We start from the raw sequence: 55,388 nt of genomic DNA, 5'->3' as shown, positions 1-55,388 counted from the left end.
CGGCGCGCTGGTCTGCATCGACGCCTCCCAGGCCGCCCCGCACATGCCGCTGGACGTGCAGGCGCTCCAGGCCGACTTCGTGGCGTTCACCGGCCACAAGATGTGCGGCCCGACCGGCATCGGCGTGCTGTGGGGCCGCCAGGAGCTGCTGGAGGACCTGCCCCCGTTCCTGGGCGGCGGCGAGATGATCGAGACCGTCTCGATGCACTCCTCCACCTACGCCCCGGCACCGCACAAGTTCGAGGCGGGCACGCCCCCGATCGCCCAGGCGGTCGGGCTCGGCGCGGCGATCGACTACCTGAACTCGATCGGCATGGACAAGATCCTCGCCCATGAGCACGCGCTGACCGAGTACGCGGTGCGCCGCCTGGCGGAGGTCCCGGACCTGAGGATCATCGGTCCGACGACGGCCGAGGACCGGGGCGCGGCGATCTCCTTCACGCTCGGCGACATCCACCCGCACGACGTGGGCCAGGTGCTGGACGAGCAGGGCATCGCCGTCCGCGTCGGTCACCACTGCGCGCGTCCGGTCTGCCTCCGCTACGGAATTCCCGCGACCACGCGAGCGTCGTTCTATCTGTACTCCTCGCCGGCCGAGATCGACGCCCTGGTCGACGGCCTGGAGCACGTACGGAACTTCTTCGGCTGAGAGGCGTGCTGACAAGGTGAAGCTGGACTCGATGTACCAGGACGTCATCCTGGACCACTACAAGAACCCGCACGGGCGTGGTCTGAGGGATGGCGACGCCGAGGTGCACCATGTGAACCCGACGTGCGGCGACGAGATCACCCTGCGCGTGAAGTACGACGGCACGAAGATCGAGGACGTGTCGTACGAGGGCCAGGGCTGCTCGATCAGCCAGGCCAGCGCGTCGGTCCTCAACGACCTGCTGGTCGGCAAGGACCTGGCCGAGGCGCAGAGGATCCAGGAGACCTTCCTGGAGCTGATGCAGTCCAAGGGCAGGATCGAGCCCGACGACGCGATGGAGGAGGTCCTGGAGGACGCGGTCGCGTTCGCCGGGGTCTCCAAGTACCCCGCGCGGGTCAAGTGCGCCCTCCTGAGCTGGATGGCGTGGAAGGACGCGACGGCCCAGGCACTGGGTGGCGCCGACGCCGAAAGGAAGACGGCATGACCGACACCGCTGAGATGAAGCCGGCATCGGAGGAGGAACTCCGCGAGGCCCTGATGGACGTGGTCGACCCCGAGCTGGGCATCGACGTCGTCAACCTGGGGCTGATCTACGGCATCCACGTCGACGACTCCAACATCGCGACCGTCGACATGACCCTCACCTCCGCGGCCTGCCCGCTGACGGACGTGATCGAGGACCAGGCGAAGTCCGCGACCGACGGCCTGGTCAACGAGTTGCGCATCAACTGGGTCTGGATGCCGCCGTGGGGTCCCGACAAGATCACCGACGACGGCCGCGAACAGCTCCGCGCGCTGGGCTTCAACGTCTGACCGCACCGCGTGTGCGAGGCGGCGGCACCCCTTGGGTGCCGCCGCTTTCGCGTACCCGCCGCAGGCCTGTTGTGTACGCTCGTACATATGGGATATCTGCTGCTCGCGGGCGCCATCGCCGCCGAGGTCACCGCTACGACGGCGATGAAGTACAGCGAGGGATTCAGTCGGCTGTGGCCCTCGGTGGTGACCGCGCTGGGGTACGTCATCTCGTTCGCGCTGCTCGCCCAGACGCTGAAGACCGTGCAGATCGGCACCGCCTACGCCATCTGGTCCGGGGTCGGCACCGCGGCCATCGCCCTGCTCGGACTGCTGCTGTTCGGCGAGGGGCTGACGGCGGCCAAGGTCGGCGGGATCCTGCTGATCATCGGGGGCGTGGTGGTGCTCAACCTGGGCGGGGCGACGCACTGATGGCGCGCCGCCACGACCCCGGGCGCCGGCAGCGGATCATCGACGCGGCGATCCGTGTGGCCGGGCGGGACGGCATCGCCGGGCTGAGCCACCGCAGTGTCGCCGCCGAGGCGGACGTACCGCTCGGCTCGACGACGTACCACTTCGCCACCCTGGAAGAGCTGCTGGTGGCCGCGTTGCGGCAGGCCGGCGAGGGGTTCTCCGGGGTGCTGGCCGAGCTGGTCCCGGCCGACGGCGGCCCGGACGGCCTCGCCGAGCAACTGGCCCGGGCCCTGGGCAGGTGGCTGAGCGGCGAGCGCACCGGCGTGGAGCTGGAGTACGAGCTGTACCTGGCCGCGCTGCGCCGCCCCGCGCTGCGCCCCGTCGCCGCCGAGTGGACCGAGCGGGCGGCGGCACCGCTGGCCCGGCGCACCGACCCGGTCACGGCCCGGGCCCTGCTCGCGCTGATGGACGGGCTGTGCCTCCAGGTGCTGCTGACGGGCGGTTCCTACGACGAGGAGGAGGCGCGCACCCTGCTGGCCCGGCTGATCCCCTGAAACCCCCGCCCGGCACGTGAGACGCGGTTCGCCCTCACCGCCCCGCCCACGTTAGGTTTTCCTCCATGACCGAGTCTGCAACCCGTACCACCGGCGCCGTCGCCGCCGGCCTCGCCACCCTCGCCTCCGACGGCACCGTTCTCGACACCTGGTTCCCGGCCCCCGAGCTGGTCGAGGAGCCGGGCCCGGCCGGCACCGAGCGGCTGACCGCCGAACAGGCGGCCCAGCTGCTGGGCGGCGGCGCCACCGCGGCGACCGGCCCGGACGCCCGCCGGGGCGTCGAGGTGGTCGCGGTCCGCACGGTCATCGCCTCTCTGGACGACAAGCCGGTGGACGCGCACGACGTCTACCTGCGGCTGCACCTGCTCAGCCACCGGCTCGTGAAGCCGCACGGCCTGAGCCTGGAGGGCCAGTTCGGCTTCCTCGCCAACGTGGCCTGGACCTCGCTCGGCCCGGTCGCCGTGGACGACATCGAGAAGGTGCGGCTGAACGCCCGCGCCGAGGGTCTGCACCTCCAGGTGACCTCGATCGACAAGTTCCCGCGCATGACGGACTACGTCGTCCCCAAGGGCGTGCGCATCGCCGACGCCGACCGGGTCCGCCTCGGCGCCCACCTCGCCGCGGGCACCACGGTCATGCACGAGGGCTTCGTCAACTTCAACGCCGGCACGCTCGGCACCTCCATGGTCGAGGGCCGGATCTCCGCGGGCGTCGTGGTCGGCGACGGCTCGGACATCGGCGGCGGCGCCTCCACCATGGGCACCCTGTCCGGCGGCGGCAACGTGATCATCTCCATCGGCGAGCGCTGCCTGATCGGTGCCGAGGCGGGCATCGGCATCGCCCTCGGCGACGAGTGCGTGGTCGAGGCCGGCCTCTACATCACCGCCGGCACCCGCGTCACCATGCCCGACGGCCAGATCGTCAAGGCCCGCGAGCTGAACGGCGCCTCCAACATCCTCTTCCGCCGCAACTCGGTCACCGGCGCGGTCGAGGCCCGCCCGAACAACGCGGTCTGGGGCGGCCTGAACGACATTCTGCACAGCCACAACTGACATCCCGCCGCACCCGGCGCAGCGCCCTCCACCGTGTGGTGGCGGGCGCTGTGTCCTGTGGCGGGCGGGGTGATCAGAGCGTTCGCAGCGCCTCGTAGTGGGTCAGCAGGCCGTCGGTCGTCTCGCGGTCGGCGGGCAGCAGGGGGGCGCGGACCGGGCCCGCGGGAAGGCCCAGGCGGGTCAGCAGGGCCTTCGCGGTGACCGTGCCGGGCAGGCCCGCGCCCAGCATCGCCTCGATCAACGGCGTGGCCGCCAGTTGGAGTCGCCGCGCCCGCCCGGTGTCGCCGGCGTCGAACGCGGCCGGGATCGCGGCGATGTGCGCCGGTACGGCGTTCGCGACCGTGCTGACACAGCCCGCCGCGCCGAGCGCGTACAGCGCCAGCACATGCTCGTCACAGCCCGCGTAGTAGGCCAACCCGGTGTGCGCCAGCACCTTCTGGGTGCCGAGGAAATCGTAGGAGCAGTCCTTGACGGCCACGATCCGCGGGTGCTCCGCGAGCCGGATCAGCGTCTCCGGCTCGATGCGGGTGCCGGTGCGGCCCGGGATGTCGTACAGCATCACCGGCAGCCCGCTCGCGTCGGCGACCCGGCGGAAGTGGGCGGCCACGGCCTCCTGCGGGGGCCGGCTGTAGTACGGCGTCACCACCAGGACGCCGTCCGCGCCCGCCTTCCGGGCGGCGAGGGCCAGCTCCACCGTGTGCCGGGTGTCCGCCGAGCCCACGCCGGCGACCAGCGACGCCCGGTCGCCGACCGCCTCCCGTACGGCCTCGACCAGCCGGGTCTTCTCCTCGTCGGTGGTGGTGGGCGACTCGCCCGTGGTGCCGTTCAGGACGAGGCCGTCGCAGCCGTTTGCCACCAGGTGCGCGGCCAGCCGCCGGGCGCCGTCCAGATCGAGCGCGCCCGCCTCGGTGAACGGCGTGATCATCGCGCAGAGGGTGCGGCCGAAGGGCGGGGGTGTGCGGTTGCTCGTCATGGGGGTAGTCTCGGCGGCACATTCGTGAAGCTCTACTTAATTCTCCTACGATGTATAGGTAAGCAACGCTGAGAGGTTGAGAGCGGTGGCCGCGGGCGGCGCCGGACATCCCGGCTCCGCGGGGTTGGCCGCCGGCGTCGGGCCGGGTGTTCCCAACTCCGTGCCGGTACCGGCCTGTTGCGCAAGTGCCGCGACCGGTGCCCGTTCCAACTCGCCCGGCTCGGCGGGTTCGGGGCGGGTGACGGGGCACAGGGGTGAGGGCCCCCGCTCCGGGTACCCGACGCGTCCGCACGGAGCTGGGCGCGGCGGATCCGGGCGGACGCCGCCGCGGTCGGGGACGCGATCAGGGAAAGGGCACACCGATGAGGCACAGGAACCCGCGAGGCTCGGGCGCCAAGGGCCCCGACGAGCTGCGGCGGCAGATCGAACAGACCCGGGGCCGGCTCGGTGGCACCGTCGGCCGGCTGACGGGCCGCGCCGATGTCACGGGCCGCGCCCGGACGCGGGCCGCGGACCTGCGGGACAAGGCCGGCGCCATGACCGTACAGCTGCGCTCCGGCGCCGCCCACGCCGGACACGGCGCCCAGGGCCGCGCGTCCCGCGCGGGACAGCTGGCGCAGGACCGGGCGGCCAAGGCCGGACATCTGCTCCAGGACCGGGCCGTGCGGGCCGGGCACGGCGCGCAGGAGCGGATGACCAGGGCCGGCCATCTGTTGCAGGAGCGGGCCGGTCACAGCCGGCACGTGCTGCGGGACCGGGCGGTACACGCCGGACACACCGCGCAGCACGATCTGCGGCTGCCCAGGCCGGTGCGCAGGGCCGTGCGCACCGCGCTGCGCCACCCCCGGCCGGCGATGCTCGCGGGCGCGGCGGGCGCCGCCCTCGTCGGCGTGGCCGTGGTCTGGCGCCGCGTCGACCGCGGCGGCTGCTGAGCCGACCCGGGACGGGCGGGACCGGCCGGCCGCACCGCCCGGCCGGTCCCCCCGTCGTGTCCCGGGTTACGGGCGGAACCGCAGCACCTGCGGGTCGTGGTCGCTGATCTGGTCGTGGAACTCCGCGTTGATGTGCACGCTGTCGTACTCGAAGCCGTCGCCGCGGCGGATCGACGGGCTGATCAGGATCTGGTCGAGGACCTGCTGGTTGCCCTGGTAGTCATAGGTGTAACGCTCGCTCCTCGGCAGGGACTTGATTGCCGACCACAGCGCGCCGTCCCCCTCCAGGATCGTCGTGGTCCGGGAGAACTCGAAGTCGTTCATGTCGCCGAGCGCGATCACGTCCGCGTTCTTCTGCACCGCCAGGATGTCCTTGACGAACGCGTTCACCGCCGTCGCCTGGGCGTGCCGCTGGATCTCCGAACCGCGCACCGGGGGCTGGTACTGCGAGGTCAGGCCCTGGTCGCCGCCCTTGGAGTTGAGGTGGTTGGCGATCACGAAGACGGTCTTGCCGCGGAAGACGAACTCACCCGCGAGCGGCTTGCGGCTGTTGCTCCAGGCCGCGTTCGCCGGGTCGATCCGGCCCGGCGAGACCGTCAGCCGGGCCTTGCCGCGCACCTTGGTGACACCGGCCGCGGTGGTCGAGTCACCCCCCGGGCGGTCCGTGAAGGAGACCCGCTCGGGGTTGAACAGGAACACCTGGCGGATGTTGCCGCCCGGCTCGCCGCCGTCCTGGCCGTCGACCGGGTTGACCGAGCGCCAGTCGTACACCGGGCCGCCCGCCGCGGCGATGGCGTCGATCAGCTTGGCGACGGTCTGGTCCGCGTCCACCGTGCCGTCGTTCCTGGCGCCGTTGTTGTCCTGGATCTCCTCCAGCGACACGATGTCCGGCGACTTCAGGTGGTGCACGATCGCGGTGGCGTGCTGCGCGAAGGTGGCGTCCGACGGGTCGAGGTTCTCGACGTTGTACGTCGCCACCGCCAGCTCGCGGCCCGACTGCTTCCGTGTGGTCTCGCGCTCCAGGCCGCCGCTCACCAGCGTGCCGAGGCGGCTCGCGACCAGCGTGTAGCCGCCGTACTGGTTGAAGTCCAGCGGGCCGGTCGTCGTGCCGGAGAGGTGGTCGCCGACGTCCGCCTTGGGGAAGCCGGCGATGGGGCCGAGCGACTGGATCTGGAGCCGGCCGGTGTTCTGGGAGTCGTAGGAGCCGTAGACCGTGCCGCCGCGGCGGCTGCGGTGCTCCCACGGTTTGACCGTGACCCACAGCTCGCTGTGCGGGTCGGTCGCGGTGACCACGCGGGCGTCGGCGACCTGGACGTTCATGCCCTCCAGGGACTCGTAGTAGTCCAGGGCGTACGCCGACGGGGCCAGGGTGAGGCCGTTGATCGAGCCCGCGGCCGCCGTGTCGCCCTCGGGCGCGTAGGCGTCCGGCACCGCGTCCTCGTCGATCACGGCCGGCGCCGGGACCGCGTTGCCGGTGGAGACGGTGGTGACCTGCGGCTTGGTGATCTCCGTCAGCGACTGGTTGCCGGAGGAGGCGCCGCCCGGGACGTACTCGGTGACCGTGCCGGTCACCGTCACCGCGTCGCCGACCGCGACCTTCGGCGTGGAGCCGGTGAAGACGAAGACGCCCTCACTGGTGGCCGGGTCGTCGTCGGGGGCCGCGTCCTGGAGCCAGAAGCCCCGCGAGGAGCCGTAGGTGCGGGTGGCCGTGACGATGCCGGGGACGTCCGTCACCTGCTGCCCGGCGTACGGGGATATCCGGGTCGTGCCCTGGATGTCGTGGACGCGCACCGAGTCGGCGTGCGCGGGGGAGGTGAGGACGACGGCGGACGCCGCGCCGCAGACGGCGGCGACGGTGAGCGCGGCGAGGCGCGCGGAAGACCTGCTCGGCAAGGGATTCCCTCCGGGACGTACGTGAGCGCCGGGACGAGGACGGAAACGGAAGACCGTGGGGGACGCGTGTGCCCCCTGTGACACGCGTAGCGCCGAGTGAACAGTTGTCCCCCGTACTTCTACGCGCGTCAATGTCCTGCCTGGCCGGGGGAGTTGTCAAGGTTTCGGCCATGGCCGACCGCTTACGGGGAGATGAACCGGGCGGCATGGGTGGAAATCCGTCTAGGCTGAGCGGCTGAGCCCGTTTCACGGTCCGAGGAGAACCAGCCGATGTCAGACAGCTCCCCCCTGCCGCCCGCGCGGCTGCACCCCGAAGCGGAGCTGGCGCGCGCCGCGCTGTCCACGCCGTTGCTCTCCCGGGCCGCCCGCCTCGCCCGCTGGGCCGGGCCGGACACCCGGGTGGACGCGGGCGGCACCCTGGTCGAGGAGCAGCTGCCGGCCGCCGCCGGCCTGCTCGGCCTGAGCGGCAACGACGCCGCCGCCCACGCAAGCGAGGCCTGGCGGGTCGCCGTGGACGCGGGCCTGGTCGAGATCGTGGACGAGGAGGCCGGCACCGTCCGGGCGGGGGAGAACCTGGCCCTGCTCACCGGCTCCCCGCGCGAGGTGCTCGCCGTGTGGCTCACCGCGCTGGAGACCGTCATCGCCGACGCGGCCGTACCCGACCTGGACGACCTGGCCGACGCGATCGACGACAGCGGCAGGGTCGATTTCTCGTCACTCGACTGGGACCCGGGGGCCGACGCGGACTTCCTCGACGGCGTCCTCGGCAACCTCTACCTGCTCACCGTCGGTGAGGACGGCGCCGGCCAGAGCGCCGTCCCGCTGCCCGCCCTCGCCGCGTCGATGCTGGTGCCCGACGACATGGGCGAGCCCACCAACGACGTCCTGGAGCAGGTCTCCGACGCGATGATGCGGCTGGACGACCAGTTCCGCGCGCTGGAGCCGGCCGGGCTCGTGGCGTACCAGCCGGTGGACGAGGCGCTGATGGCCGACGCCGACGAGGAGCCCGCCGCGCCCGTGGACGACACCGACGTCTCCCGCTACGGCATGGTCCGGCTCACCCCGCTCGGGGTGTACGGGCTGCGGGCGCGGCTGCTGGAGGCCGGGTTCGAGGCTCCGGCCGTCGGCGAGCTGGCCGACAAGGGCGCGGACGCGCTGCTCGACGGCACCGCCCGGTTCGGGCAGTCGGCCGCCCGCGCCGAGACCGAGCAGTGGCTCGCCCGCCGTGAACCGCTCGCCGCGGCCCGGGAGTTGCTGGCGGCGGCGCGCGGTGCGGACGCCGGGGGGCCGCTGCGCCGGCTGCGCTGCCAGCAGGCGCTGTCCCTGGTGGGCGCCGAGGCCGAACCCGCGCTGCGGGAGGTGCTGGACGACCCCGAGCTGGGCGGGCTGGCCCGGGTGTGGCTGAGCGAGCGGGGTGCCGCGGGGGTGCCGGCGCCCTCCCAGGACCTGGTGTTCTGGCTGACCGTCGACACGCTGGCCGCGCAGCTGGCGGCCGAGGGCAACTCCGAGGAGCTGCGGGCCCTGGTGGAGGGGCTGGCCGCCCAGCACAGCGGGTTCTTCGCGGCGGCCTGGCGGGTGGACCACCCCGCCACCGCCGAGGTGCTGGACGCGATGGGCCGGCTGCACCCGGACAAGAAGGTGGCCAAGGAGGCCCGGAAGGCGGCGTTCAAGGCGCGGTCCCAGCAGGGGGGTTGAGCGGACGGCTCTGCCCCGGCAGGGGCTTGGGCGGGGGTGGGGCGCGGTGCCGGCAAGGGGTTGAGCGCCAAGGGGCGCGGTCCCGGCGGGGGGAGCGCCAAGGGGCGTGCTCGCGGCAGGGTGGCCGAGCGCTGACGGGCAGGGTGAGCGGTCCGGGCGGTCATGGGCCGTCGGTGCCGGTGTCCGGTGCCTGGGGTGTCGTATACGGAATCGTGGTCTGCCGCATACGGATTCATGGAACAGGCGACGCAGTGGTGGTCCGGTGTTCAACTTCCGTTCACGGGTGGGCGGGAGCGTGTGCGCCGAACCGAGGCCCCCCACCCTCACGGCACTGCCACCGTCGTCACAGGAGACACCATGTCGCTCACCCGCAGGGACTTCGCCAGGACATCCGCGATCACCGGTGCCGGGGTCGCCCTGGCCGGCAGCGTCGGCGCCCTCGCCACCGCGCCGAACGCCCTTGCCGCCACGGAGACCGAGAGCGCCGGGGCCGCCTCGGCGCACGGGGGCCACCACCACGGCGTCGGCTACGGCCCGCTGATCCCCGACCCGGACGGCATCCTCGCCCTGCCCGCCGGCTTCCGTTACGAGATCATCACCTACAGCGGCCGGACCCGGCTGGAGTCCGGCGAGTACACCCCGTCCCACCACGACGGCACCGCCACCTTCGAGGGCCGGCGCGGCACCACCCTGCTCGTCAACAACCACGAGCTGGCCGGCGCCCGCGCCCAGTGGCCGCACCCCGTGCCGCTCGCCGAGGGCCTGGTCTACGACCCGGCGGCGGCCGGCGGCTGCACGGTGGTCGAGGTCCGCCGGGGCGGCGAGGTCGCCGAGTGGGTGGGCATCGCCGGCACCGCCACCAACTGCGCGGGCGGCAGCACCCCGTGGGGCACCTGGCTGACCTGCGAGGAGACCGAGGACAAGGCCGGGAAGAACGGCTTCACCAAGGACCACGGCTATGTCTTCGAGGTCGACCCGGAGGACCGCCGGGCCAACCGCGACCCCAAGCCGGTCAAGGCGTTCGGCCGCTACGCCCACGAGGCGGTCGTGATCGACCCCAAGCGTGGCCACGCCTACCTCACCGAGGACGCCTCCGGCCCCAACGGCCTGTTCTACCGCTGGGTCCCGCCGACCGGCTTCCGGCACGGCCGGGGCCGGCTGCGCACCCTCGCCGACGACGCGGGCGTGCTCCAGGCCTTCAAGTGCTTCGACTCCGGCGGCCGGTTCGTGGACGACCTGTCCCGTGCCACGAAGACCGGCACCGTGTACGGCGTGGACTGGGTGGACGTCCCCGACCGGGACGCCCGGACCGTCTCGGTGCGCAAGCAGTTCACCGACGGCCAGGTCACCCGCGCCCGCAAGCTGGAGGGCATGTGGTGGGCCGACGGCGGTGTCTACGTCGTCTCCTCCTACGCCCGCCAGGAGAGCCCGGCCCAGCACGACGGCCAGGTCTGGTTCTACGACCCCAAGCGCCGCACCCTGACCCTGAAGGTGCTGCTCGGGGTGAACCCCGACCCGGCCGTGGACGGCGCCTTCGACGGCCCCGACAACATCACCGTCTCCCCCTACGGGGGCCTGGTCATCGCCGAGGACGGCGAGGGCGTCCAGCACCTGTTCGGCGCCACCGAGAGCGGCCGGACCTACCCGATCGCCCGCAACGAGCTGAACATCGGCACCGAAGAGGAGCCGGAGTACAGCGAGTTCACCGGTGTCACCTTCTCGCCCGACGGCCGGACCCTGTTCGCCAACATCCAGACGCCGGGCATCATGCTCGCCATCACCGGCCCCTGGAAGCGCCAGCGGCGCTGATCCTCCCCCGGTCCGCGGTGCCGTCGAGCGCGCCCCGCACTCCGGCGAACTCCTCGGCCTCGCCGCCACGACAGTAAGCGGGGGTTGTCTCCGGTTGTGCTCGATACGATACGGAGAGAGCCCCCGGTCGGCAAGGAGTGAGTGGATGACGCAGGGCAGGCCCATGCGCGCGGACGCTCGGCGCAACTACGAGCGGTTGCTGAAGGCGGCGGCGGAGGCCTTCGCCGAGCATGGGGAGAACGCGTCACTCGACGACATCGCCAAGCGGGCGGGGGTCGGTTCCGGCACGCTGTACCGTCACTTCCCGACGCGGCAGGCGTTGTTGGAGGCGGCGTACGTGGACCGCATCGAGGCGTTGGGGGCGCGGGCCGACAAGCTGGCGAAGGAGCTGGCGCCCGGGGAGGCGCTGGCGGAGTGGCTGTACGAGCTGGCGGTCGGCACGATCCAGGTGCGCGGGATGAAGGCGCTGCTCGGATCCGCCGTGACGGATGGCGGTGCGGCGGAGCTGACCGCGTGCGGGACCGTGGTGAAGGGGGCCGTGGCCCGGTTGGTGGTGGCGGCGCAGGAGGCCGGGGCGCTGCGGAAGGACATCGAGCCGATCGATGTGCTGCGGCTGGCCCACGGGGTGGCCACGGCGGCGGAGCTGGCGGGGGCGGGGGAGAAGGAGATCCGCCGCTACCTGGGTCTGCTGGGGGAGGGGCTGGGGGCGGCGGAGGGCTGACCGGCCGAGGGCGCGGGCCGGCCGACGGTGCTCTCCGGCGCCGGTGGGTGCCGGCCCGGGGGCGGCGGGGGTGCCGCCCCGGGGCGGGCCGGGGTTACAAGGCCTTCGCGGCCGGGTCCACCATGTTGCGTACCGTGCGGGCCTTGACGAAGTCGCCCATCGCCGTCATGTCCCATTCGCCGGAGAACTGGCGGATGAGCTTGGCCATCATGACGCCCGTGCGGGGCTCCGCGGCGGTGAGGTCGAAGCGGACCAGTTCCTCGCCCGTCGCCGCGTCGACCAGGCGGCAGTACGCCTTGGCGACCTCCGTGAACTTCTGGCCGGAGAAGGAGTTCACCGTGAAGACCAGGCCGGTGACCTCCTGGGGCAGCCGGCCGAGGTCGACGGTGATGACCTCGTCGTCTCCCCCGCCCTCGCCGGTCAGATTGTCACCGGAGTGCCGGATCGCGCCGTTGAGGATCGCCAGGTTGCCGAAGTAGCAGCTGTCGATGTGGTTGCGCTGCGGGCCGTAGGCGATGACCGAGGCGTCCAGGTCGATGTCCCGGCCCCGGAAGGCCGGTTCCCAGCCGAGGCCCATCCGCACCTGGGACAGCACCGGCCGGCCGCCCTTGACCAGGGACACGGTCTGGTTCTTCTGGAGGCTGACCCGGCCCTTGTCCAGGTTGATCTTCCCGGCGCCCGGCACCGGGGCGGGCGGCGGGGCGGCCGGCTGCGGCGGGGCGGCCGGGACCGGCGGGGCGGCCGCCGGCTGTGGCGGGGCCGCGGGGGCCGCCACAGCCGGCGTGGCCGCGGCCGGCTCCTCCACCGTCACACCGAAGTCGGTCGCGATGCCCGCGAGCCCGTTGGCGTACCCCTGGCCGACGGCCCGCGCCTTCCACTGGCCGCCCCGGCGGTAGATCTCCACGATCACCAGCGCGGTCTCGGTGCCGAGCCGCGGCGGGGTGAACGTCGCCAGCACACCGCCGCCGTCCGCGTCCCGGATGGTGGCCGTCGGCTCGATGCCCTGGAAGGTCTGGCCGGCCGCGTCCGGGCTGGCCGTGACGACGATCTTCTCGATCTCCGGCGGGACGGCGGCGGTGTCGACCGTGACCGCGTCCGGGGCCGTACCGCCGCCCGCGCGGTAGGTCACGCCGGGGCCGCTCGGCTGGTTGTAGAAGATGAAGTCGTCGTCGGAACGCACCTTGCCGTCGGCGGTGAGCAGCAGGCCCGACACGTCGAGCCGCACCGGGGCGGAGACGTCCACCGTCACGCGCGCGGTCGGCAGAGGGATGTTCGAGCCTGGGGTCATAGCTGTCATGCCGGGTAGAACGAACGACACCGCTTTACCGTTCCCTTACCGGCCGGAACCCGCCGAACGGCCTACGGCACCACCACGATCTTCCGCCCCACGCCCGCCGCGAACTGCTCCAGCGCCCGCGGGTAGCGCTCCAGCGGGATGCGGTCGCTGATGAAGACCTCGGGGTCCAGCACCCCGTTCGCGAACAGTTCCGCCGCCCGCTCGAAGCTGTGCAGCACGGCCATGGAACCGGTGATCGTGATCTCCTGGTTGTAGATCCGGTACGGGTCGATGGTCACGCGGGTCGCGTAGTCCGCCACGCCGAACTGGAGGAAGGTGCCCGCCTTCGCCACCCGGCCCAGGCCGTCCTGGATGGCCGCCGCGTTGCCGGTCGCGTCCACGACCACGTCCCAGCCCTGCGGCCGGTCCAGCTCGTCCGCGCCGCCCGCCGCGCCGGACACGCCGAGCCGGCGGGCGGTCTCCAGGCGGGCCGGGTTCACGTCGACCACGTCCACGCTCGCCGCGCCGGTCCGCTTGGCCAGCTCCAGCATCATCAGGCCCATCGTCCCGGAGCCGTAGATCAGCACGTGCGCGCCGAGGCGGGAGCGCAGGACGTCGTAGCCGCGTACCGCGCAGGACAGGGGTTCCACCAGGGCCGCGTCCTCGGTGCGGACGTGCTCCGGCAGCTTCACGCAGTTGGCCACGGGGGCGACGGCGTACCGGGCCGCGCCGCCCGCCGTCGTCACGCCGATCGCCGCCCAGCGTTCGCAGAGGTTGTTGTGGCCGGTACGGCAGTAGCGGCACTCGTGGCAGTACAGGGAGGGGTCGACCGCGACCCGGTCGCCGGGCGACAGTTCCGTCACCCGGGTGCCGACCCCGACCACCTCGCCGGCGAACTCGTGCCCCGGCACGATCGGCAGCTTCGGCGCGAACTCGCCCTGGAGGATGTGCAGGTCCGTGCCGCACAGGCCGCAGGCGGCGACCTCGACGACGACCTCACGGGGCCCTGGCGTCGGGTCGGGGACCTCGGTGACGACGGCACGGCCCACGGACTCGATGACGGCGGCCTTCATTTCACGGCTCCCAACGACAGGCCCTGGACCAGCTTGTCCTGGGCGGCGAACCCCGCGGCGAGCACCGGCAGGGAGATGACGAGCGACGCGGCGCACACCTTCGCCAGGAACAGGCCCTGACTGGTGATGAAGCCGGTCAGGAAGACGGGGGCGGTCTCGGCGACCACGCCCGTCAGGACCCGGGCGAAGAGCAGTTCGTTCCAGCTGAAGATGAAGCAGATCAGGGCCGTCGCGGCGATGCCGGGCAGGGCGATCGGGGCCACCACGCGGGTGAGGACGACCGGCAGGCGGGCACCGTCCACCCGGGCCGCCTCGATGACCGCGACCGGCACCTCGGCGAGGAAGGACTGCATCATCCACACCGCGATCGGCAGGTTCATGGAGGTGTACAGGACGACCAGCAGCCAGACGTTGTCGAGCAGCCCGGCGTTCTTCGCGAAGAGGTAGACGGGCAGCAGGCCCGCCACGGCCGGCAGCATCTTCGTCGACAGGAAGAAGAACAGCACGTCCGTCCACTTCCGCACCGGCCGGATCGACAGCGCGTACGCGGCCGGGAGGGCCAGCAGCAGCACCAGGAGGGTCGAGGCGACCGAGGCCACCGCGGAGTTGGCCAGCGCGGGCCAGGGGCTCGCGCCGCCGCCGCTGCCGAAGAAGGCGCGGTAGCCGTCGAGGGTCAGGGCGGCGGTGAAGGACGGCGGGTTCGTCGCCGCGTCCGCCTCGGAGTGCAGGGACGTCAGCGCCATCCAGGCGATGGGCAGGAAGAACACGGTCCCGGCGAACCAGGCCAGCAGGCCCGGCCCGTGCCGGCGTACGGCCCTCATGCGCGGGACACCCCCTCGCGGAACAGCGACGACACCACGCGCAGCGCGAAGGTCGCGATGATGATCGAGCCGATGACCACCAGCACCCCGGCGGCCGAGGCCAGACCGTTCTCGTGGGCCTGGTAGAAGCTCTGGTACACGGTGTAGGGCAGGTTGGCGGTGCCCAGGCCGCCGGAGGTGAGCGTGAACACCGCGTCGAAGTTCTGCACGATGTGGATCGAGCCCAGCAGGGCGCCCAGTTCCAGGTAGCGGCGCAGATGCGGCAGCGTGAGGTGGACGAAGATCTGCCGACCGCCCGCGCCGTCCACCCGGGCCGCCTCGATCTGCTGCGGGTCCCGGCTCTGCAGCCCGGCCAGCAGGATCAGCATCATGAACGGCGTCCACTGCCACACCAGGGAGGCCTCGACGGCGAGCAGCGGGGTGCGGGAGATCCAGTCGGGCTGGGGGCCGCCCACAGCGTGCGACAACCCGTTGAAGAGGCCGTACTCAGGGTTGTAGAGCACATGCTTCCACAGCAGGGCCGCCGCCACCGGCACCACCAGGAAGGGCGCGATGAGCAGGGTGCGCACGATGCCCCGGCCGCGGAACCGGCGGTCCAGCAGCAGCGCCAGCGCGAGCCCGAGGACCAGGCTGGCCACCACCACCGCCGCGGTGAGCAGCACGGTGGTCCACACCGAGTGGCGCAGGTCCGCGTCGGTCAGGACCTGGCGGTAGTTGTCCAGACCGGTGAAGCGGCGGGCCTTGGGATAGAGGGCGTTCCAGTCGAAGAAGGAGATCACCAGCGTGGCCACGAACGGCAGCTGGGTCACGGCGATCAGGAAGACGAGGGCGGGCAGCAGCGGGGCCCGGGTGGCCCAGGCGCGCAGCCGGTCCGGGGGCCGTCGCGCGGCGCGCGCCGGGGTGCGGGTCAGGGGTGCGGTCGTCGCGGTCATCGTCCCTCGTACTCCTCGGAGATCCGTTCGGCGAGCCGCTGGGACCTGCGCAGCGCCGAGGCGACGGACTGGCGTCCGGCGATGGCCGCGCTGATCTCCTGGGAGACCTTGGTGCCCAGATCGGTGAATTCGGGGATGCCGACGAACTGGATGCCGGGCGCGGGGCGCGGCTGGACGCCGGGGTCGTCCGGGCGGCTGCTCTCGATGGCCTTCCTGGTCATCTCCTGGAAGGCACCGGCGGACGCCCGGTACTCGGGGTCGGCGTACGTCGACGCCCGTTTGCCCGCGGGAACGTTCGCCCAGCCGGCGGTCTCGCCGACCAGCCGTTCGTAACCCTTGCCGGACGCCCAGGAGACGAACTTCCAGGCCTTGTCCGGGTTGCGGGAGGACTGCTGGATGCCCCAGGCCCAGGTGTAGAGCCAGCCGGAGGACGCGGTGCGCTCCACGGGGGCGGGGGCGTAGCCGAGCCTGCCGCGCACCGGGGAGCCCTTCGCCTCCAGCAGACCGGCCGCGGAGGTGGCGTCGTACCACATGGCGGTCTTGCCCTGGGTCATGTTGTTCAGGCACTCGGCGAACCCGGACTGGGCGGCGCCGGACTCGCCGTGCCGGCGCACCAGGTCGACGTAGAACCCGGTCGCCTTCGCGAAGGCGGGGGAGTCCAGCCGGGCCGTCCAGTCCTTGTCGAACCAGGTGCCTCCGAAGGTGTTCACGACGGTGGTCAGCGGCGCCGTCAGCTCGCCCCAGCCGGGCAGTCCGCGCAGGCAGATGCCCCGCATGCCGGGCCGGGCGCCGTCCGCCTTCGCGGCCAGTTCGGCGACCTGCCGCCAGGTGGGGCGGGCGGGCATCGTCAGACCCTTCGCGGCGAACACGTCCTTGCGGTACATCAGGAAGGACGACTCGCCGTAGAAGGGCTGCCCGTAGAGCTTGCCGTCGGTGCCGGTGAGGGCCTCGCGCAGGGGCCGCAGGATGTCCGCTTCGTCGTAGGCGGGGTCCTTCGCCACGTACGAGTCCATCTCGCGCAGCCAGCCGTTGCGGGCGTAGATCGGTATCTCGTAGTTGGACAGGGTGGCCACGTCGTACTGGCCGGCCTGGTTGGCGAAGTCCTGGCTGATCTTGTCGCGGACGTCGTTCTCCGGCAGCACCGTGAAGTTGACCTCGATGCCGGTGTCCCTCGTGAAGTGGGTGGCGGTCAGCTTCCGCAACTCGGTCATCTGCGGGTTGTTGACCATCAGCACGTTGATGGCGTCGCCGCCGGAACCGGACCCGCCCGCACCGGCCCAGCAGCCGGACAGCAGCGGGGCGAGCAGCGTCCCGACGGCCACGGCGAGCGCCGCTCGCGGCCTCGGTCGGCTCGGGATGCGCATGGATCGCTCCTGGAAGTAGACGGATATAGGGGCATATAAGGGGTGCATGAAGGGGTGCCGCGGCCATGGAGGGAGGGCGGGAGGGCGGGTGAGCCCGGGCGGTCAGACCCGGATGACCTGGGGGCCCAGCAGGGAGTAGCGGTGGGCCTCGGCGGACGGCAGGAGGGTGCTGGTGACGATCGCCTCCAGCGCGCCGACCTCCGCGAACCGGCAGAAGCTGACCGCGCCGAACTTGCTGTGCACGCCCACGAACACGGTGCGGCGGGCGGCCCGCACGGCCTGTGCCTTCACCTCGCTGACCGCCGGGTCGGGGGTGGTCAGCCCGTACTCGCGGGATATGCCGTTGGCCCCGATGTAGGCGAGGTCGATCACGAAGCCGGCCAGCATCTTCGTCGTCCAGTGGTCGACGGTGGCCAGCGTGCCCGGGCGGACCCGGCCGCCGAGCAGCAGCACGGACACCCGGTCGGCCTCCGCGAGGGCGCCCGCGACCGGCAGGGAGGCGGTCACGACGGTCAGCGGCCGGTCCCGGGGCAGCGCCTCGGCGATGAGCCGAGGGGTGAAGCCCTCGTCGACGAAGACCGTCTCGGCCTCCCCGAGCAGCCCGGCCGCCGCGGCGGCGATCCGGCGCTTCTCGGGCACCCGGCTGGTGGCGCGGAAGGCGAGCGTCGTCTCGAAGCCCGCGCTCTCCACCGGGTAGGCGCCGCCGTGGGTGCGGCGCACGAGGCCGTGGTCCTCCAGCGCGCGCAGATCGCGCCGGATGGTCTCCTTGGCCACGCCGAGTTCGGCGGCGAGGGCGGTGACGTCCACCGAGCCGGTGGCGCGTGCGGCCCGCACGATCTCGCGCCGGCGTTCCTCCGCGGTCCACGCGCCCATGCCGTCACCCGCCTCCCTGTGGAGTTGCCCGTTCGGGCCCATGGGGGAAGTTCTACCGCCGGTGCGCGGCGCTGACCAGGCCTGTCGCGGGCCCGATGCTGCCCGTTCGCGCCCGCTTGACCCGGGGCGAGCCTGCGGCGGACCTGCGCGACCGTCCGGCGCGGGGTGGCTTCGGGCACCGCGGATGCCCGGATACGGCGGCGGGCGGGCCCGTTCGGTGCCCGCCCGCGCACGTGGACGTTCGTTTCCGGCCGCCGGACGGCCACCCGGCGGCCGGCCGGGGTTTCAGTACGGCCAGACCGGCGGGTCGGTCACGAAGTGCCCGCCCAGGTGGCGGTGGGCCGGGTTCTCCGGGTCCGGTTCGCCCTGCTCGGCGATGAGCTTCGCCGCGTACGGCTCGGAGTCGTCCCGGGGGTCGTAGCCGAGCGCCCGCGCGCTGCTCAGGTCCCACCACAGGCGGGTGTTGGCGGAGGAGCCGTAGACCACCGTGTGGCCGACCCCCTCGGCGGTCAGGGCCGCGTGGAAGAGGCGGGCGCCGTCGGCGGGGCTCATCCACAGTGAGAGCATGCGCACGCTGGTGGGCTCCGGGAAGCAGGAGCCGATGCGCACGGAGACGGTCTCCAGGCCGTGCTTGTCCCAGTAGAACTGGGCCAGGTCCTCGCCGAAGGACTTCGACAGGCCGTAGAAGGTGTCCGGGCGGCGCGGGGTGTCGACCGGGATCGGCGGCTCGCCCGGGCGCGGGGCCGGGGTGAAGCCGACGGCGTGGTTGGAGGAGGCGAAGACGATCCGCCGTACGCCTTCCTCGCGCGCGGCCTCGTACAGGTTGTAGGTGCCCTCGATGTTCGACCGGAGGATCTTCTCGAAGGGTGCCTCCAGGGAGATGCCCGCGAGGTGCAGGACCGCGTCCACGCCCCGCACCGCCTCGCGCAGCGCGTCCTTGTCGGTGAGGTCGGCGGTGACGGCGTCCGGCTCGCCCTCGATGGGGCGCACGTCGAACAGGCGCAGCGCGTAGCCGTACTCCGGCAGCAGGGACCGCATCAGGGTGCCGAGCCCGCCGGCGGCGCCGGTGAGCAGGACGGTGCGGGGAGCGGGCATCCTTCAGATCTCCTTGGTGTCCGGGAGCCGGTGTCCTCAACGGCCGTGTACATGGACGGGGTTCACATGCGTGGACACGCTAGGGAGGGGTGCCGTGTCGCGTCAAGTGTGCCCCGCCAGGGGTGAATCCGCTGCTCCGTCGCCGGTACTCCGGCTTGACCCGCCGCAATTGCGGCCCTTAGCGTGAGGCTGTTCAGAAATATAGACAGTGATCAGAGACATGCACCGACAGGGAGCGCCTGTGACGCCAGCCCCTCTCGCCGCCCGGCTCCGCGATCCGCGCGGGCCGCTCTTCTTCCCCGTCACGGCCTACGGCCCCGACGGCTCACTCGACCTGGACGCCTATCGCACCCATGTGCGCCGGGGCGTCGAAGCGGGTGCCGCCGCCGTCTTCGCCGCCTGCGGCACCGGGGAGTTCCATGCGCTGCTGCCGGAGGAGTTCGAGGCCTGCGTCCGCGCGGCCGTCGAGGCCGCCGGCGGACGCGTCCCGGTCGTCGCGGGCGCCGGGTACGGCACCGCCCTCGCCGTCCGCTACGCCCGCCTCGCCGAGGCCGCGGGCGCCGACGGCCTCCTCGCCATGCCGCCGTACCTGGTGCCGGCCGGCCAGGACGGCCTGCTGCGGCACTACCGCGAGGTCGCCGCGGCCACCGCCCTGCCGGTGATCGTCTACCAGCGCGACAACGCCGTCTTCACCCCGCAGACCGTCGTCGCCCTCGCCCGCACCGAGGGCGTCATCGGCCTCAAGGACGGCCTGGGCGACCTCGATCTGATGCAGCGCGTGGTCAGCGCCGTCCGCGCCGAGGTCCCCGGCGACTTCCTGTACTTCAACGGCCTGCCCACCGCCGAGCAGACCCAGCTCGCCTACCGCGCGCTCGGCATCACCCTGTACTCCTCCGCGGTGTTCTGCTTCGCCCCCGAGATCGCCCTCGCCTTTCACCGCGCCCTGCACACCGGCGACCTGCCCGTCGCACACCGCCTCCTGGACGGCTTCTACGGCCCGTTCGCCGACCTGCGCGCCCAGGGCCGCGGCTATGCCGTCTCCCTGGTCAAGGCGGGCGTACGGCTGCGCGGCCTGGACGTCGGCGAGGTCCGGCCCCCGCTGCACGAACCGGCCGAGGACCACGTCAAACAGCTCGCCCGGCTGATCGAGCGCGGCCAGGCGCTGCTGGAGGGGGACGCGTGAGGGCCTCGGCGTTCGTCTACCCCTGGGACGTCAACGGCGACCCGGAGGCAGCCGCGCGCATCGCCGGGCTCGGCGTCGGGCAGGTCACCCTCGCCGCCGCCTACCACTCCACCCGCGCGCTGACCCCCCGCCACCCACGGCACCGCGTCGTCACCGCCGAGTACGCGGCCGTCCTCTACCCGCCCGGCGACCGCTGGGCGGGCCGCGGCCTGCGCCCCTACCCGGCCGGCCGCTGGGCCCCCGGCGACGCCTACGCGGAGGCCGCCGGCGCCCTCGCCGCGGCCGGCCTGGAGGTGCACACCTGGGTCGTCCTCGCCCACAACTCCCGCATGGGCGCCGAACACCCCGACACCTCCGTCGTCAACGCCTACGGCGACCGCTACCCGTGGGCGCCCTGCATCGCCCAGCCCGGGACCCGCGCGTACCTGACCGACCTGGCCGCCGAGGCCGCCGTACGCCCCGGCGCGCACGGCACCGAACTGGAGTCCCTGGGCTGGTACGGGCTCCAGCACCTGCACGCCCACGACAAGACCGCCGGCGTGAGCCTCGGGGAGGCCGGGCAGTACCTGATGTCCCTGTGCTTCTGCCCGTCCTGCCGGGCCGGCTACGGCGGGCAGGGCCTGGACGCCGACGCGCTGGCCGCGGCCGTACGCCGGGCACTGGAACCGCTGTGGCGGGGCACGGCCGACGACACCGGCTGGCCGACGGTGGAGAAGCTGCTCGGCGAGGAGACGGCGACGGCCACGCGCGCGTGGCGGGACACATCCGCCCGCACCCTCCAGGAGGAGGCCGTCGCCGCCGTACGCGCCGCCGCGCCCCAGGGCTTCCGGGTCCTGCTGCACGCCGACCCGGTCTCCTACCACTGCGGCGCCAACGCGGGCGTCGACCCCGCCCACATCCTGTCCGTGGCCGACGGCGTCGTGGTGCCCTGCACCGGCGGCACGGCCCCGCTGGCGCCGTTCGCCGCCGAGGCCCGGGAAGGGTCGGTGCTGGCCGCCAACCTCACCGTCGTCACCGGCATGGGCGGCAGCCCCGGCACGCTCGCGGCGGACGCGGCCCGCGCGCGTGCCGCGGGCGCGACCGAACTGCGGCTGTACCACGCCGGGCTGGCGTCGGACGACGACCTGGCCGCGGTGCGCGCGGGCCTGTCGGCCCGCTGAGGGAGGTCAGGCGGCGCCGGTTCCGGAGCGGGACCCCGCCGGGCCGGCCGCCCGCCGCCGCAGCGGGACGGCCGTCGCCAGCAGGGCCAGGCCGCACAGCGGCAGCAGCCCGGGACCGGCCGGTTCCACCAGGCCGGCCCCGGCGGCCAGCCCGAGTGCCGTGGGCGTGAACAACAGCGTGTTGGCGGTCGCCGTGGCCCGGCCCAGCAGCGGCCCCGGCGTCTCCCGCTGGACGGCGGTGAGCGCGGCGATCAGCACACAGGGCAGCCCCAGCCCGCCGGCCACGCTCGCCGCCAGCGCCACCGGGTCCCACGCCACCGCCCGCGCCGCCGTCGCGACCGCGGTCAGCGCGATCCCGGCCGCCGCGAACCGCCGCGCGCCCAGCCGGCGCAGCGCCGGCCCGGCGAGCAGCCCGGCCGCCGCCGAGCCGGCGCCCTGGGCCGCGTACAGCACGCCCAGGTAGGCGGGGGAGTGGCCGAGGCGGCCGACGACGGCGTACACCGCCGTACTCGCGAGCGAGGTGAACAGCATCGTCAGGCCGCCCGCCAGGACCAGCGGGCGCAGCTCCGGGTGCCCCCACAGGTGGCGGGTGCCTTCGGCGGTCTCCCGCCACCAGCCCGTGCCCGACCGCACGGGCCGCTCCTCGCGGACCCGCAAGCGGGCGCACATCCCGGCCGCGAGCACGAGGCAGGCCGCGTCCAGACAGGCCACGGCGGGGCCGCCCCAGAGCGCGTACAGGCCCGCGCCGGTCAGCGGGGCGACGAGTTTCACGCCCTCGGTGAGCGTCATCCGCAGCCCGTTGAAGTCACCGAGCAGCCCGGTGCCGACCACGGCGGTCACCAGCGCCGACTCGGCGGCGTCATGGACGGTGCCGGCCGCGCCGTACACCAGCAGCACGGCGTACAGCAGCCACAGATCACCTGGGGAGCCGACGGCGAAGAGCACCGGGAGCAGCGCGGCGAGGCCCAGGTTCAGGCAGATCAGCAGGGGCCTGCGGGGCACCCGGTCGGCGAGCGCCCCGAGCGCCGGACCGGCGAGCGACGGCGCCCACATGGCGAGCATGCACAGCGCGGCGAGGGCGTCGGAGCCGGTCATGTCCTTCACCCACACCCCCGAGGCCAGCCACAGGGAGGAGGTGCCGAACCCGGACACGGCCACGGCCGTCAGATACAGCGCGGCGTCACGGTCGCGCAGCACCCGCGACACGGTCGGAGAAGTCGTCATGCCCGCCCATCGTGGGCCTAAGGCAGGGGCGCGGGGATCGGGAGGATGCCCGGGGCCGGGGGCGGAGGACGGTCCCGGCGTCGCCGCGGACCTGAGTACCCCGGGCCGGGGCGCCCCCGTCCGTCTGAGTAGCCGAGCCGTCCGGCATGAGTATCCCGGCCGGTCCGCCGCTTGCCGCCGCACCGGTTCACCGACCGCATGACCACCTCGTATGCCCAGGACAGCAGCGATCCCCGCGGTTCGGCGGTGCCCGCCGTCGCGGCGGCGCTGCTGTTCCTGCTCGGCCCGCTCGCCCTCGCCCTCGGCGGACTGTCCGCCATGGCCACCGACGCCTGCGGCCCGGACGACTGCCCGGCCGCGCCGGCGCCGCCCCTGTCCGTGCTGTTCCTGGTCCTCACGCTCCCCGCCGGGTGAACCGGAACCCGCGCCCCTGCAACTTCCTTTGTCAGAAGCATTGACGAAACATTCGGGCCCTCCTACCTTCAACGCGTCGTACTTCGTACGTCATATATGAGACGCGATATGTGAGATCCGAGAGGGCCGCATGACCTCTGTGCCCACCCCGATCCCGTCCCGCACGCAGTACGTGCTGGACGCGATCAAACACCGCATCCTCACCGGGCGGTTGACGCCCGGTCAGGCACTGGTCGAGACGGAACTGGCCGCGCAGTTCGGGGTGTCCAAGACCCCGGTGCGCGAGGCGCTGAAGACCCTCGCCGGCACCGGCCTGGTCGTGATGAACCAGTACAAGGGCGTCACGGTGCGCATGGTGGACGCGGACATGGCGCGCGAGGTCTACGACGTACGGCTGCTGCTGGAGCCGGAGGCCCTGCGCCGGGCCGTGGCCAAGGGCGCCTCCCTCGACGCCGCCCGAGACGCGCTGACCCGCGCCGACGACGCCACCGACACCGCCGAACGCTCCCTGGCCAACCGCGAGTTCCACCGCGCCCTGTACCTCCCGTGCGGCAACCCGCTGCTCGCCCGGATGCTGGACCAGGTCCGCGACCAGGCCGCCCTCGTCTCCGCCGTCGCCTGGGCCACCGACCCCTCCTGGGAGCGGGAGGCCGCCGAGCACCGGGAGATCCTGCGGCTCGCCCTGGACGGCGACGCGGACGGGGCCGCGGGCGCCCTGCACGCCCACATCGCGTCCTTCGTCCACCGGGCGTTCCCCGAGCCCCTCCCCACGGAAGGTGAGCAATGAGCAGCGTGTCCTTCGAGGCCCAACGGGCGGCCCTGGCCGACGTGGTGGCCATCCCGGTGACCCCCTTCGCCGCGGACGGCTCCGTCGACACCGCCGCCCACCGTGCGCTGCTGCGCCGCCTGCTCGACGGCGGCATCACCACCCTCACCCCGAACGGCAACACCGGCGAGTTCTACGCCCTCACCCCCGAGGAGCGCCGGCTGGTCGCCGAGACCACCGCGGACGAGGCCGGCGACCGCGCCGTGATCCTGGCCGGCGTGGGCCACGACCTGCCCACCGCGATCGGCTCCGCCCGGCACGCCCGCGACCTGGGCGCCCGGATGGTCATGGTCCACCAGCCGGTGCACCCCTACGTGTCCGCGGCCGGCTGGGTCGACTACCACCGGGCCATCGCCGAGGCCGTTCCCGAGCTGGGCGTCGTGCCGTACATCCGCAACGCGCAGCTGCCCGGCGCCCGGCTCACCGAACTCGCCGACCACTGCCCGAACGTCGTCGGCGTGAAGTACGCCGTCCCCGACGCAGCCCGGTTCGCGGCCTTCGCCCGGGACGCCGGCCTGGACCGCTTCGTGTGGGTGGCCGGACTCGCCGAGCCGTACGCCCCCTCCTACTTCTCCGCGGGCGCCACCGGCTTCACCTCCGGGCTCGTCAACGTCGCCCCGGCCGTCTCCCGGAACATGCTGGACGCGCTGCGCGCCGGCGACTACCCGGCCGCCATGAAGGTCTGGGAGCAGATCCGCCGCTTCGAGGAGCTGCGCGCCGCGCAGGGCAGCGCCAACAACGTCACCGTCGTCAAGGAGGCCCTCGCCGCGCTCGGCCTGTGCCGCCGGGACGTCCGCCCGCCCAGCAGGCCGCTGCCCGAGGACGAGCGCGCCGAGGTCGCCGCGATCGCCGCCGGATGGTCCATATGAGCGCGACCCCCAAGCGGCCCGAGGAACTGCGCAGCCACCAGTGGTACGGCACCGAGGGGCTGCGCTCCTTCAGCCACCGCGCCCGCACCCGCCAGCTGGGCTATCTGCCCGAGGAGCACCTGGGCAAGCCGGTCATCGCCATCCTCAACACCTGGTCCGACATCAACCCCTGCCACGTCCACCTGCGCGACCGCGCCCAGGCCGTCAAGCGCGGGGTGTGGCAGGCGGGCGGCTTCCCGCTGGAGTTCCCGGTCTCCACGCTCAGCGAGACCTTCCAGAAGCCGACCCCCATGCTCTACCGCAACCTGCTCGCCATGGAGACCGAGGAACTGCTGCGCTCCTACCCGGTCGACGGGGCGGTGCTCATGGGCGGCTGCGACAAGTCCACGCCCGCGCTGCTGATGGGCGCGGCCTCCGTCGACCTGCCCGCCGTGTTCGTGCCGGCCGGCCCGATGCTCCCGGGACACTGGCGCGGCGAGGTCCTCGGCTCCGGCACCGACATGTGGAAGTACTGGGACGACAAGCGGGCCGGCCTCATCGGCGACTGCGAGATGGCCGAGCTGGAGAGCGGACTGGCCCGCTCGCCCGGCCACTGCATGACGATGGGCACGGCGTCCACGCTCACCGCCGCCGCCGAGGCGCTGGGAGTGACCGTGCCGGGCGCGTCCAGCATCCCGGCGGTGGACTCCGGGCACGACCGGATGGCGGCGAAGGCGGGCATGACCGCCGTGGACCTCGTCCACCGGGACCGCAGGCTGTCCGGCATCCTCACCCGGGAGGCCTTCGAGGACGCCGTCGCCACCGTGCTCGGTCTCGGCGGCTCCACCAACGCGGTGATCCACCTCATCGCCATGGCCGGCCGGGCGGGGGTCCGGCTCACCCTGGACGACTTCGACCGCATCGCCCGCACCGTCCCGGTCCTCGCCAACGTCCGCCCCGGCGGGCGGACGTACCTGATGGAGGACTTCCACTTCGCCGGCGGCCTGCCCGGCTTCCTGTCCCGGATCACCGACCTGCTGCACCTGGAGCGGCCCACGGTCGCCCACGACACCCTGCGCGAGCAGCTCGCCGGCGCCCGGGTCCACGACGACGACGTCATCCGCACCCGGGACAACCCGGTCGCGAGCGAGGGCGGGGTCGCCGTGCTGCGCGGCAACCTCTGCCCGGACGGCGCCGTCATCAAGCACATCGCCGCCGAGCCGCGCCTGCTCAGGCACACCGGCCCGGCCGTCGTCTTCGACGACTACAAGACCATGCAGCGCACCATCAACGACCCCGCGCTCGGCATCACCGCCGACAGCGTCCTGGTGCTGCGCAACGCCGGCCCCAAGGGCGGCCCGGGCATGCCCGAGTACGGCATGCTGCCGATCCCGGACCACCTGCTGAAGCAGGGCGTGCGGGACATGGTCCGGATCTCCGACGCCCGGATGAGCGGCACCAGTTACGGCGCGTGCGTGCTGCACGTGGCCCCCGAGTCCTACGTCGGCGGCCCGCTCGCCCTGGTGCGCACCGGCGACCTCATCACGCTCGACGTCGCGGCGCGCACGCTCCGGCTCGACGTGGACGACGAGGAGCTGGCGCGTCGCAGGGCCCGGTGGACTCCGCCGCCCGTGCGCTACGAACGCGGCTACGGCGCGCTCTACAGCGAGCAGATCACCCAGGCGGACACCGGCTGCGACTTCGAGTTCCTCGCCCGGCCGGGCACCGTGCAGGACCCGTACGCGGGCTGAACCGCCCTCGGCCCCGACCCCCTCCCCCTTTGGCCGAGATCTCGAACACTGATCGGAAAGCGCTTCACCGAGAACGGAGAACAGTCATGGCCCAAGCCGCAGCCGTGGCGAAGCCGCCCGCGCCACCCCGGCGGCGCCGTGCCTCCGCCACCCCGCGCAGGCTGCCGTACCTGCTGATCGCCCCGGCGGCCCTGCTGATGCTGGGTTTCATCGCCTACCCGGTGCTCAGCGTCTTCTACTACAGCCTGCAGAACCACAACCCCACCAAGCCCTGGCGGAACGGATTCGCGGGCCTGGACAACTTCACCCGGGCCTTCGCCCACGACCCGCAGTTCTGGGACACCCTGACCTTCAGCGCCAAGTGGGTCGTGGTGGAAGTCGCCTTGCAGCTGCTGTTCGGCCTCGCCCTGGCGCTCATCGTCAACCAGACCTTCGCGGGCCGGGCGCTCGGCCGCGCGCTCGTCTTCTCGCCCTGGGCCGTCTCCGGCGTGCTGACCTCCGCGATCTGGGTGCTGCTCTACAACTCCCAGACCGGCATCAGCCGTTACCTCGCCGACGCGGGACTGGGCTCGTACGGCACCAGCTGGCTGTCGGACACCTCCACGGTGTTCCCGGCGACGGTGGTCGCCGACCTGTGGCGCGGGGTGCCGTTCTTCGCGATCCTCATCCTCGCCGACCTCCAGTCCGTCTCCAAGGACCTGTACGAGGCCGCCGAGGTCGACGGGGCGAGCCGGCTCAAGCAGTTCTGGCACATCACCCTGCCCCATCTGAAGGACGCCATCGTCCTGTCCACGCTGCTGCGCGCGGTGTGGGAGTTCAACAACGTCGACCTGCTCTACACCCTGACCGGCGGCGGCCCGGCCGGCGAGACCACCACCCTGCCGCTGTACATCGCCAACACATCCGTCGACGCCCACAACTTCGGCTACGCCTCCGCCCTCACCACGGTGGCGTTCGTGATCCTGCTCTTCTGCTCGATCGTCTATCTGCGGCTGAGCAAGTTCGGAGGTGAGTCCCGGTGATCACCGAGATCGCTCCCGCTCCCCGGCGCACGGCGGCCGAGCCCGCCCGCCCCGGCGGGAAGCGCCGCGCCTGGGACGAGGTCCCGCGCTGGCAGATCTACGTCCCGCTGACCGTCTACCTGCTGTTCACCCTGATCCCCTTCTACTGGATCCTGCTCTTCGCGCTCCGCCCGGCCGGCTCCACCTCCCTGGTGCCCTGGCCGATGACCTTCGAGCACTTCGAGAAGGTGTGGACCGAACGCAGCTTCGGCACCTACTTCACCAACAGCGTCTACGTCGGCCTGGCCACCCTGGTGCTGACCACCGTCGTCGCACTGGCCGGCGGCTACGCGCTCGCCCGCTTCGACTTCCGGCTCAAGCGCGGCTTCATGCTGGCGCTGCTGTGCTCCCAGTTCGTGCCGGGCGCGCTGCTGCTGGTCCCGCTGTTCCAGATCTTCGCCAACCTGCGGATGATCAACTCCCTGGGCAGCGTGGTCATCGCCGAGACCGTCTTCCAGCTGCCGCTGTCGATGATCCTGATCAGCGGGTTCATCCGGAACGTGCCCTACTCCCTGGAGGAGGCCGCCTGGGTGGACGGCTGCAACCGTATGACCGGCTTCCGGATCGTGGTGCTGCCGCTGCTGCGGCCCGGATTGATCGCCGTCGGCTCCTTCGCCTTCGTGCACGCCTGGAACCACTTCCTGTTCGCCCTGATGTTCCTCTCCGACCAGGGCAAGCAGACCATCCCGGTCGGCCTCAACACCCTGATGAGCGCCGACAGCGTCGACCTGGGCGCCCTGGCGGCGGGCGGCATCATCGCGGCCGTGCCCGTGGTGATCGTGTTCGCCTTCATCCAGAAGTGGCTGATCACCGGCTTCAGCGCGGGGGCGGTGAAGGGATGAGACCACGCCACCTGCTTCCGGCGGCGGCCCCCGTCGGCCCGCCCTGCCTGCCCGCGCACGCCGGCCCGGCCCACGGCATCAGCCGTGACGTCCTCGCCGCCGCCGACGGCCGGGCCGCCTACGCCCCCCGCGCCCGGGGCTCCGCCAAGCCCGGCGGCCCGCAGGAGGAGGCCCGGCAGGCCGAGCGGGGGTCCCCCCGGACGGAGTCCGGGGGAGGCTGTCCGGCCGACTCGCTCGCCCCCCACAACGCCTACGGCTACGGCGGCGAGCGCGACCTGACGGCGGACGCCGGCTGGACACCCGTCCCGCACGGGAAGGCCGGCAGCGCGGCGGTGGTCGGCCGGGCCGTGGCGCGCGGCGCGGGCGCGGGGAGGATCCCGTGAGCGTACCCGTCGTCCTCGCGGGCGCCCGCGGTCACGGCCGCTGGCACCTGGACAACATCCGCCGGCTCCAGGACCGGGGCGTGGTGCGGCTCGCCGGGATCTGCGAGCTGACCCCGCTCACCGGGGCGGAGATCCCGGACGGCCTGGGCACACCGGAGCAGTCCGCCGACCTCGGGGCGCTCCTGGACGCCACCGGCGCGCGGATCGCCGTGATCTGCACGCCCATCCCGACCCACACCGAACTCGCCCTCACCGCCGCCGCGCGGGGCGTGCACCTGCTGCTGGAGAAGCCGCCCGCGCCCTCCTACGCCGAGTTCCGCCGCATGGCCGACGGGGTCGCCGAGGCGGAAGTGGCCTGCCAGATCGGCTTCCAGTCGCTCGGCTCGCACGCGGTGCCCGCGATCCGGCGCCTGATCGCCGAGGGCGCCATCGGCCGGGTCCGGGGGGTCGGCGCCGCCGGGGTCTGGGCCAGGGACGAGGCCTACTACCGGCGGGCGCCCTGGGCGGGCCGGCGGCGGCTGAACGGCGCCGACGTGGTCGACGGGGTGCTCACCAACCCGCTCGCGCACGCCGTCGCCACCGGCCTCGCCCTGCTCGGCACCACCCGCGCCGAGGACGTCACCGGCATCGAGACCGAGCTGCTGCGCGCCAACGCCATCGAGTCCGACGACACCTCCTGCGTCCGCGTGCGCACCCCGCGCGGCCCGGTCACGGTCGCCGCGACCCTGTGCGCCGAGCACCCCGGGGAGCCGTATGTGCTGGTGCACGGCGACGCCGGCCGGATCACCTTCTGGTACAAGCAGGACCGGGTGCTGCTCCAGCGCTGCGGGCACGGCCCCGAGGAGACCGAGTACGGCCGCACGGACCTGCTGGAGAACCTGGCCGGCCACCTGGAGCACGGCACCGGTCTGCTGGTCCCGCCGGACGACACCGGCGCCTTCATGCGGGTCGTCGAGGCGATCCGCACCGCCCCCGACCCGGCCCCCCTGCCGGAGTCCGCCTGGCGGCTGCTGCCGGAGGAACGGCGCCGGGTCGTGCCCGGCGTGGACGGTCTGGTCGCGGCGGCGGCCGACACCCTCGCCCTCTATTCCGAACTGGGCGCCTGGTGGGCCCCGCCGAACGAGGTGAGCACCTGATGACATCCCACGACAGCCTTCTCCTGCGGGCCGCGGGCCGTCCCGTCGGCCGCTATGTCACCCGGCCCGCACTGCCCGCCCGGCTCTCCCCGCGCCCCTATCTGCATCCCGTCACCACCCTGGCCGGCACGCCGGTCACCGAGGTGAGCCCCGCCGACCACGCACACCACCTCGGCGTCGGTGTCGCCGTTCCCGACGTCGAGGGGCACAACTTCTGGGGCGGCCGGACCTTCGTGCGCGACCGGGGGCCGACCGAACTGGACAACCACGGCACCCAGCGGCACACCGGCTTCCAGCTGTGCGACCCCGACGGCTTCGTGGAGGAGCTGCGCTGGTCCGCGGCCGGCGCCGAGCTGCTGCGCGAGCGCCGCACGGTCGCGGCCACCGGGCTCACCGCGGCCGCCTGGGCGCTGGACTTCACCTTCTCCCTCACCAACGTGACCCCCGGCCCGCTGTCCCTCGGCAGTCCCGCCACCAACGGGCGGCCCGGCGCGGCCTACGGCGGCTTCTTCTGGCGGGCCCGCAAGGAATCCCGGGCCCCGGAGGTCTTCACCGCCGACCGGGAGGGCGAGGCGGAGGTGCACGGCACCCGCGCCGACTGGCTCGCCCTGGCCGGCGCCGGCTGGACGCTGGCGTTCGCCGGGGCCACCGAGGACACCCGCCGCGACCCCTGGTTCGTCCGGGCCGCCGAGTACCCCGGCGTGGGCTCCTCCCTGGCGCACACCGAGCGGCTGACGATCGCGCCCGGCGAGACCGCCGTCCGCCGGATCGTCACCGTCGTCGCCGACGGCCGCCCGTCCCGCGACGAGGTGGCCGCCCTGGTCCGCAAGGCGGTGGCCCAGTGACGGCGACCTACCGCAACCCGGTGCTGAACGCCGACTGGTCCGACCCGGACGTGGTCCGCGTCGGCGACGACTTCTACCTCACCGCCTCCAGCTTCGGCCGCGCCCCCGGACTGCCCCTGCTGCACTCCCGGGACCTGGTCCACTGGACCCTCGTCGGGCACGCCCTCGAACGCCTGGAACCGGAGGAGGAGTTCGCCCTGCCCCGGCACGACTGCGGGGTCTGGGCGCCGTCCATCCGGTACCACGACGACCGCTTCTGGATCTTCTGGGGCGATCCCGACCAGGGCGTGTTCCAGGTCAACGCGCCCGGCATCAGGGGCCCGTGGACCCGGCCGCACCTGGTCAAGGCGGGCAAGGGCCTGATCGATCCGTGCCCGCTGTGGGACGACGAGACCGGTGAGGCCTACCTCGTGCACGCCTGGGCCAAGTCCCGCTCCGGCGTCAAGAACCGCCTCACCGGCCACCGGATGCACCCCGACGCCACCTCGCTGCTCGACGAGGGCAAGGTGATCGTCGACGGCGACCGCATCCCCGGCTGGTTCACCCTCGAAGGGCCCAAGCTGTACCGGCACGACGGCTGGTTCTGGATCCTCGCCCCCGCCGGGGGAGTGGAGACCGGCTGGCAGGGTGCGTTCCGCTCGCGCGGGTTCTTCGGCCCGTACGAGGAGCGGATCGTGCTGGAGCAGAAGGACACCGACGTCAACGGCCCCCACCAGGGCGGCTGGGTGCGCACCGCGGCCGGCGAGGACTGGTTCCTGCACTTCCAGCAGCGCGGCCCCTACGGCAGGGTGGTCCACCTCCAGCCGATGCGCTGGGCAGAGGACGGCTGGCCGGTCCTCGGCGACGAGGGCGCCCCCGTCGCCGTACACCGCAGGCCCGCGCTGCCGCCGCAGCCGCCCGCCGCGCCCGCCACCGACGACGACTTCCCCGGCGGCCGGTACGGCAGGCAGTGGCAGTGGACCGCCAACCCCGGCGACGGCTGGGCCACCCAGCACACCGGGGACGGGCTGCGCCTGACCTGCGTCCGCTCGGCCGACGCCCACGACCCGCGGAAACTGCCGAACGTCCTCACCCAGCGGCTGCCCGGACTGCCCAGCGCGGTCGAGGTCGAACTGCGGCTGGACGCCGGCGAGCCGGGCGCCCGCGCGGGACTCGTGGTGCTCGGGGACGCCTTCTGCTGGATCGGGCTGGAGCGCGGGGCCGACGGCTCGGTCCGGCTCGTGCACCGGTTCGCGGAGGCGGTCGCCGAGCGCGAGCGCGACGCGGCGGCGCCGTGTGCCGCGCCCGGGGGCCGGGCGCGGCTGCGGATCGAGGCCGGGCCCGGGGCGCGCTGCCGGTTCTCCTACGACGTCGGGGACGGTTTCCGCTCCTCCGGCCCGGTCTTCGCCGCTACGCCCTGGCGCTGGGTCGGCGCCCTGCTCGGCCTGTTCGCCGTCGCAGCCGAGGGACCCGGACCCGCGGGCCCGGCGACCTTCACCCGGTTCCGGATCACGCCCCTGTAGCCGCCCGAGAAGCACTGTTGGGAGCCGCGATGACGCACATCCCTGGCAAGCGCTTGCCCCGTCCGGGCGCCGTCCTGGCCGCCGTGACCGCCCTCGTCGCCACGCTGGGCCTCGGCCTGGCGGGCGAGGCGAAGGCCGCCGCCGGGCGGGCCGCGACCCCCGCGAAGACCGTCGGGCCCTTCGATGACGACCGGCCGCACGGCTTCGCCTCGCTGGCCGGCGGCACCACCGGCGGCGCCGGCGGCCGGGTCGTCACCGTCACCGACCAGGCGTCCCTCGCCCGCCGCTGACCCGCCGACGACTTCACACCGCCCCCACCCCCCCTGTCCCCGCACGATCCAGCAGAAGAGAGCCGACCAATGAAGAGCAGCATCCGCAGAAGCAGGCGCGCCGCCCTGGCCGTGGCCCTGGGCTCCGCCCTCGCGCTGACCGTCACCGCCTGCGGCGACGACGGCAGCGGCAGCGCGGGGGAGAAGGGGAACGAGGGCTCCGGCAAGGGCACGATCACCTTCTGGGACAACAACGGCGGTGTCCGCACCGACATCTGGAAGCAGATCATCGCCGACTTCGAGCACAAGTACCCCGACATCAAGGTCGAGTACGTCGGTGTGCCCGCCGCGAGCGCGCAGTCCAAGTACGACACCGCCATCCAGGGCGGCGGCCTGCCCGACGTCGGCGGCGTCGGCACGGCGATGCTGGCCGAGGTCGCCGTGCAGGGCGCGCTGGAGCCGCTGGACCAGCGGCTTGCCGCCAGCCCGCTCAACGGCAAGCTCAACACCAAGTTCCTGGAGAGCGTGAAGGCGGCCGGCGGGGACGGCAAGACGTACACCGTGCCGACGTCCGCGAACAACGGCACGCTGTGGTACCGCACCGACCTGTTCCGCGCGGCCGGGCTGGAGCCGCCGACCACCTGGACGAAGTTCTACAAGGCCGCCGACAAGCTCACCGACAAGGGCAAGAACGCCTTCGGGTACACCATTCGCGGCGGTGAGGGCTCCATCGCCCAGGCCCTGGACGCGATGTACGGGCAGAGCGGGATCACCTCCTTCTGGAACGGCGACAAGACCACCGTCAACGACCCGAAGAACGTGGCCGCGCTGGAGAAGTACACCGGCCTGTACAAGAAGAACACCCCGTCCGCCGACGTCAACAACGACTTCACCAAGATGGTCGCCCAGTGGGACTCCGGCACCATCGGGATGCTCAGCCACAACCTGGGCTCCTACGCCGACCACGAGAAGGCGCTGAAGGGCAGGTTCCGGGGCATTCCGAGCCCGACCCTGGACGACGGGACACGGGTGCAGGTGTCCAACCCGGTCGACGGGCTCGCCCTGTTCAAGTCCGGCAAGAACAAGGCCGCCGCGTGGAAGTTCATCGAGTTCGCCGCCTCCCACGAGGCCAACAGCAAGTGGAACGAGTCGGCCGGGTCGGTGCCGGCCAACACCGAGGCGGCGCAGGACGCCTGGGTGCGGGCCAACGAGCCGGCGAAGCTGGCGGCCGAGGCGCTGGACGGGGCCGGCACGAAGATCGTCCAGCTGCCGTACTACCTGCCCGACTGGAACACCATTTCCAAGGCCGACAACGAGCCGAACTTCCAGAAGGTGCTGCTCGGCAAGATGAGCGCCAAGGAGTTCCTGGACCTGCTGGCCGACCAGCTCAACGAGGCCCAGGAGGACTGGAAGCAGAACCACTGAGCGTTCGGGTGGCCGCGGCGGCGGGGAGCCGCCGCCCGGCGACGGGCCGGCCCGCGCGGTTCCCCGCGCCCCTTGACGGAAACGTATGTGAAAGGCGCAGGTTGTGTCCCTTACGCGCAGACAGGTCACGTCCGCCGCTGTCGCCGCCGTCCCCCTCGCCGGGCGGCCCCGGGAGGAAACCCGGAAAGAAACGCGGACCCTCCATATCGCCGGTGATTCGACGGCCGCCCGGAAATACGCCGACGCGGCTCCCGAGACCGGGTGGGGAACGGCGCTGCCCTTCTTCCTCCACAAGGAGCTGGAGGTCGCCAACCACGCCGTGAACGGCCGGAGTTCGAAGAGCTTCGTCGACGAAGGGCGGCTGGACGCCGTTCTCGCCGGCATCCGGCCCGGTGACTTCCTGGTCGTCCAGTTCGGGCACAACGACGAGAAGGCCACCGACCCCACCCGCTACACCGAGCCGTGGACGTCGTACCAGCGGTATCTGCGGCTGTACATCGACGGCGCCCGGTCCCGGGGCGCCCGGCCCGTCCTCGCCACCTCCGTGGAGCGCCGCCGGTTCGACGCCGACGGCACCGCCCGGCCCACCCACGGCGAGTACCCGGCGGCCATGCGGGCGCTGGCCGAGCAGGAGAGGGTCGCGCTGCTCGACATCCAGGCGCTGTCGCTGGCGCTGTGGCAGCGGCTCGGGGCGGAGGAGACGAAGACCTACTTCAACTGGACCGCCACCGAGCAGGACAACACGCACTTCAACCCGCCGGGTGCCATCGCCGTGGCGCGGCTCGTGGCGCGCGAGCTGCTGCGCACCCGGGTGCTGGCCCGGTCCGGTGTCCGCCGGCTGGAGGAGGACGTCCCGGCGTCCTGGATCACCTGGCCGCCCGCCCCCGCGATCTGACCCGCGCCACCACGCCACCGAATCACCACGCCACCGAATCACCGCGCCACCGAAGCACCGCGTCACCGCGCCACCGCGCCATCGAATCACCGAGTCATCGAGGAGAGCCGCACAGTGCGTACACAGAGATGTCATGGCCGGGTCATGCGTGCCCTGGTGGGCGGCACCGTCCTCGCCCTCGCCCTCACCGGCACCGCGTCCGCGCACCCCGCCCACCACACCGGCCCCGACCGGCAGGTGCTGCCCGCGCGGGACGGCTGGGCCGCGTACGGCACCGGGACGACCGGCGGGGCCGCCGCCGACCCCGCGCACGTGTACACCGTCACCACCTGGGAGCAGTTCAAGGCCGCCCTCGCCGACGGCGGCAGCGCGCCGAGAATCGTCCGGGTCAAGGGCACCCTCGACGCCGACGGGCCGGGCTGCGACGCGTTCGCCGTGCCCGGCTACGACTTCGCCGAGTATCTGAGAACCTACGACCCGGCGGTGTGGGGCCGCACCAGGACCCTCGACGCCGAGCCCGACGACAGCCCCGAGGGCCTGCGCCGCGCCTCCGCCGCCCGGCAGGACGCCTTCATCAAGGCGGCCGTCCCCGCCGACACCACCATCGTCGGCATCGGCCGCGACGCCGGATTCAAGGGCGCCAGCCTCCAGATCAAGGGCGTCGACAACGTCATCGTGCGCAACCTGACCTTCGAGAGCCCCCTCGACTGCTTCCCGCAGTGGGACCCGACCGACACCGCCGACGGCAACTGGAACTCCGAGTACGACAGCGCCGTGGTACACGGCTCGACCCATGTGTGGATCGACCACGACACCTTCACCGACGGCGACCACCCCGACAGCACCCTGCCGTCGTACTACGGCCGGATCCACCAGCGGCACGACGGCGAACTGGACGTCGTCAAGGGCGCCGACTACGTCACCGCCTCCTGGAACGTCTTCGAGGACCACGACAAGACGATCCTCATCGGCAACAGCGACAGCGCGGCCACCGCCGCCGTCGACCGCGGACACCTGAAGGTCACCTTCCACCACAACCTGTTCCGGAACCTGGTCGAGCGGGCCCCGCGCGTCCGCTTCGGACAGGTGGACTCCTACAACAACCACTTCGTCGCCGGCGACGGCTACTCCTACACCTACGGCATCGGCCTGGAGTCCCGACTCGTCGCCGAGCACAACGCGTTCACCCTGCCGGACGGCGTCCGGGCCGGTTCGGTGCTGAAGAAGTGGAAGGACGCCCCGGTCACCGCCGCGGGCAACCACGTCAACGGCCGGCCGGTGGACCTCGTCGCCGTCCACAACGCGCAGGTACCCGGCGAGACCCTGCGGTCCGGGGCCGGCTGGACGCCCGAGCTGCGCACCCGGGTGGACCGGCCCCAGGCCATCCCCGGCATTGTCGGCCGCCACGCGGGCGCCGGGCACCTGCGCTGACCCCACCGGCCGGGGCGCCCCCGCCCCGGCCGCTCGAGAGGGAGGACTCCCCATGCCCCTGTCCCGACGCGGTCTCCTCACCGCGAGCACCGCGGCCGCCGCCGCGCTCGCCCTGCCGTCCGCCCCCGCACACGCCCGCGCCCGCCCGTTCGGCCGCCACGGCTCCCCGGACCGCCGCCTCACCCCGGGCACCCTGTACGTCGACCCGCACGGCCGGGGCGACTTCACCTCCGTCCAGGCCGCGGTGACCGCCGCCACCGGCAGCGGCCGGACCCTGGTCATCGCTCCCGGCACCTACCGCGAGACGGTCACCGTCGACGCCGGCCGCACGGAGATGACCTGGATCGGCGCCGGCGAGGACCCACGGGAGGTGGTGATCGTCTACGACAACGCGGCCGGCACCCCCAAGCCCGGCGGCGGCACCCACGGCACCAGCGGTTCGGCCACGACCACCGTCCGGGCCGACGGGTTCACCGCCCACCGGATCACCTTCGCCAACGACTGGCTGCGCGCCGGCCACCCCGGCACCACCGGCACCCAGGCCGTCGCCCTCAAGACACAGGGCGACCGGAACGCCTTCTGGCACTGCCGCTTCCTCGGCCACCAGGACACCCTGTACGCCGACTCCACGGCCCCCTCCGCCGTCGCCCGGCAGTACTACGCGCACTGCTATGCCGAAGGCGACGTCGACTTCGTCTTCGGCCGGGCCACCGCCGTGTACGCGCACTGCCACTTCCGCACCCTGGACCGTACCGACCTGTCCGCCGCGCCCTACGGTTTCGTCTTCGCGCCCTCCACCGCCCGCGCCACCGCGCACGGCATGCTGGCCGTGCGCTGCCGGTTCACCTCCGGCGCGCAGGACCGGGCGTACAAGCTGGCCCGGCCGTGGGTGCCGTCGAACGAGACCACGGCCCGGCCCGCGCTGGTCGTCCGGAACAGCGTCATCGGGCCCGGCATCGACCCGGTGGCCCCCTACGCGAACATGCGGGACGTCTACCCCTGGCAGTCCATGCGCTTCGCGGAGTACCGCAACTTGGGGCCGGGCGCGGTGGTCACGGTCCCGGCCAACCGGCCGCAGCTCACCGCCGACGGGGCCGCACGGCACACCCCGGCCGCCTACCTCGGCGACTGGCGTCCTCGGCGAGGGGCGCGTGTATCGATCGGATAACAGGCCTCGCGCTCGCGATGTGATGCGCGTAGACAGTCTCCGACCTGGTACATCACTCTCATCCACCGGATCGGAGAACCATGCGGAAGTCCCTCAGGGCCCTCGCGGCCGGCGCCGCCTGTGCCGTCGCCGGCGCGGCGCTGTACGGCGCGGGCGCGGCCACCGCCGGGCAGTCGACGGCCAACTCCACCCACGAGCCGTACAACATCGGCCAGTTGGTGAAGGACATCGACACCTACTACGGCACCACCGTCGACGCCGACGGTGTCTGGCGGGCCTCCCCGGACAGCCCGTACGCCCAGGACCTGGCGCGTATCGACGCCGACGCCAGGAAGTACATCGACAAGGCCGCCCGCAAGGCGCACCACCGGGGCGAGAAGCCGGCCGTCGTCTTCGACATCGACGACACGCTGCTGCTCAGCCTGGACTACGAGAAGCGCACCAACTACACCTACGACGACGCCGCCTGGAACGCGTACGTGGACCGGGCCGACCGCCCGGCCGTCTTCGGCAGCCCGGAGCTGGTGCGCTACGCCGAGTCCAAGGGCGTCGAGGTCTTCTACAACACCGGTCTGGGCGAGGCCCGCCGCGCCGCCGCGGTGGAGAACCTGAAGAAGGTCGGCGCGGATGTCAACCTCGACACCGCCCACATGTTCCTCAAGGACAAGGCCAACCCGCCGTCCTACCTGAAGCACTGCGCCACCCCGGGCACCTGGAAGTGCACCACGGTCCAGTTCAAGTCCGCCACGCGCAAGCACATCGAGCAGGACCTCGGCTACGAGATCATCGCCAACTTCGGCGACCAGTACTCGGACTTCGGGGGCGGCTACGCCGACCGCACGTACAAGCTGCCGAACCCGACGTACTTCGTCTCCTGACGCCCGGGGCCGGGGCGGGCGCTAGGAGCGGCCGTGCGGGGCGAAGTCGCCGGTCACCGCGTAGCCGTGCCCGTCGGCGGTCCCCGTCATGACATAGCCGTCGTCCTTGGCGTCCCGTCCGCCGCGGGCGTGGTCGTACTGCCCGGCGAACACCCACTCGCCCGCCGGCACCGTACGCCCCGGCTTCAGCGTCCAGGTGTAGCGGACGAACCCGTCCCGCTCCACCACGCTCTGGGTGAAGTCCCCCTCGGGCAGCGAGCGCCAGGCGCCCGTGGACGTCACCCCGCCGGTCTGCGCGATCCGCAACTCCACGGTGAGCGAGGTGAGTGGCGCGGACGTCTTCAGGGTCAGATTGCTCTGCGCCCAGAAGTCGTTGCTGTGCGGGTCCACCGAGCCGTCCGACCACAGGGGGCCGCTGCGTTCGGCGCGGACCGGCGGCGGCGCGGCCGGCGCGGTGGCTCCCGGGGCGGCCGAGGACGCGCTGGAGGAGGGGGAGGGGGAGGAGGAGGGCGGCGTGCGGGACGGCTCACCGGCGGTGTCGCCGGGCGTCGGGCGGGCCGTGGGGGCGGGGGGTGCCGGGGCCGTGGTGCGCTCCGGCGAGGCGTCGGGCGTCGGCGACACCGCCACCGACTGCCGGGCCGGCGGCTCCTCGCGCACCGCGGACGCCACCGCGTACCCCCCGGCCGCGAGCACACCGGCCACCGCGGCCGTCGCGGAGACCACCCGGAACCAGCCCGGCACCGGCCGGCGCACGGCCCGGTCACCGGGGCGGGACGGCGCGGCCATGCCGCGCTCCACCCGGGCCAGGATGCGCGCGCGGTCCGGTTCATGGGCCTCGGCCGCCTCGTGCAGCCGGGCGCGCAGCTCGTCGTGCACGTCCTGCCGCCTCATCGGTTCCTTCCTCCGCTCTCGCCGCCCCGGGCCGCCATCGCCGCGTGCACCCGACGCGGGTCGCCCTGCGGGCCGAGCAGTCGCTGGAGTTCGGCCATGCCCTTGGACGTCTGGCTCTTAACCGTACCCACCGAGATCCCCAGCGTGAGCGCGGTGTCCTTCTCCGACAGGTCGAACGCGTGCCGGAGCACCACGCACGCCCGTTTCCGGAACGGCAGCCTGCGCAGCGCCTCCTGGACGTCCACCACACCGGCGACGTCCGGGTTCTCGGTCCGTTCCTCGCCGCGCGGCCAGAACAGCGCGATCCGCCGCCGCTCGCGCACCGCGCCACGGATCCGGGTGCGGGCCAGGTTGGCGACCACGCCCCGCGCGTACGCCACCGGCCGGTCGGCCGCGCGCACCCGGTCCCAGCGGTGCCACAGCGCCAGCAGCGCGTCCGCCGCCAGGTCGTCCGCGGCGTCCGCCTCGCCGGTCAACAGGTGGGCGAGGCGGGCGAGTTCGGCGTAGTGCCGTTCGAAGAAGGCATGGAACTCCACGGAGGCGGCGTCGTCGACGACTGTGCCCACGGGTGACCTCTTCTCGGTGCGCGCTCTGGAGGTGAGTGTCATGTGAATGACATGCGAGGGTCCAGGGAGGGCCCGGACGGAGATCCGGAAGCGTAGCAGTGATCGTTTACGCCGGACGGGACCGGGGGAGCGCGCGGCGCCCCGGTGGGGGCGGGGCGCCACGGGCGGTGCTACTTCAGTGCCGCCTGCATCATGGCCCGCGCCACCGGGGCCGCCAGGCCGTTGCCGCTCACCTCGGAGCGGGCCGCGTCGGACTGCTCCACCATGACCGCGACGGCCACCTCCTTGCCGTTGCCGTCCGACTTGCCGTAGGAGGTGAACCAGGCGTACGGCGTCTTGCTGTTGTTCTCGCCGTGCTGCGCGGTGCCGGTCTTGCCGCCGACGGTCGCCCCGTCGATCAGCGCGTTCGTGCCCGTACCGTCCTTCACCACCGTCTCCATCGCAGACTGGAGCTGCTCGGCGGTGCCGGCGCTGATGATCTCCGAGGTGTCGGTGGCGTCGTCGTAGTCCTTCAGCACATCACCGCCGCTGTCGGTGATCTGCGAGACCATGTGCGGCGAGACCAGCTTGCCGCCGTTGGCTATGGCCGCGGACACCATGGCCATCTGGAGCGGGGTGGCCGTGACGTCGAACTGGCCGATGCCCGACAGGGCCGTCTGCGCCTTGTCCATGCCGGAGGGGTAGACGCTCGGGTAGGCGCGCACCGGCACGTCCTGCTCGTCGTCGTTGAAGCCGAACTTCTCGGCCATGTCCTTGACCTTGTCCTGCCCCAGCTCGACGGCCATGTGGCCGAAGACGTTGTTGCAGGAGTAGCGCAGCGCGACCCGGATGGAGGCGTTCCTGCACGGCGCCGACTTGTTCTCGTTCTCCAGCGGCCGCACCGTGCCCGGCATGATGTACGGGTCGGGGCTGTCGGTGGGCTGGTCCACGTTCTCGTACAGCCCGTCCTCCAGCGCGGCCGCGGCGACGACCAGCTTGAACGTCGAGCCCGGCGGCAGCGGCTGGCGCAGCGCGCGGTTGGTGAGCGGCTTGTCCTTGTCCGCGTTCAGCGCCTTCCACGCCGTGCCCGCGGTGCTCGCGTCGGTGAGCGCGGAGGGGTCGTACGACGGCGTGGAGACCACCGCGAGGATCCTGCCGGTCTTCGGGTCGATCGCGACGGCCCCGCCCTTCTTGCCGCCCAGCGCGCGATAGCCCGCCTTCTGCACGGCCGGGTCGATCGTCGTGAGCACGTTGCCCGGGTCGGCGCGCTCCCCGGTGACGGTGTCCATCACCGTCTTGAGCTGGTTGTCCGTGCCGTTGAGCAGGTCCGTGTAGATACCCTCCAGTTGGGTGGGGGCGTAGGCCTGCGAGGCGTACCCCGTGACCGGCGCGTACAGCTCGCCGTCCGTGTACGTCCGCTTGTACGCGAGATCGCTCCCCTTCGTCCGCGCGGAACCGGTGATCGCCTCCCCGGCCACGATGATGTTCCCCAGGGGACGCGAGTACGTCGCGATCACGTTCCGCCGGTTGTCGTTGTCGTCCGCGAGGGCCTGACCGTCGTAGAACTGCAGCCATGTCGCCCTGACCAGCAGGGCGAGCACGAGCAGCAGCGCGAAGACGGACGCCCGCCTGATCGTCTTGTTCATCCCGCCCGGAAGACGAGCGGAACGGGGCCGATCGTTCCCCCGCGCCCCGCTTTTTCATCCGGCTCTCAGGAACCGGCGCCCTTCAGCCGGGCACCCCCGCCGGCCGCCCCGCCCCCAGCACCAGGACGACCTCCTCGATCTCCCGGCCCCGGGCGTTCGCGAAACCCCGGGCCCGCGCCGTCTCGCGGAAACCGCACTTGGCCAGGACGCGCAGCGAACCCGTGTTGTCCGCCGCGGCCCGCGCGTACAGCGGGCGCTCGACAACCTCGGCGAGCAGGGCCCGCAGCGCGGCCGTCGCCACGCCCCGGCCCCAGTACGCGCGGTCGATCCAGTACGACACCTCGCGCTCGCCGGCCTCCCCGTACACCACCGCGTTGCCCGCCACGGCCCCGTCGGCCAGGACCGTGCGCAGCACGGCGCAGCCGGCGCGCAGGCGGGTCCAGTAGGCCGCGAAGGCCTCCGGCCCGGAGGCGTCCTCCGGGCCGAACGCGGCCATCCGGACGGCCTCCGGATCGGTCATCTGGCGGTGGAACACCGGCACGTCACTGTCCCGGACGGCGCGCAGCGCGATCTCCATGCGACCGAGCCTACGGCCGCCCGGCTCACAGGCGGCGGGTCGCCAGCGTCAGACGGTCCCGCGCGTCGAACAGCGCGTCCTTGATCATCTGCTCGTGGGCCGGGGTCAGCCGGGCCACCGGGACCGAGCAGCTGATGGCGTCCCGGGCGGGCGTGCGGTAGGGGATGGCCACGCCGAAGCAGCGCAGGCCCAGCGTGTTCTCCTCGCGGTCGACCGCGAAGCCCTGCTCCCGGACCTGGCGCAGCTCCTCGATGAGCAGTTCCCGGTCGGTGATGGTGTGCTCGGTGAGCGCGGGCAGCGTCCGGGGCAGCAGCTTGCGCACCTGCTCGTCGGTGTAGGTGGCGAGGATCGCCTTGCCGAGGGAGGTGGAGTGGGCGGGCAGCCGGCGGCCGACCCGGGTGAAGGGGCGCAGATAGTGCTGGGACTGGCGGGTGGCCAGATAGACCACGTTGGTGCCGTCCAGCCGGGCCAGGTGGATGGTCTCCGTGGTGTCGTCGGAGAGCCGGTCCAGGGTCGGGCGGGCGGCGGCCACCACTTCGTCGCCGTCGATGTAGGAGGTGCCCACGAGCAGCGCCCGCACCCCGATGCCGTACCGCGTGCCCGTGGCGTCCGTCTCCACCCAGCCCAGCTCCACCAGCGTGCGCAGCAGCATGTACAGGCTGGACTTGGGATAGCCCACGGCCTCCTGGACGGCCGCGAGGGAGTGCATACCGGGCCGGCCGGCGAAGTACTCCAGCAGTTCCACGGTCCGTACCGCGGACTTGACCTGCGCCCCGCCCCCTGTGTCGCCTGCCGTCATCGCCCTTGACCCCTTCGTTCCACGAGGACCTGAGATATATAGTCTCCGAGCAGCGTTCATCATCAGAGACAGTGTTCAGTATATCGAACGCGGCTGATGGGTGACGCACAGGTTCAGTTAGTGCGGCCTTTTGGAGGGACCCGCGGTGGCAGCAGCACCAGTCTGGAGTGTCGACCCGCGCACCGGGAAGCAGCGCGAACAGGTCGCGGTCGAGGCCACGGCCCAGGAGGTGGACGCGGCCGTCCGGGCGGCGGAGGGCGCGCGCGAGGCCCTCGCCGACCGCGCGGTCCGCGCCGCCTTCCTGCGCTCGGCCGCGGCGGGCCTGGAGGCGGCCCGCGACGCCCTGGTCGAGACCGCCGACGCCGAGACCGCCCTCGGCCAGGTCCGGCTGTCCGGCGAACTCGCCCGCACGGTCTACCAGTTGCGGGCCTTCGCGGACATCGTCGACGAGGGCGCCTTCCTGGACGTCGTCATCGACCACCCCGACGCCACCGCGACCCCGCCCGTGCCGGACCTGCGGCGCTACAAGGTGCCGCTCGGCGTCGTCGCCGTCTACTCCGCCTCCAACTTCCCGTTCGCCTTCTCCGTCGCCGGCGGCGACACCGCGAGCGCGCTCGCCGCGGGCTGCCCGGTCGTGGTCAAGTCCCACCCCGACCACCCGGCACTGTCCGAGCGGGTCGCCGAGGTGCTGCGCCGGGCCGCCGCCGGGCACGGCATCCCCGAGGGCGTCGTCGGCCTGGTCCACGGCTTCCAGGCGGGCATCGAACTGGTCAAGCACCCGCTGGTCGCCGCCGCCGGCTTCACCGGCTCCATCCGCGGCGGCCGGGCGCTGTTCGACGCCGCCGCCGCGCGCCCGGTGCCGATCCCGTTCCACGGCGAACTCGGCTCGCTGAACCCGGTCCTGGTGACCGAGGCCGCCGCGGCCGAGCGGGCCGAGGAGATCGGCGGCGGACTCGCCGGGTCGATGACCCTCGGCGTCGGCCAGTTCTGCGTCAAGCCCGGCCTGGTGCTCGTGCCCTTGGGCGCGGGCGGCGACCAGCTGGTGAAGTCGCTGGCCGACGCCGTCGCCGGCACCGACGCCGGGGTGCTGCTCGACCACCGCATGCGGGACAACTTCATCGCCGGTGTGGCCGAACGCGTCCAGCTGCCCGACGTGGACGCGCCCGTCACCCCGGGCGAGGGCGGCGAACACACGGTCAGCGCCGGCTTCCTCACCGTGCCGGCGGCGAAGCTGGCCGAGGAGGGCGAGCACGACCTGCTCCTGGAGGAGTGCTTCGGGCCGGTCACCGTGGTGGCCCGCTACGCCGAAGAGCAGGAGGCCAAGGCCGTCCTGTCCCGGCTCCCGGGCAACCTCACGGCGACGGTCCAGCTCTCCTCGCAGGAGGCCGCGGGCCAGGGCCGGGGACCGGAGCTGCTCGCCGAACTGACCCCGCTGGCCGGGCGGGTCCTGGTCAACGGCTGGCCGACCGGGGTGGCCGTGGCACCGGCCCAGCACCACGGCGGGCCCTACCCGGCGACCACCTCCACCTCGACCTCCGTGGGCGGCACCGCGATCGAGCGGTGGCTGCGGCCGGTCGTCTACCAGAACGCGCCGGAGGCCCTGTTGCCGGCCGAGCTGAAGGACGACAACCCGCTCGGCCTGCCCCGGCGGTTCAACGGGCGGCTGGAGCGGTAACCGGCCGGTCCCGGCGGTTCAGCCGGCGGCTGGAGCGGTAACCCGCCGGCAGCCCAGCAGGAACGTCACGGCGAGCAGGGCCGCCGCCACGGCCAGGCTCGCCCGCAGTCCGACGGCGAAACCGCCGCCCACCAGGGAGCCGAACACCGCGATCCCGAGCCCGCCGGACACCTGCCGGGCCGCGTTGAGCACCCCGGCGGCCACCCCCGCCCGCTCGGCCGGCACGGCGTCCAGCAGTACCGTGGTCAGCGCCGGGATGGCCAGCGCCACACCGACGGCCATCGGCACCAGCAGCACGGCCACCACGGCGGCCGGTGTGCCGGTGTCCACGGTGAACAGGGCCAGCAGGCCCGCCACCGCGAGCGCCTGGCCGGCCAGCAGCGGCACCCGGGCCCCGTAGCGCCCCGCGAGCCGGCCGGCCAGCACGTTCGTCACCGCGATCAGCCCGGTCATCGGCAGGAACAGCAGCCCGGCGGCGAGCGCCGAACGGCCCTGCACCCGCTGGAAGAACAGCGAGAACACGAAGACCATCCCGTAGAACGCCACGCTGCTCGCCGCCCCCGTGGCCACGGCCAGCCGCACCGCCCGGTCGCGGAACAGGCCGAGCGGCACCACCGGGTGCGGCCGCCGCGTCTCGATCCGCACGAACGCGACGGCGGCGGCCACGGCCACGGCACCGGCGACCAGACCCGCCGTACCGCCCTCGATCACCGCGAACGTCAGCGCGGTCAGGGCGAGCACGGCCGTCGCCTGGCCCGGCAGGTCCAGCGGCGCGGGCCGGCGCGCCGAGCGGGGGGCGCGCACCAGCAGGACCAGGGCGGCCACGCCCAGCGGCAGATTGACGAAGAAGATCGCCCGCCAGTCCCACCAGGTGGTCAGCACCCCGCCCGCCACCGGTCCGAGGGCCAGCGCCGTCGAGCTGCCCGCCGCCCAGGTGGCCACCGCCCGGCCGCGCCGGGCCGGGTCGGGGTAGGCCTGGCGCACCAGGGCCAGCGAGGCGGGCAGCACCACGGCCGCCGCCGCCCCCTGCACCGTCCGGGCGCCGATCAGCGCCGCCAGTCCCGGCGCCAGCCCGCAGGCCGCCGAGGCCAGCGTGAAGACCGTGATGCCCAGGGCGTACGCGCGGCTCGCCCCGGCCCGGTCCGCGAAGGCGCCCGTGGACAGCATGAGCGCGGCCAGGGCGAGGGTGTAGGAGTCCACCACCCACTGGAGGCCGGACATCCCGCCGCCGAGGGACGAGCCGATCGCCGGCAGGGCGACGGTCACGATGGTCGAGTCCAGGGTGATCAGTGCGGTCCCGAGGATGGCCGCCACGAGGGTGAGTCCCGCGGCTGGGCCCGTTTCCTTGTTTCCGCTGGTCAGTTGAGGGGTGGTCAGAGTTCTTCCGTTCGGCATGCGGCCATGGTGCTGATCTTTTCCGGCGTACAGTAGTGGCCTGAATGCCATGCATCCGGAGGTTCTGGCCATGCTGCGTGTCGGCGTCGTCGCGTCCCCGCCCGTGTCGATGTTCAACCTCGCGATCCCCGAGCTGCTCTTCGACAAGGTGCGGGTCGACGGCGAGCCGGGCTACGAGGTCGTGATCTGCGCGCCCGAGCCCGGCCCCATGCCCACCACCGGCACGCTGGGCCTGCACGTGCCGCACGGGCTGGAGGCGCTGCGGGAGGCGCACACCGTGATCGTCGCGGGCACCGGCCGCCCCCTGTCCCCGGACCCGCGGGTGGTCGCGGCCCTGCGCGAGGCCGCCGCGGCGGGCAAGCGCATCGCCTCCATCTGCTCCGGCGCCTTCTCGCTCGCCGAGGCGGGCCTGCTCACGGGCCGCAAGGCCACCACCTACTGGGCGCAGGCCGGGGAGCTGCGCCGCCGCCACCCCGACATCGACCTCCAGGGCGACGTCCTGTTCGTCCAGGACGGTCCGTTCCTGACCGCCTCCGGCTACGCCGCCGGCATCGACCTGTGCCTGCACATCGTCCGCACCGACTACGGCGCCGCCATCGCCAACGAGGTCGCCCGGCTCGCCCTGGTCGCCCCGGTGCGGCCCGGCGGGCAGACCCAGTTCACCCAGACCCCGCTGCCGCCCGAACGCGGCACCGCCTGCGCCGACACCCGTGGCTGGGCGATGCGCAACCTGGACAAGCCGCTCACCCTGACCGACCTGGCCCGGCACGCCGGTGTCTCGGTGCGCACCCTCACCCGGCGGTTCCAGGCCGAGAGCGGGGTCAGTCCGTTGCAGTGGCTGCTGCACCAGCGCATCGAACGGGCCAAGGAACTGCTGGAGACCACCCGGCTGCCCATGGACCAGGTGGCCGCCGCCTGCGGCCTCGGCACCGCGGACTCCCTGCGAGCCCACCTGGTCCGCCGCACCGGCCTCACCCCGAGCGCCTACCGCGCCCAGTTCAGCAGACACGGCCACCCGACCACCTCCGGCACGTCCGCCGTGGCCTGAAGGCCGCCACCCGGACCCTCCCGGCCGAGCCGGGCCGCAGCCCGTCCACCATCAGCCGGGAGCTCCGCCGCAACCGGCATCCCGTGAACGGTGATCGGTCCCGGCACAGCCGCGAACCCCTCGACTCCGTCACCGCCGAACTCAACGGCCGCCCACGCAGAACGCTCGGCTGGGAAACCCCGGCCGAGCGCCTCGCGAAGCCGCTGACATCAGCCGCATAACCAGCGGTGTTGTCATAACCCCTTGAATCGGCCCGACGGGGGGCTTTCCCCGCGCACTCGTCAGCTGACGACGATTCCGCGATGATCCGTCCATGCCTGGCGGGCGGAGATCATAGCCTTCAGCCACTCTGGCCCGGCCGCACGGCGACGACTCCTCCTCGCAGCGGGATACCGAGGGACAGTGCCTTTGCGATGTTCTCGCGCGTCCGCTTGTGGGAGCCGCGCAGCTTGGTGACGGCGTCGTGATCCTCCGCGCTGTCGGAGTAGTACGAGGTGGCGAGCCTGACACCGCATTCGCCGAACACGTCCCACAGTTCCGCCCGGATGTGGGACATGTTCGAGAAGACCTCGATGCTCAGCCCGGACGCGTGCGCGTACCTGATGAGCGCGGGGAGGTAGGGGTAAAGGGCCGGTTCTCCGCCGATGAACTGAACGTCCCGTGTTCCCATGTCGGAGAGTTGCGAAATGACGCGTACCCAGTCCCGGACGGTCATGGTGCCGTGATCTCCCCTTGGGGACGAGTCCGCGTAGCAGTGATCACAGTTCTCGTTGCACAGTCCGGTGACCTCCAACCACGCGAACCGCAGGGAGTTTTCCGCAAGGGACACCTCGTTCACCTCTCGCCAGCCCTTGACGACGTCATGGAGGACTCCTCCCCGCCGGCCATCCGTGCCCGTGCGGCCGATCCACTTGCCGACTCCGACCAGGTCCGCGCCGGTAAGGCACCCTTACGGGCGCTCGCGCGCCGGCCCTGGGCCGTCATGCCGGGCACTTGACGCATGTGTACAGCCGACCGTTGGGTTCCTCGCCGGACGGCTGCACCCGCCGGACCGGTTCCAGACCGCCGAATGGCTTATGGCACCTGCGGCACTTCTCCCCCCGGGGTGCGTAAGTCGTGTACTCGCCCCGGAGCGCACTGGTATCAGCCTCTGCCTGCCGGCGACTTACCGGGTACCTGCCTGCGGCTTTGGTCACTGGTCAACCTCCACGGTGTCGATGGACACGCCCCGGTCGTTCGTCCGTCGCGGGGGTGTTTGCTGTCTGAGTAGCCTCCACCGCGCCCGACCCCGTACGGAACGGCCAACGGGGAACCCCACCTGCCCCTTTGGGGACCCCCGTTCCAACTTGTTCGGGGTTCCCCGTCGGAGTCCTGGGGCTAGGCTGGAGGGAGATCACTTCGGCGCTTGGCAGGTGGCTCCATGGATGACCGCACGGCTCGGCGGAGCGGATATGCGTTGACGATTCCTGACGCGCTCCTCAACAGCGAAGCCATGCGACAAGCCTGTGCCGCCCGGAACTACCAAGAAATATTTCGGCTTGTCAATCGCCGTACGGGATCAAGTCCTGCCGTAATGGCGGCGGCTGTCGGGAAGATGACCAGTTCCCGGGTCAGCGACATTATTCGTGGTGTCCGGGGCATCCGAGGGCGGGAAGTCGTCGAACGTGTAGCAGACGGGTTCGGCATCCCAGGGGAGATGCTCGGGCTGCCGGCGCGTCCATGGGAAAGCAGTAGCGGCTCCGCTCATTCGGATGTTGCCTTGCCGGTTTCTGTCCCACAGGTCAACCGGGGAAAGCGTGTAATTCAGGCCATCGAAGTAATGAGCAATGACAGTGCCGACACGCTGCCTGTCGTTCTCGGTGAGCTCATCGGTCACTACGCTCTGGCGATCTGCTCTATGCCGCCGGCAGATGTCTATGAGGAACTGGTGCAGCGACGCCGAACGGCGAAGTCAAGAAGTCGGACACCCGGAATTGTCAGGGTGGGCTGTTCTTGCGAAGTCGCTGATTGCTTTTTATCAGGGGTTACCTCATCAGTCAGTGGCACTGGCTGGCCAGGGGCAGAGCATCACCACATCAGGGACTCTGGTTCATGCGAAGCTAGCCGCCCAGGAAATGCGGGCAGCGCGGTGAGCACCCATCCAGTTATGCCCGGGCCTTGCTGATTCTGGGGCTTGCGCACGCAGGAGCCGGAAACCTCGATGAAGCCGTGTCCGCTGGCCATGACGCGCTCGTGGGAAGGCGTCCGGCCTGGCCGACTGTGACTCTTGCGGGAAAGCTCGGCCGTGTGCTTGAACGTCGCTTCCCCAACGCTGATCCGGTAGAGGAGTACCGATCTCGATACCTGGAAGTGGCCAGCCGACTAGTCGGAAACGCCATCTAGTCATTCACTCAATTGGAGGAGTGCAGCGAGCGGTGCTGATCTCACCACGGAGCAGATTCGTGAAATCGTGAATTTCGTAGACATCGAGGCGCCACCGCCGCAGGATGAGCCGACCGCTCACTTCCTGTTCGGAACCAACCAAACGCAGCCGGCCGAAATCGCGGCACAGCAATATCACAAAGGGCTTGCGCCGCTGATCATCGCAAGCGGAGGGGTCAACCGGCACACGGGAATCGTGGAAGCTCACATGTTCCGCGAGCTTCTCATCGAACGTGGAGTCCCTGACAGTGTCATCCGGTGCGAAGATCAGGCAGCCAATACCTGGCAGAACGTAGAGTTTTCGTTCCCCTACTTGCAGGAGGCGCTGGAATCGGGATTGAGGGTCACCGCAGTCAGTAAATGGTTCCACCGTCGAACTCTTCATTGCCTGGCGACAGCAGTCCCCGACATCGGACCCTTTTATGCGATGTCCTGGGATCCGATTTACGCGGGAAGGGTGGTCGGTCGCACTGATTGGCTCGATGTTCCTGATGGAAAGCGGCGGGTGCTCCGTGAATGGGAAGAAGTTCCCCGGCGGGTCTCCGAGGGAAGTTTCAGGGACGTGACCCTTGTCGGTGGTGCCTGGCAGAGCTGACCTGACGTGGGCCTCGATCCGGTCGGCCGGGAATACCCCGGCCTGTTTGAATGTTCACGTACTCGGTCCGGGGAGATCCCCCACCGCCGTACGACCTGGAGAGAGCCGAAAGACATGCGCGTCGAGATCTGGAGCGACATCGCCTGCCCCTGGTGCTACGTGGGCAAGGCCCGCTTCGAGAAGGCGCTGGCTGCCTTCCCGCACCGCGACGAGGTCGAGGTGGTGCACCGCTCCTTCGAGCTGGACCCGGGCCGCGCCAAGGGCGACGTGCAGCCGGTGATCACCATGCTGACCCGGAAGTACGGCATGAGCGAGGCCCAGGCCCAGGCCGGCGAGGACAACCTCGGCGCCCAGGCCGCCGCCGAGGGCCTGGACTACCGCACCCGGGACCGCGACCACGGCAACACCTTCGACATGCACCGCCTGCTGCACTTCGCCAAGGAGCACGGCCGGCAGGACGCGCTGCTCCAGCTCCTCTACCGGGCCAACTTCGCCGAGGAGCGGTCCGTCTTCGCCGAGGGCGACGAGCGCCTGGTGGAACTGGCCGCCGAGGCCGGACTGGACGCCGGGGCCGCCCGCGCGGTGCTCGCCGTCCCGGACGCCTACGCCGACGAGGTCCGCGCCGACGAGCGCGAGGCCGCCCGGCTCGGCGCGACCGGCGTGCCGTTCTTCGTCCTCGACCGGAAGTACGGCGTCTCCGGCGCCCAGCCCGCCGAGGTCTTCACCCAGGCGCTGACCCAGGCCTGGGGCGAGCGCTCCCCGCTGCGGCTGGTCGGCGGGGACGACACCGACGCCTGCGGCCCGGACGGCTGCGCGGTCCCGCGGCACGGCTGAGAAACCGCAGGTGGGAGGCGTCGTATAAGCCCCGCTGAGAGCCGTCATGTAAAAGTTCGCGATGGACGGGGGGTGCCGGGGGACGCAGAGTGGTCCCATGCAGACCACGGAGATCTTCGACCGCCTCGTCCGCGCCGAGTTCCGGCCCCGGAGCACCTACCTCAACACCGCGAGCAACGGCCTGCTGCCGGCCCGTACCGTCGCCGCCCTGAACGAGGCGGCGCTGCTGCGGGCCGAGGGCCGGCCGCTGACCCCGCTGTACGAGGACGTGGAGGCGAGCCGGGCCGCGTACGCCCGGCTCGTCGGCGTCCCGGCCACCCGGGTCGCGGCCGGCGCCTCGGTCGCCGCGCACACCGGGGTGATCGCCGCCGCACTGCCCGCGGGCTCGGAAGTCCTCACCGCGGAGGACGACTTCACCTCCGTGCTCAACCCGTTCCACGTCCGCGGCGACCTCAAGGTCCGCGCCGTCCCGCTGGAGCGGATCGCCGAGTCCGTCCGGCCGGGCACCGCGCTCGTCGCGGTCAGCGCCGCGCAGTCCGCCGACGGCCGGCTCGCCGACCTGCCCGCCCTGCGCGAGGCCGCCCGCGCCCACGGCGCCCGCACCTACGTCGACTTCTCCCAGGCCGCCGGCTGGCTGCCCGTCGACGCGGACGCCTACGACTTCACCGCGAGCGTCGCCTTCAAGTGGCTGCTGGGCCCGCACGGCGCCGCCTTCCTCACCGTGCCCGAGGACTTCGGCGGGCTCACCCCGCTACTCGCCGGCTGGGTCGCGGCCGAGCACCCGTGGGACAGCTGCTACGGCCCGGTGGCCGAACTCGCCCATTCGGCCCGGCGGTTCGACCTGACCCACGCCCTGTTCACCTTCGCCGGACTGCGCCGGTCCCTCGAACTCGTCGAGGAACTGGGCGTGCCGGCGATCCACGCCCACGACACCGCGCTCGCCGACCGGTTCCGCGCGGGGCTCGCCGAGCTCGGCCACGAGCCGGTGCCGGCCCCCGGCTCGGCGATCGTCTCGGTGCCAGGACTGGGCGCCCGGCAGCGCGAGTTGAGCGAGGCCGGCATCGAGGTCTCCGACCGCGCGGGCAATCTGCGCGCGGCCTTCCACCTCTACAACACGCCCGAGGACGTGGACCGTCTGCTGGCCGCGCTGTCCGCCTGACCGCCCCGGTCCTCCCGCGCGGCCGACGCGCACAGATTGGCTTCGACCCGGCCGAGCAGCCCCAGCAGCTGCTCGCGCTCGGCGGGCGTCAGCCCGGCGAAGCTCTCCTCCTCCAGCGTGCTCCACAGTCGCGCCACCTCGTCCAGCAGCCGTGCCCCGGACTCGGTGGCCTCCACGAGCACCGCGCGCCGGTCCGCCGGGTCCGGCAGCCGCCGTACATGCCCGGCCTGCTCCAGTCGCTGGAGCATCTTCGTCACCGTGGACGGGTCCAGCCCGAGCAGCCGGATCAGCTCCGACTGCCGGGCCGGGCCGCGCTCCCACAGGTGCATCATCACCAGTTCCTGGCCCGGGTAGAGGCCGAGTCCGCGCAGCAGTCCGGCGGCGGCCGTGCGGTGCAGCCGGGCCACCCGGCTCAGCGCGTGCCCGACCGGTCCGCCCCGGGCGGCGGCGGGCAGCTCGGCGCGGGAGTGCCCGGCGGCCCCCGCCGTCGCCGGTTCGTTGCTGGCGTCCATGGGTGGCTCCCGCGCTGCTCGTAGATCTCGTCCGTACGGTCCCGAAGCGTACTCACCGACATTTGATTGGTCGGCCAATGAATGGGCTAAGGTGGTCGACGTCGCTACTTGGCCGACCAACTAATAATCTCGGGAGACCCCATGCCCACCGCGTTCGACCCCCTGGACCTCTCCGGCCTGCGGCTGCCCAACCGCATCGTCATGGCGCCGATGACCCGCAGCCGGGCCGCCGCCGGCGGGCTGCCCACCGCCCTGACCGCCGAGTACTACGCCCAGCGCGCCTCGGCCGGCCTGATCGTCACCGAGGGCATCCAGCCCTCGGCCGTCGGCCAGGGCTACCCGGACACCCCCGGGCTGCACACCGCCGGGCAGATCGCCGCCTGGCGCACCGTGACCGACGCCGTGCACGGCGCCGGGGGCCGCATCTTCGCCCAGCTCATGCACACCGGCCGCGTCGGCCACCCCGACCTGCTGCCGGACGGTCTGGTCAACGTCGCCCCCTCGGCGGTGGCGGCGCGCGGCCAGGTCTACACCCACCAGGGGCCCAAGGACTTCGTCACGCCCCGGGAACTGTCCGAGGCGGAGATCCACGCCACCCTCGCCGATTTCGCGGCGGCGGCCCGGGGCGCGGTCGAGGCCGGCTTCGACGGGGTCGAACTGCACGGCGCCAACGGCTATCTCATCCACCAGTTCCTGGCACCCGGCAGCAACCGGCGCACCGACGGCTGGGGCGGCTCCGTGGCGGGCCGCGTCCGCTTCGCCGTGGAGGCGGTCCTGGCCGTCGCCGAGGAGATCGGCCCCGGCCGCACCGCTCTGCGGATCTCCCCGGGCAACCCCTTCAACGACATCGAGGAGCCCGAGCCGGAGCCGGAGTACACCGCGCTGCTCGACGCGCTGGAGCCGCTGGGCCTCGCCTATCTGCACGTCATGGAGAGCGCGGACTTCCGCGGCCTGACGCCGGGCCTGCGCAAGCGCTTCGGCGGGGCCTTCGTCCTCAACCCGGCGACCGAGGGCCCCACCGGCCCGGACGCCCTCGCCCTCGTCGAGGACGGCACGGCCGACCTGATCGCCTTCGGCCGGCTGTCCCTCGCCAACCCGGACCTCCCGGCCCGCCTGCGGGCCGGCGGCCCGTTCAACGCGGCGGACCCGGCGAGCTTCTACGGCGGCGGAGCCGAGGGCTACACGGACTACCCGACGCTGTGACCACGCCCCGCGAGGGCCTCCGGCCGGTGCGCGGAGGCCCTCGCGGACGGGCTCACCCCACCGGCGTGAAGTCCCGCGCCCCGATGAACTCCGGCCGCCGCACCGGTGCCGCGAACGGCTCGACCGCCGTGTTCTCCACGCTGTTGAACACGATGAACACGTTGCTGCGCGGGTACGGGGTGATGTTGTCGCCCGAGCCGTGCATGCAGTTGCAGTCGAACCAGGTCGCCGAGCCGGCCTTGCCGGTGAACAGGCGGATGCCGTGCTCGCTCGCCAGGGCGGTCAGCGCCTCGTCGGACGGGGTGCCCGCGTCCTGCATCTGGAGGGACTTCTTGTAGTTGTCCTTCGGCGTGGCACCGGCGCAGCCCAGGAACGTCTTGTGCGAACCCGGCATGATCATCAGGCCGCCGTTGGTGTCGAGGTTCTCGGTCAGCGCGATCGAGACGGACACCGTCCGCATGTTCGGCAGGCCGTCCTCGGCGTGCCAGGTCTCGAAGTCCGAGTGCCAGTAGAAGCCGCTCGCGCCGAAGCCCGGCTTGACGTTGATCCGGGACTGGTGGACGTACACGTCCGAGCCGAGGATCTGGCGGGCGCGGCCCACCACGCGCGGATCGCGCACCAGGTTCGCGAACACCTCGCTGATCCGGTGCACCTCGAAGACCGAGCGGATCTCCTTCGACTTCGGCTCCACGATGGAGCGCTCGTCGGCGCGGACCGCCGGGTCGGTGACCAGCCGGTCCAGCTCTCGCTTGTAGATCTCGACCTCGTCCGGCGTGATCAGCTGGTCGACGGCGAGGAAGCCGTCGCGCTCGTAACGCTGGAGGTCGGCGGTCTCGATCGGGCCCGGGGTGTCCGGGGTGCCCCAGACGACGGGGTCCAGGCGGGGGACGGTCACCTCGGTGGTGCCGCGGGTCGGGTAGAGGTCCTTCACGGTGGCGGTGGTCATGGTCCTCACACCTCCTCGGGCTCGGTGAGCAGGGGGTAGACGCCGTTCTCGTCGTGGTCCTCCCGGCCGGTGACCGGCGGGTTGAACACGCAGATGCAGTGGAAGTCCTCCTTGACGCGCAGCGTGTGCCGTTCGTGCCCGTCGAGGAGGTACATGGTGCCGGGCGTGATGGTGTACGTCGTGCCGGTCTCGTGGTCGGTGAGTTCCGCCTCGCCCTGGGTGCAGACGACGGCCTCGATGTGGTTGGCGTACCACATCGACGTCTCCGTCCCGGCGTACAGAATCGTTTCGTGCAGGGAGAAGCCGACCCGCTCCTTGGCGAGGACGATCCGCTTGCTCTCCCAGGTGCCCGAGGCCGCCTTCACATGGCGGTCGGTGCCCTCGATCTCCTTGAACGATCGGACGATCACGGTGGTGCTCTTCCTCCTTGCCCGGCCTCTGCCAGGTTCTCCAGGCGTTCTTCTTCAGGCGGTTCGCAGGCGGTTCTCCAGGCCGTCCCTACGCGGTCTCGCGGACGGAGCGGGCGAGGACGCTCAGGCCCTCGTCCAGTTCCCCGGGGGTCACGGTGAGCGCGGGCAGCAGCTTGACGACCTCGCCCTGGGGGCCGGACGTCTCGATCAGCAGCCCCAGTTCGAAGGCGCGCCGGGCGACCCGTGCGGCCCGGTCCTTCGCGTGGAACTCCAGACCCCACACGAGCCCGCGCCCGCGGTACTCCTTGACGTCGGCGAGGTTCTCCTCGGTGATGGAGATCAGTGCCCGCTCGACCTGCTCACCGCGGGCGCGGGTCTGCTTCTCCATGGCCGAGCCGTCGGTCCAGTACGTCTCCAGGGCGGCGGTGGCGGTGACGAAGGCGGGGTTGTTGCCGCGGAAGGTGCCGTTGTGCTCGCCCGGCTCCCACACGTCCAGTTCGGGCCGGAAGAGGGTGAGGGCCATGGGCAGGCCGTAGCCGCTGATGGACTTGGAGACGGTGACGATGTCCGGGG

Annotated in this window: 56 protein-coding genes (1 of these 56 running past the window's edge); 34 read left to right on the top strand and 22 right to left on the bottom strand. The window is 72.5% G+C overall.

Going from position 1 to position 55,388, the window contains the following annotated elements:
* The 6 genes from ABD350_RS00280 to dapD form a co-directional block, all read left to right on the top strand.
* Positions 1 to 649, top strand: the 3' portion of a protein-coding gene (locus ABD350_RS00280; RefSeq protein WP_344345186.1) for a cysteine desulfurase. 608 nt of this gene lie to the left of the window's left edge; 649 of the gene's 1,257 nt are visible here — the last part of the coding sequence; the start codon falls outside the window, past its left edge; the stop codon is at positions 647 to 649.
* Positions 650 to 665: 16 nt separating this feature from the next.
* Positions 666 to 1,133: a Fe-S cluster assembly sulfur transfer protein SufU gene (sufU, locus tag ABD350_RS00275; RefSeq protein ID WP_318204164.1), complete on the top strand. Its 468-nt coding sequence runs from the start codon at positions 666 to 668 to the stop codon at positions 1,131 to 1,133.
* Complete coding sequence (locus tag ABD350_RS00270) at positions 1,130 to 1,462, top strand: metal-sulfur cluster assembly factor (protein WP_344345182.1); 333 nt, start codon at positions 1,130 to 1,132, stop codon at positions 1,460 to 1,462. The genes sufU and ABD350_RS00270 overlap by 4 nt, the downstream gene beginning before the upstream one ends.
* A gap of 87 nt (positions 1,463 to 1,549) precedes the next feature.
* Positions 1,550 to 1,873 carry a DMT family transporter gene (locus ABD350_RS00265; RefSeq protein WP_344345180.1) on the top strand — a complete coding sequence of 108 codons (324 nt, stop codon included), beginning with the start codon at positions 1,550 to 1,552 and terminating at the stop codon, positions 1,871 to 1,873.
* Positions 1,873 to 2,409: a TetR/AcrR family transcriptional regulator gene (locus tag ABD350_RS00260; protein WP_344345177.1), complete on the top strand. Its 537-nt coding sequence runs from the start codon at positions 1,873 to 1,875 to the stop codon at positions 2,407 to 2,409. Before ABD350_RS00265 ends, ABD350_RS00260 begins: the two co-directional genes overlap by 1 nt.
* A 65-nt stretch (positions 2,410 to 2,474) precedes the next feature.
* Entirely contained in the window at positions 2,475 to 3,461 is a 987-nt protein-coding gene (dapD, locus tag ABD350_RS00255; RefSeq protein ID WP_344345175.1) for a 2,3,4,5-tetrahydropyridine-2,6-dicarboxylate N-succinyltransferase, read from the top strand.
* A gap of 73 nt (positions 3,462 to 3,534) precedes the next feature.
* Here dapD and dapA read toward each other — a convergent pair whose 3' ends face one another.
* Positions 3,535 to 4,434, bottom strand: coding sequence for a 4-hydroxy-tetrahydrodipicolinate synthase (gene dapA, locus ABD350_RS00250; RefSeq protein ID WP_344345173.1), 900 nt, complete (start codon positions 4,432 to 4,434; stop codon positions 3,535 to 3,537).
* Positions 4,435 to 4,796: 362 nt separating this feature from the next.
* On the opposite strand from dapA, the gene ABD350_RS00245 reads away from it, so the two are divergent.
* A complete protein-coding gene (locus ABD350_RS00245) occupies positions 4,797 to 5,366 on the top strand; it encodes a DUF3618 domain-containing protein (RefSeq protein WP_344345170.1) in 570 nt (189 codons plus the stop codon).
* Positions 5,367 to 5,432: 66 nt separating this feature from the next.
* On the opposite strand, the gene ABD350_RS00240 is transcribed toward ABD350_RS00245, so the two are convergent.
* Complete coding sequence (locus ABD350_RS00240) at positions 5,433 to 7,259, bottom strand: endonuclease/exonuclease/phosphatase family protein (protein WP_344345168.1); 1,827 nt, start codon at positions 7,257 to 7,259, stop codon at positions 5,433 to 5,435.
* A gap of 270 nt (positions 7,260 to 7,529) precedes the next feature.
* On the opposite strand from ABD350_RS00240, the gene ABD350_RS00235 reads away from it, so the two are divergent.
* From ABD350_RS00235 to ABD350_RS00225, 3 genes are all read left to right on the top strand, one after another.
* The gene (locus tag ABD350_RS00235; RefSeq protein WP_344345165.1) at positions 7,530 to 8,954 is read left to right on the top strand and encodes a hypothetical protein; all 1,425 of its coding nucleotides are present in this window, start codon (positions 7,530 to 7,532) and stop codon (positions 8,952 to 8,954) included.
* A gap of 357 nt (positions 8,955 to 9,311) precedes the next feature.
* Positions 9,312 to 10,763, top strand: coding sequence for an alkaline phosphatase PhoX (locus tag ABD350_RS00230; protein WP_344345163.1), 1,452 nt, complete (start codon positions 9,312 to 9,314; stop codon positions 10,761 to 10,763).
* A 145-nt stretch (positions 10,764 to 10,908) separates the two neighbouring features.
* Complete coding sequence (locus ABD350_RS00225) at positions 10,909 to 11,484, top strand: TetR/AcrR family transcriptional regulator (protein ID WP_344345160.1); 576 nt, start codon at positions 10,909 to 10,911, stop codon at positions 11,482 to 11,484.
* 94 nt (positions 11,485 to 11,578) lie between these two features.
* Here ABD350_RS00225 and ABD350_RS00220 read toward each other — a convergent pair whose 3' ends face one another.
* The 7 genes from ABD350_RS00220 to ABD350_RS00190 form a co-directional block, all read right to left on the bottom strand.
* Positions 11,579 to 12,772 carry a TerD family protein gene (locus tag ABD350_RS00220; protein ID WP_344345159.1) on the bottom strand — a complete coding sequence of 398 codons (1,194 nt, stop codon included), beginning with the start codon at positions 12,770 to 12,772 and terminating at the stop codon, positions 11,579 to 11,581.
* Positions 12,773 to 12,843: 71 nt separating this feature from the next.
* Positions 12,844 to 13,833, bottom strand: coding sequence for a zinc-dependent alcohol dehydrogenase family protein (locus ABD350_RS00215; protein ID WP_344345158.1), 990 nt, complete (start codon positions 13,831 to 13,833; stop codon positions 12,844 to 12,846).
* On the bottom strand, positions 13,830 to 14,654 hold the full coding sequence (locus tag ABD350_RS00210; protein WP_344345156.1) for a carbohydrate ABC transporter permease: 825 nt from the start codon (positions 14,652 to 14,654) through the stop codon (positions 13,830 to 13,832). The genes ABD350_RS00215 and ABD350_RS00210 overlap by 4 nt, the downstream gene beginning before the upstream one ends.
* Entirely contained in the window at positions 14,651 to 15,586 is a 936-nt protein-coding gene (locus tag ABD350_RS00205; protein ID WP_344345154.1) for a carbohydrate ABC transporter permease, read from the bottom strand. Before ABD350_RS00205 ends, ABD350_RS00210 begins: the two co-directional genes overlap by 4 nt.
* Complete coding sequence (locus ABD350_RS00200) at positions 15,583 to 16,950, bottom strand: ABC transporter substrate-binding protein (RefSeq protein ID WP_344345152.1); 1,368 nt, start codon at positions 16,948 to 16,950, stop codon at positions 15,583 to 15,585. The genes ABD350_RS00205 and ABD350_RS00200 overlap by 4 nt, the downstream gene beginning before the upstream one ends.
* A 102-nt stretch (positions 16,951 to 17,052) precedes the next feature.
* Positions 17,053 to 17,823 carry a DeoR/GlpR family DNA-binding transcription regulator gene (locus ABD350_RS00195; RefSeq protein ID WP_344345150.1) on the bottom strand — a complete coding sequence of 257 codons (771 nt, stop codon included), beginning with the start codon at positions 17,821 to 17,823 and terminating at the stop codon, positions 17,053 to 17,055.
* A gap of 285 nt (positions 17,824 to 18,108) precedes the next feature.
* Complete coding sequence (locus ABD350_RS00190) at positions 18,109 to 18,918, bottom strand: NAD-dependent epimerase/dehydratase family protein (protein WP_344345148.1); 810 nt, start codon at positions 18,916 to 18,918, stop codon at positions 18,109 to 18,111.
* A gap of 241 nt (positions 18,919 to 19,159) precedes the next feature.
* On the opposite strand from ABD350_RS00190, the gene ABD350_RS00185 reads away from it, so the two are divergent.
* Positions 19,160 to 20,101 carry a 5-dehydro-4-deoxyglucarate dehydratase gene (locus ABD350_RS00185; protein WP_344345146.1) on the top strand — a complete coding sequence of 314 codons (942 nt, stop codon included), beginning with the start codon at positions 19,160 to 19,162 and terminating at the stop codon, positions 20,099 to 20,101.
* Positions 20,098 to 21,261 (top strand): hypothetical protein, encoded by a 1,164-nt coding sequence (locus tag ABD350_RS00180; RefSeq protein WP_344345144.1) that lies wholly within the window; start codon positions 20,098 to 20,100, stop codon positions 21,259 to 21,261. Before ABD350_RS00185 ends, ABD350_RS00180 begins: the two co-directional genes overlap by 4 nt.
* Before the next feature lie 6 nt (positions 21,262 to 21,267).
* Here the strand turns inward: ABD350_RS00180 and ABD350_RS00175 are convergent, their stop codons facing one another.
* The gene (locus tag ABD350_RS00175; RefSeq protein ID WP_344345142.1) at positions 21,268 to 22,485 is read right to left on the bottom strand and encodes an MFS transporter; all 1,218 of its coding nucleotides are present in this window, start codon (positions 22,483 to 22,485) and stop codon (positions 21,268 to 21,270) included.
* Between the two features lie 198 nt (positions 22,486 to 22,683).
* On the opposite strand from ABD350_RS00175, the gene ABD350_RS00170 reads away from it, so the two are divergent.
* The 16 genes from ABD350_RS00170 (at position 22,684) to ABD350_RS00095 (ending at position 38,159) form a co-directional block, all read left to right on the top strand.
* A complete protein-coding gene (locus ABD350_RS00170; RefSeq protein ID WP_344345139.1) occupies positions 22,684 to 22,899 on the top strand; it encodes a hypothetical protein in 216 nt (71 codons plus the stop codon).
* A gap of 130 nt (positions 22,900 to 23,029) precedes the next feature.
* Positions 23,030 to 23,686, top strand: a complete 657-nt coding sequence (locus ABD350_RS00165; RefSeq protein WP_344345136.1) for a GntR family transcriptional regulator — start codon at positions 23,030 to 23,032, stop codon at positions 23,684 to 23,686.
* Positions 23,683 to 24,594: a dihydrodipicolinate synthase family protein gene (locus ABD350_RS00160; RefSeq protein ID WP_344345133.1), complete on the top strand. Its 912-nt coding sequence runs from the start codon at positions 23,683 to 23,685 to the stop codon at positions 24,592 to 24,594. The genes ABD350_RS00165 and ABD350_RS00160 overlap by 4 nt, the downstream gene beginning before the upstream one ends.
* Entirely contained in the window at positions 24,591 to 26,324 is a 1,734-nt protein-coding gene (gene araD, locus ABD350_RS00155) for an L-arabinonate dehydratase (protein WP_382466991.1), read from the top strand. The genes ABD350_RS00160 and araD overlap by 4 nt, the downstream gene beginning before the upstream one ends.
* Positions 26,325 to 26,410: 86 nt before the next feature.
* Complete coding sequence (locus ABD350_RS00150) at positions 26,411 to 27,346, top strand: carbohydrate ABC transporter permease (protein ID WP_344345127.1); 936 nt, start codon at positions 26,411 to 26,413, stop codon at positions 27,344 to 27,346.
* Positions 27,343 to 28,227: a carbohydrate ABC transporter permease gene (locus ABD350_RS00145; RefSeq protein WP_344345124.1), complete on the top strand. Its 885-nt coding sequence runs from the start codon at positions 27,343 to 27,345 to the stop codon at positions 28,225 to 28,227. Before ABD350_RS00150 ends, ABD350_RS00145 begins: the two co-directional genes overlap by 4 nt.
* Positions 28,224 to 28,610 (top strand): hypothetical protein, encoded by a 387-nt coding sequence (locus tag ABD350_RS00140; RefSeq protein WP_344345121.1) that lies wholly within the window; start codon positions 28,224 to 28,226, stop codon positions 28,608 to 28,610. The genes ABD350_RS00145 and ABD350_RS00140 overlap by 4 nt, the downstream gene beginning before the upstream one ends.
* Positions 28,607 to 29,746 carry a Gfo/Idh/MocA family protein gene (locus tag ABD350_RS00135; protein ID WP_344345118.1) on the top strand — a complete coding sequence of 380 codons (1,140 nt, stop codon included), beginning with the start codon at positions 28,607 to 28,609 and terminating at the stop codon, positions 29,744 to 29,746. Before ABD350_RS00140 ends, ABD350_RS00135 begins: the two co-directional genes overlap by 4 nt.
* Positions 29,746 to 30,591, top strand: a complete 846-nt coding sequence (locus ABD350_RS00130) for a DUF6807 domain-containing protein (protein ID WP_344345115.1) — start codon at positions 29,746 to 29,748, stop codon at positions 30,589 to 30,591. Before ABD350_RS00135 ends, ABD350_RS00130 begins: the two co-directional genes overlap by 1 nt.
* Positions 30,588 to 32,093 carry a glycoside hydrolase family 43 protein gene (locus ABD350_RS00125; RefSeq protein WP_344345112.1) on the top strand — a complete coding sequence of 502 codons (1,506 nt, stop codon included), beginning with the start codon at positions 30,588 to 30,590 and terminating at the stop codon, positions 32,091 to 32,093. Before ABD350_RS00130 ends, ABD350_RS00125 begins: the two co-directional genes overlap by 4 nt.
* A gap of 29 nt (positions 32,094 to 32,122) precedes the next feature.
* Positions 32,123 to 32,383 (top strand): hypothetical protein, encoded by a 261-nt coding sequence (locus tag ABD350_RS00120; protein WP_344345109.1) that lies wholly within the window; start codon positions 32,123 to 32,125, stop codon positions 32,381 to 32,383.
* A gap of 69 nt (positions 32,384 to 32,452) precedes the next feature.
* Positions 32,453 to 33,787 carry an ABC transporter substrate-binding protein gene (locus ABD350_RS00115; RefSeq protein WP_344345106.1) on the top strand — a complete coding sequence of 445 codons (1,335 nt, stop codon included), beginning with the start codon at positions 32,453 to 32,455 and terminating at the stop codon, positions 33,785 to 33,787.
* 103 nt (positions 33,788 to 33,890) lie between these two features.
* Positions 33,891 to 34,682 (top strand): rhamnogalacturonan acetylesterase, encoded by a 792-nt coding sequence (locus ABD350_RS00110; RefSeq protein ID WP_344345103.1) that lies wholly within the window; start codon positions 33,891 to 33,893, stop codon positions 34,680 to 34,682.
* Positions 34,683 to 34,796: 114 nt separating this feature from the next.
* The gene (locus ABD350_RS00105; RefSeq protein WP_382466990.1) at positions 34,797 to 36,113 is read left to right on the top strand and encodes a pectate lyase family protein; all 1,317 of its coding nucleotides are present in this window, start codon (positions 34,797 to 34,799) and stop codon (positions 36,111 to 36,113) included.
* 52 nt (positions 36,114 to 36,165) lie between these two features.
* On the top strand, positions 36,166 to 37,281 hold the full coding sequence (locus tag ABD350_RS00100; protein WP_344345097.1) for a pectinesterase family protein: 1,116 nt from the start codon (positions 36,166 to 36,168) through the stop codon (positions 37,279 to 37,281).
* Between the two features lie 80 nt (positions 37,282 to 37,361).
* Positions 37,362 to 38,159, top strand: coding sequence for an HAD family acid phosphatase (locus ABD350_RS00095; RefSeq protein ID WP_344345094.1), 798 nt, complete (start codon positions 37,362 to 37,364; stop codon positions 38,157 to 38,159).
* 21 nt (positions 38,160 to 38,180) lie between these two features.
* On the opposite strand, the gene ABD350_RS00090 is transcribed toward ABD350_RS00095, so the two are convergent.
* The 5 genes from ABD350_RS00090 to ABD350_RS00070 all read right to left on the bottom strand — a co-directional run bounded on the left by ABD350_RS00090 (position 38,181) and on the right by ABD350_RS00070 (position 42,617).
* Positions 38,181 to 39,050, bottom strand: coding sequence for a hypothetical protein (locus ABD350_RS00090; RefSeq protein WP_344345091.1), 870 nt, complete (start codon positions 39,048 to 39,050; stop codon positions 38,181 to 38,183).
* Positions 39,047 to 39,616, bottom strand: coding sequence for a SigE family RNA polymerase sigma factor (locus ABD350_RS00085; RefSeq protein WP_344345088.1), 570 nt, complete (start codon positions 39,614 to 39,616; stop codon positions 39,047 to 39,049). The genes ABD350_RS00090 and ABD350_RS00085 overlap by 4 nt, the downstream gene beginning before the upstream one ends.
* Positions 39,617 to 39,786: 170 nt before the next feature.
* Positions 39,787 to 41,241: a peptidoglycan D,D-transpeptidase FtsI family protein gene (locus tag ABD350_RS00080; RefSeq protein ID WP_344345085.1), complete on the bottom strand. Its 1,455-nt coding sequence runs from the start codon at positions 41,239 to 41,241 to the stop codon at positions 39,787 to 39,789.
* Between the two features lie 82 nt (positions 41,242 to 41,323).
* Positions 41,324 to 41,818, bottom strand: a complete 495-nt coding sequence (locus tag ABD350_RS00075) for a GNAT family N-acetyltransferase (protein ID WP_344345082.1) — start codon at positions 41,816 to 41,818, stop codon at positions 41,324 to 41,326.
* A gap of 25 nt (positions 41,819 to 41,843) precedes the next feature.
* Positions 41,844 to 42,617, bottom strand: coding sequence for an IclR family transcriptional regulator (locus tag ABD350_RS00070; protein WP_344345079.1), 774 nt, complete (start codon positions 42,615 to 42,617; stop codon positions 41,844 to 41,846).
* Positions 42,618 to 42,762: 145 nt separating this feature from the next.
* Between ABD350_RS00070 and ABD350_RS00065 the strand changes: the two genes are divergently transcribed.
* Positions 42,763 to 44,292: an aldehyde dehydrogenase (NADP(+)) gene (locus ABD350_RS00065; RefSeq protein WP_344345076.1), complete on the top strand. Its 1,530-nt coding sequence runs from the start codon at positions 42,763 to 42,765 to the stop codon at positions 44,290 to 44,292.
* A gap of 18 nt (positions 44,293 to 44,310) precedes the next feature.
* Here the strand turns inward: ABD350_RS00065 and ABD350_RS00060 are convergent, their stop codons facing one another.
* A complete protein-coding gene (locus tag ABD350_RS00060; protein ID WP_344345073.1) occupies positions 44,311 to 45,687 on the bottom strand; it encodes an MFS transporter in 1,377 nt (458 codons plus the stop codon).
* A 49-nt stretch (positions 45,688 to 45,736) separates the two neighbouring features.
* On the opposite strand from ABD350_RS00060, the gene ABD350_RS00055 reads away from it, so the two are divergent.
* The gene (locus ABD350_RS00055) at positions 45,737 to 46,735 is read left to right on the top strand and encodes a GlxA family transcriptional regulator (RefSeq protein WP_344345070.1); all 999 of its coding nucleotides are present in this window, start codon (positions 45,737 to 45,739) and stop codon (positions 46,733 to 46,735) included.
* Between the two features lie 340 nt (positions 46,736 to 47,075).
* Here the strand turns inward: ABD350_RS00055 and ABD350_RS00050 are convergent, their stop codons facing one another.
* On the bottom strand, positions 47,076 to 47,564 hold the full coding sequence (locus ABD350_RS00050) for a radical SAM protein (protein WP_344345067.1): 489 nt from the start codon (positions 47,562 to 47,564) through the stop codon (positions 47,076 to 47,078).
* Positions 47,565 to 48,293: 729 nt separating this feature from the next.
* The gene (locus ABD350_RS00045; RefSeq protein ID WP_344345064.1) at positions 48,294 to 48,611 is read right to left on the bottom strand and encodes a hypothetical protein; all 318 of its coding nucleotides are present in this window, start codon (positions 48,609 to 48,611) and stop codon (positions 48,294 to 48,296) included.
* A gap of 573 nt (positions 48,612 to 49,184) precedes the next feature.
* Here ABD350_RS00045 and ABD350_RS00040 point away from each other — a divergent pair.
* The 3 genes from ABD350_RS00040 to ABD350_RS00030 all read left to right on the top strand — a co-directional run bounded on the left by ABD350_RS00040 (position 49,185) and on the right by ABD350_RS00030 (position 51,744).
* A complete protein-coding gene (locus ABD350_RS00040; RefSeq protein WP_344345062.1) occupies positions 49,185 to 49,751 on the top strand; it encodes a YdcF family protein in 567 nt (188 codons plus the stop codon).
* Positions 49,752 to 49,865: 114 nt separating this feature from the next.
* The gene (locus ABD350_RS00035; RefSeq protein ID WP_344345059.1) at positions 49,866 to 50,585 is read left to right on the top strand and encodes a DsbA family oxidoreductase; all 720 of its coding nucleotides are present in this window, start codon (positions 49,866 to 49,868) and stop codon (positions 50,583 to 50,585) included.
* 97 nt (positions 50,586 to 50,682) lie between these two features.
* Positions 50,683 to 51,744, top strand: coding sequence for an aminotransferase class V-fold PLP-dependent enzyme (locus ABD350_RS00030; protein ID WP_344345056.1), 1,062 nt, complete (start codon positions 50,683 to 50,685; stop codon positions 51,742 to 51,744).
* Here the strand turns inward: ABD350_RS00030 and ABD350_RS00025 are convergent.
* Positions 51,693 to 52,256 (bottom strand): MarR family winged helix-turn-helix transcriptional regulator, encoded by a 564-nt coding sequence (locus ABD350_RS00025; RefSeq protein WP_344345053.1) that lies wholly within the window; start codon positions 52,254 to 52,256, stop codon positions 51,693 to 51,695. The two genes, ABD350_RS00030 and ABD350_RS00025, sit on opposite strands and share 52 nt — an antisense overlap.
* 141 nt (positions 52,257 to 52,397) lie before the next feature.
* Between ABD350_RS00025 and ABD350_RS00020 the strand changes: the two genes are divergently transcribed.
* A complete protein-coding gene (locus ABD350_RS00020) occupies positions 52,398 to 53,459 on the top strand; it encodes an alkene reductase (protein ID WP_344345050.1) in 1,062 nt (353 codons plus the stop codon).
* Positions 53,460 to 53,511: 52 nt separating this feature from the next.
* On the opposite strand, the gene thpD is transcribed toward ABD350_RS00020, so the two are convergent.
* The 3 genes from thpD to ABD350_RS00005 form a co-directional block, all read right to left on the bottom strand.
* Positions 53,512 to 54,405, bottom strand: a complete 894-nt coding sequence (gene thpD, locus ABD350_RS00015) for an ectoine hydroxylase (RefSeq protein ID WP_344345047.1) — start codon at positions 54,403 to 54,405, stop codon at positions 53,512 to 53,514.
* Positions 54,406 to 54,410: 5 nt separating this feature from the next.
* Entirely contained in the window at positions 54,411 to 54,815 is a 405-nt protein-coding gene (locus ABD350_RS00010; protein WP_344345044.1) for an ectoine synthase, read from the bottom strand.
* Positions 54,816 to 54,903: 88 nt separating this feature from the next.
* On the bottom strand, positions 54,904 to 55,388 hold a 485-nt coding region (locus ABD350_RS00005; RefSeq protein ID WP_344345041.1), incomplete at its 5' end, for an aminotransferase class III-fold pyridoxal phosphate-dependent enzyme.

Source organism: Streptomyces nogalater (assembly GCF_039532885.1).
GTDB classification, from domain to species: Bacteria; Actinomycetota; Actinomycetes; order Streptomycetales; family Streptomycetaceae; genus Streptomyces; species Streptomyces nogalater.
The sequence above is the reverse complement of the archived record's forward strand: the minus strand, read 5'-3'. Positions and strand labels throughout refer to the sequence as shown.

What these genes read in the sequence shown, in the direction of transcription:
- ABD350_RS00270 (WP_344345182.1), top strand. Translation starts at nt 1,130, where the DNA reads ATGACCGACACCGCTGAGATGAAGCCGGCATCGGAGGAGGAACTCCGC.
- ABD350_RS00265 (WP_344345180.1), top strand. Translation starts at nt 1,550, where the DNA reads ATGGGATATCTGCTGCTCGCGGGCGCCATCGCCGCCGAGGTCACCGCT.
- ABD350_RS00260 (WP_344345177.1), top strand. Translation starts at nt 1,873, where the DNA reads ATGGCGCGCCGCCACGACCCCGGGCGCCGGCAGCGGATCATCGACGCG.
- dapD (WP_344345175.1), top strand. Translation starts at nt 2,475, where the DNA reads ATGACCGAGTCTGCAACCCGTACCACCGGCGCCGTCGCCGCCGGCCTC.
- dapA (WP_344345173.1), bottom strand. Translation starts at nt 4,434, where the DNA reads ATGACGAGCAACCGCACACCCCCGCCCTTCGGCCGCACCCTCTGCGCG.
- ABD350_RS00245 (WP_344345170.1), top strand. Translation starts at nt 4,797, where the DNA reads ATGAGGCACAGGAACCCGCGAGGCTCGGGCGCCAAGGGCCCCGACGAG.
- ABD350_RS00235 (WP_344345165.1), top strand. Translation starts at nt 7,530, where the DNA reads ATGTCAGACAGCTCCCCCCTGCCGCCCGCGCGGCTGCACCCCGAAGCG.
- ABD350_RS00230 (WP_344345163.1), top strand. Translation starts at nt 9,312, where the DNA reads ATGTCGCTCACCCGCAGGGACTTCGCCAGGACATCCGCGATCACCGGT.
- ABD350_RS00225 (WP_344345160.1), top strand. Translation starts at nt 10,909, where the DNA reads ATGACGCAGGGCAGGCCCATGCGCGCGGACGCTCGGCGCAACTACGAG.
- ABD350_RS00220 (WP_344345159.1), bottom strand. Translation starts at nt 12,772, where the DNA reads ATGACCCCAGGCTCGAACATCCCTCTGCCGACCGCGCGCGTGACGGTG.
- ABD350_RS00215 (WP_344345158.1), bottom strand. Translation starts at nt 13,833, where the DNA reads ATGAAGGCCGCCGTCATCGAGTCCGTGGGCCGTGCCGTCGTCACCGAG.
- ABD350_RS00210 (WP_344345156.1), bottom strand. Translation starts at nt 14,654, where the DNA reads ATGAGGGCCGTACGCCGGCACGGGCCGGGCCTGCTGGCCTGGTTCGCC.
- ABD350_RS00205 (WP_344345154.1), bottom strand. Translation starts at nt 15,586, where the DNA reads ATGACCGCGACGACCGCACCCCTGACCCGCACCCCGGCGCGCGCCGCG.
- ABD350_RS00200 (WP_344345152.1), bottom strand. Translation starts at nt 16,950, where the DNA reads ATGCGCATCCCGAGCCGACCGAGGCCGCGAGCGGCGCTCGCCGTGGCC.
- ABD350_RS00195 (WP_344345150.1), bottom strand. Translation starts at nt 17,823, where the DNA reads ATGGGCGCGTGGACCGCGGAGGAACGCCGGCGCGAGATCGTGCGGGCC.
- ABD350_RS00190 (WP_344345148.1), bottom strand. Translation starts at nt 18,918, where the DNA reads ATGCCCGCTCCCCGCACCGTCCTGCTCACCGGCGCCGCCGGCGGGCTC.
- ABD350_RS00175 (WP_344345142.1), bottom strand. Translation starts at nt 22,485, where the DNA reads ATGACGACTTCTCCGACCGTGTCGCGGGTGCTGCGCGACCGTGACGCC.
- ABD350_RS00170 (WP_344345139.1), top strand. Translation starts at nt 22,684, where the DNA reads ATGACCACCTCGTATGCCCAGGACAGCAGCGATCCCCGCGGTTCGGCG.
- ABD350_RS00165 (WP_344345136.1), top strand. Translation starts at nt 23,030, where the DNA reads ATGACCTCTGTGCCCACCCCGATCCCGTCCCGCACGCAGTACGTGCTG.
- ABD350_RS00160 (WP_344345133.1), top strand. Translation starts at nt 23,683, where the DNA reads ATGAGCAGCGTGTCCTTCGAGGCCCAACGGGCGGCCCTGGCCGACGTG.
- araD (WP_382466991.1), top strand. Translation starts at nt 24,591, where the DNA reads ATGAGCGCGACCCCCAAGCGGCCCGAGGAACTGCGCAGCCACCAGTGG.
- ABD350_RS00150 (WP_344345127.1), top strand. Translation starts at nt 26,411, where the DNA reads ATGGCCCAAGCCGCAGCCGTGGCGAAGCCGCCCGCGCCACCCCGGCGG.
- ABD350_RS00140 (WP_344345121.1), top strand. Translation starts at nt 28,224, where the DNA reads ATGAGACCACGCCACCTGCTTCCGGCGGCGGCCCCCGTCGGCCCGCCC.
- ABD350_RS00130 (WP_344345115.1), top strand. Translation starts at nt 29,746, where the DNA reads ATGACATCCCACGACAGCCTTCTCCTGCGGGCCGCGGGCCGTCCCGTC.
- ABD350_RS00120 (WP_344345109.1), top strand. Translation starts at nt 32,123, where the DNA reads ATGACGCACATCCCTGGCAAGCGCTTGCCCCGTCCGGGCGCCGTCCTG.
- ABD350_RS00115 (WP_344345106.1), top strand. Translation starts at nt 32,453, where the DNA reads ATGAAGAGCAGCATCCGCAGAAGCAGGCGCGCCGCCCTGGCCGTGGCC.
- ABD350_RS00100 (WP_344345097.1), top strand. Translation starts at nt 36,166, where the DNA reads ATGCCCCTGTCCCGACGCGGTCTCCTCACCGCGAGCACCGCGGCCGCC.
- ABD350_RS00095 (WP_344345094.1), top strand. Translation starts at nt 37,362, where the DNA reads ATGCGGAAGTCCCTCAGGGCCCTCGCGGCCGGCGCCGCCTGTGCCGTC.
- ABD350_RS00090 (WP_344345091.1), bottom strand. Translation starts at nt 39,050, where the DNA reads ATGAGGCGGCAGGACGTGCACGACGAGCTGCGCGCCCGGCTGCACGAG.
- ABD350_RS00080 (WP_344345085.1), bottom strand. Translation starts at nt 41,241, where the DNA reads ATGAACAAGACGATCAGGCGGGCGTCCGTCTTCGCGCTGCTGCTCGTG.
- ABD350_RS00075 (WP_344345082.1), bottom strand. Translation starts at nt 41,818, where the DNA reads ATGGAGATCGCGCTGCGCGCCGTCCGGGACAGTGACGTGCCGGTGTTC.
- ABD350_RS00070 (WP_344345079.1), bottom strand. Translation starts at nt 42,617, where the DNA reads ATGACGGCAGGCGACACAGGGGGCGGGGCGCAGGTCAAGTCCGCGGTA.
- ABD350_RS00060 (WP_344345073.1), bottom strand. Translation starts at nt 45,687, where the DNA reads ATGCCGAACGGAAGAACTCTGACCACCCCTCAACTGACCAGCGGAAAC.
- ABD350_RS00055 (WP_344345070.1), top strand. Translation starts at nt 45,737, where the DNA reads ATGCATCCGGAGGTTCTGGCCATGCTGCGTGTCGGCGTCGTCGCGTCC.
- ABD350_RS00035 (WP_344345059.1), top strand. Translation starts at nt 49,866, where the DNA reads ATGCGCGTCGAGATCTGGAGCGACATCGCCTGCCCCTGGTGCTACGTG.
- ABD350_RS00030 (WP_344345056.1), top strand. Translation starts at nt 50,683, where the DNA reads ATGCAGACCACGGAGATCTTCGACCGCCTCGTCCGCGCCGAGTTCCGG.
- ABD350_RS00025 (WP_344345053.1), bottom strand. Translation starts at nt 52,256, where the DNA reads ATGGACGCCAGCAACGAACCGGCGACGGCGGGGGCCGCCGGGCACTCC.
- ABD350_RS00020 (WP_344345050.1), top strand. Translation starts at nt 52,398, where the DNA reads ATGCCCACCGCGTTCGACCCCCTGGACCTCTCCGGCCTGCGGCTGCCC.
- thpD (WP_344345047.1), bottom strand. Translation starts at nt 54,405, where the DNA reads ATGACCACCGCCACCGTGAAGGACCTCTACCCGACCCGCGGCACCACC.